General features: G+C 71.2%; 52 protein-coding genes and 1 pseudogene. 25 read left to right on the forward strand and 28 right to left on the reverse strand.

The window, feature by feature from the left end; all coding sequences use genetic code 11:
- Window positions 1–438: 438 nt before the first annotated feature.
- The 6 genes from rdgB to IDM40_RS22580 form a co-directional block, all read right to left on the reverse strand.
- A complete protein-coding gene (gene rdgB, locus IDM40_RS22555; RefSeq protein ID WP_193124130.1) occupies window positions 439–1,044 on the reverse strand; it encodes an RdgB/HAM1 family non-canonical purine NTP pyrophosphatase in 606 nt (201 codons plus the stop codon).
- Between the two features lie 56 nt (window positions 1,045–1,100).
- Window positions 1,101–1,820, reverse strand: coding sequence for a ribonuclease PH (rph, locus tag IDM40_RS22560; RefSeq protein WP_193124051.1), 720 nt, complete (start codon window positions 1,818–1,820; stop codon window positions 1,101–1,103).
- A gap of 105 nt (window positions 1,821–1,925) precedes the next feature.
- On the reverse strand, window positions 1,926–2,675 hold the full coding sequence (locus IDM40_RS22565) for an MBL fold metallo-hydrolase (RefSeq protein WP_193124052.1): 750 nt from the start codon (window positions 2,673–2,675) through the stop codon (window positions 1,926–1,928).
- Between the two features lie 303 nt (window positions 2,676–2,978).
- Complete coding sequence (locus IDM40_RS22570; RefSeq protein ID WP_193124053.1) at window positions 2,979–3,926, reverse strand: PLP-dependent cysteine synthase family protein; 948 nt, start codon at window positions 3,924–3,926, stop codon at window positions 2,979–2,981.
- 7 nt (window positions 3,927–3,933) lie between these two features.
- Complete coding sequence (locus IDM40_RS22575; protein WP_193124054.1) at window positions 3,934–4,212, reverse strand: MoaD/ThiS family protein; 279 nt, start codon at window positions 4,210–4,212, stop codon at window positions 3,934–3,936.
- Window positions 4,213–4,305: 93 nt separating this feature from the next.
- The gene (locus IDM40_RS22580) at window positions 4,306–4,725 is read right to left on the reverse strand and encodes a Mov34/MPN/PAD-1 family protein (RefSeq protein WP_193124055.1); all 420 of its coding nucleotides are present in this window, start codon (window positions 4,723–4,725) and stop codon (window positions 4,306–4,308) included.
- A 156-nt stretch (window positions 4,726–4,881) separates the two neighbouring features.
- Here IDM40_RS22580 and IDM40_RS22585 point away from each other — a divergent pair, with 156 nt between their 5' ends.
- The gene (locus IDM40_RS22585) at window positions 4,882–6,183 is read left to right on the forward strand and encodes a nicotinate phosphoribosyltransferase (RefSeq protein ID WP_193124056.1); all 1,302 of its coding nucleotides are present in this window, start codon (window positions 4,882–4,884) and stop codon (window positions 6,181–6,183) included.
- 63 nt (window positions 6,184–6,246) lie between these two features.
- A complete protein-coding gene (locus IDM40_RS22590; RefSeq protein ID WP_193124057.1) occupies window positions 6,247–6,825 on the forward strand; it encodes an isochorismatase family protein in 579 nt (192 codons plus the stop codon).
- A gap of 91 nt (window positions 6,826–6,916) precedes the next feature.
- Here IDM40_RS22590 and IDM40_RS22595 read toward each other — a convergent pair whose 3' ends face one another.
- Window positions 6,917–7,936, reverse strand: a complete 1,020-nt coding sequence (locus tag IDM40_RS22595; protein WP_193124058.1) for a tryptophan--tRNA ligase — start codon at window positions 7,934–7,936, stop codon at window positions 6,917–6,919.
- An 18-nt stretch (window positions 7,937–7,954) separates the two neighbouring features.
- Here IDM40_RS22595 and IDM40_RS28895 point away from each other — a divergent pair, with 18 nt between their 5' ends.
- Window positions 7,955–9,226, forward strand: coding sequence for a sensor histidine kinase (locus IDM40_RS28895; protein WP_193124059.1), 1,272 nt, complete (start codon window positions 7,955–7,957; stop codon window positions 9,224–9,226).
- A gap of 461 nt (window positions 9,227–9,687) precedes the next feature.
- On the opposite strand, the gene IDM40_RS22605 is transcribed toward IDM40_RS28895, so the two are convergent.
- From IDM40_RS22605 to IDM40_RS22615, 3 genes are read right to left on the reverse strand one after another with little or no spacing between them, the layout of a single operon-like run.
- Window positions 9,688–9,942, reverse strand: coding sequence for a hypothetical protein (locus tag IDM40_RS22605; protein ID WP_193124060.1), 255 nt, complete (start codon window positions 9,940–9,942; stop codon window positions 9,688–9,690).
- Window positions 9,943–9,958: 16 nt separating this feature from the next.
- Window positions 9,959–10,717: a hypothetical protein gene (locus tag IDM40_RS22610; protein ID WP_193124061.1), complete on the reverse strand. Its 759-nt coding sequence runs from the start codon at window positions 10,715–10,717 to the stop codon at window positions 9,959–9,961.
- The gene (locus IDM40_RS22615) at window positions 10,714–11,664 is read right to left on the reverse strand and encodes an ABC transporter ATP-binding protein (protein WP_235997853.1); all 951 of its coding nucleotides are present in this window, start codon (window positions 11,662–11,664) and stop codon (window positions 10,714–10,716) included. Before IDM40_RS22615 ends, IDM40_RS22610 begins: the two co-directional genes overlap by 4 nt.
- A gap of 131 nt (window positions 11,665–11,795) precedes the next feature.
- On the opposite strand from IDM40_RS22615, the gene IDM40_RS22620 reads away from it, so the two are divergent.
- The 3 genes from IDM40_RS22620 (at window position 11,796) to IDM40_RS22630 (ending at window position 13,069) form a co-directional block, all read left to right on the forward strand.
- Window positions 11,796–12,407: a response regulator gene (locus IDM40_RS22620; RefSeq protein WP_456320161.1), complete on the forward strand. Its 612-nt coding sequence runs from the start codon at window positions 11,796–11,798 to the stop codon at window positions 12,405–12,407.
- A gap of 69 nt (window positions 12,408–12,476) precedes the next feature.
- Window positions 12,477–12,740, forward strand: coding sequence for a hypothetical protein (locus IDM40_RS22625; RefSeq protein ID WP_235997855.1), 264 nt, complete (start codon window positions 12,477–12,479; stop codon window positions 12,738–12,740).
- A complete protein-coding gene (locus IDM40_RS22630; protein WP_193124062.1) occupies window positions 12,737–13,069 on the forward strand; it encodes a type II toxin-antitoxin system PemK/MazF family toxin in 333 nt (110 codons plus the stop codon). Before IDM40_RS22625 ends, IDM40_RS22630 begins: the two co-directional genes overlap by 4 nt.
- Before the next feature lie 52 nt (window positions 13,070–13,121).
- On the opposite strand, the gene IDM40_RS22635 is transcribed toward IDM40_RS22630, so the two are convergent.
- From IDM40_RS22635 to IDM40_RS22685, 11 genes are all read right to left on the reverse strand, one after another.
- A complete protein-coding gene (locus IDM40_RS22635) occupies window positions 13,122–14,066 on the reverse strand; it encodes a zinc metalloprotease (RefSeq protein WP_193124134.1) in 945 nt (314 codons plus the stop codon).
- A 129-nt stretch (window positions 14,067–14,195) separates the two neighbouring features.
- Window positions 14,196–15,938 (reverse strand): DEAD/DEAH box helicase, encoded by a 1,743-nt coding sequence (locus IDM40_RS22640; RefSeq protein WP_193124063.1) that lies wholly within the window; start codon window positions 15,936–15,938, stop codon window positions 14,196–14,198.
- Between the two features lie 139 nt (window positions 15,939–16,077).
- On the reverse strand, window positions 16,078–16,293 hold the full coding sequence (locus IDM40_RS22645) for a hypothetical protein (RefSeq protein ID WP_193124064.1): 216 nt from the start codon (window positions 16,291–16,293) through the stop codon (window positions 16,078–16,080).
- A 1-nt stretch (window position 16,294) separates the two neighbouring features.
- A complete protein-coding gene (locus IDM40_RS22650) occupies window positions 16,295–17,074 on the reverse strand; it encodes a class E sortase (RefSeq protein ID WP_193124065.1) in 780 nt (259 codons plus the stop codon).
- Window positions 17,075–17,718: 644 nt separating this feature from the next.
- Window positions 17,719–17,967 carry a DUF3039 domain-containing protein gene (locus tag IDM40_RS22655; RefSeq protein WP_193124066.1) on the reverse strand — a complete coding sequence of 83 codons (249 nt, stop codon included), beginning with the start codon at window positions 17,965–17,967 and terminating at the stop codon, window positions 17,719–17,721.
- 66 nt (window positions 17,968–18,033) lie between these two features.
- The gene (locus tag IDM40_RS22660) at window positions 18,034–18,615 is read right to left on the reverse strand and encodes a YqgE/AlgH family protein (protein ID WP_193124067.1); all 582 of its coding nucleotides are present in this window, start codon (window positions 18,613–18,615) and stop codon (window positions 18,034–18,036) included.
- A gap of 87 nt (window positions 18,616–18,702) precedes the next feature.
- The gene (locus IDM40_RS22665) at window positions 18,703–20,103 is read right to left on the reverse strand and encodes an NAD-dependent malic enzyme (RefSeq protein WP_193124068.1); all 1,401 of its coding nucleotides are present in this window, start codon (window positions 20,101–20,103) and stop codon (window positions 18,703–18,705) included.
- A 252-nt stretch (window positions 20,104–20,355) separates the two neighbouring features.
- Window positions 20,356–21,075: a cytidylate kinase-like family protein gene (locus IDM40_RS22670; protein WP_193124069.1), complete on the reverse strand. Its 720-nt coding sequence runs from the start codon at window positions 21,073–21,075 to the stop codon at window positions 20,356–20,358.
- A gap of 253 nt (window positions 21,076–21,328) precedes the next feature.
- Window positions 21,329–22,282: a tetratricopeptide repeat protein gene (locus tag IDM40_RS22675; protein WP_193124070.1), complete on the reverse strand. Its 954-nt coding sequence runs from the start codon at window positions 22,280–22,282 to the stop codon at window positions 21,329–21,331.
- A 104-nt stretch (window positions 22,283–22,386) separates the two neighbouring features.
- Window positions 22,387–24,117, reverse strand: a complete 1,731-nt coding sequence (locus IDM40_RS22680; RefSeq protein WP_193124071.1) for an acyl-CoA mutase large subunit family protein — start codon at window positions 24,115–24,117, stop codon at window positions 22,387–22,389.
- A gap of 74 nt (window positions 24,118–24,191) precedes the next feature.
- Window positions 24,192–24,713 carry a MarR family winged helix-turn-helix transcriptional regulator gene (locus IDM40_RS22685; protein ID WP_193124135.1) on the reverse strand — a complete coding sequence of 174 codons (522 nt, stop codon included), beginning with the start codon at window positions 24,711–24,713 and terminating at the stop codon, window positions 24,192–24,194.
- 351 nt (window positions 24,714–25,064) lie between these two features.
- Between IDM40_RS22685 and IDM40_RS22690 the strand changes: the two are divergent.
- A pseudogene (locus IDM40_RS22690) lies at window positions 25,065–26,751 on the forward strand (glycosyl hydrolase family 18 protein).
- Between the two features lie 191 nt (window positions 26,752–26,942).
- On the opposite strand, the gene meaB reads toward IDM40_RS22690, so the two are convergent.
- Both meaB and IDM40_RS22700 read right to left on the reverse strand, forming a co-directional pair.
- Window positions 26,943–27,893: a methylmalonyl Co-A mutase-associated GTPase MeaB gene (gene meaB, locus IDM40_RS22695; RefSeq protein WP_193124072.1), complete on the reverse strand. Its 951-nt coding sequence runs from the start codon at window positions 27,891–27,893 to the stop codon at window positions 26,943–26,945.
- A gap of 147 nt (window positions 27,894–28,040) precedes the next feature.
- Complete coding sequence (locus tag IDM40_RS22700; RefSeq protein ID WP_193124073.1) at window positions 28,041–29,228, reverse strand: acetyl-CoA C-acetyltransferase; 1,188 nt, start codon at window positions 29,226–29,228, stop codon at window positions 28,041–28,043.
- Window positions 29,229–29,312: 84 nt separating this feature from the next.
- On the opposite strand from IDM40_RS22700, the gene mce reads away from it, so the two are divergent.
- Both mce and IDM40_RS22710 read left to right on the forward strand, forming a co-directional pair.
- Window positions 29,313–29,771 carry a methylmalonyl-CoA epimerase gene (gene mce / locus IDM40_RS22705; RefSeq protein ID WP_193124074.1) on the forward strand — a complete coding sequence of 153 codons (459 nt, stop codon included), beginning with the start codon at window positions 29,313–29,315 and terminating at the stop codon, window positions 29,769–29,771.
- Window positions 29,772–30,196: 425 nt separating this feature from the next.
- Entirely contained in the window at window positions 30,197–31,540 is a 1,344-nt protein-coding gene (locus tag IDM40_RS22710) for a DivIVA domain-containing protein (protein ID WP_193124075.1), read from the forward strand.
- 1,083 nt (window positions 31,541–32,623) lie between these two features.
- On the opposite strand, the gene IDM40_RS22715 is transcribed toward IDM40_RS22710, so the two are convergent.
- The 3 genes from IDM40_RS22715 to IDM40_RS22725 all read right to left on the reverse strand — a co-directional run bounded on the left by IDM40_RS22715 (window position 32,624) and on the right by IDM40_RS22725 (window position 35,101).
- A complete protein-coding gene (locus tag IDM40_RS22715; protein WP_193124076.1) occupies window positions 32,624–33,367 on the reverse strand; it encodes an alpha/beta hydrolase in 744 nt (247 codons plus the stop codon).
- Window positions 33,368–33,399: 32 nt separating this feature from the next.
- A complete protein-coding gene (locus tag IDM40_RS22720; protein WP_193124077.1) occupies window positions 33,400–33,723 on the reverse strand; it encodes an ATP/GTP-binding protein in 324 nt (107 codons plus the stop codon).
- Window positions 33,724–33,883: 160 nt separating this feature from the next.
- Complete coding sequence (locus IDM40_RS22725; RefSeq protein WP_193124078.1) at window positions 33,884–35,101, reverse strand: 3-hydroxyacyl-CoA dehydrogenase; 1,218 nt, start codon at window positions 35,099–35,101, stop codon at window positions 33,884–33,886.
- 192 nt (window positions 35,102–35,293) lie between these two features.
- On the opposite strand from IDM40_RS22725, the gene nucS reads away from it, so the two are divergent.
- The 11 genes from nucS to IDM40_RS22780 all read left to right on the forward strand — a co-directional run bounded on the left by nucS (window position 35,294) and on the right by IDM40_RS22780 (window position 46,358).
- A complete protein-coding gene (nucS, locus tag IDM40_RS22730; RefSeq protein WP_193124079.1) occupies window positions 35,294–35,971 on the forward strand; it encodes an endonuclease NucS in 678 nt (225 codons plus the stop codon).
- A 129-nt stretch (window positions 35,972–36,100) separates the two neighbouring features.
- Complete coding sequence (locus tag IDM40_RS22735; RefSeq protein ID WP_193124080.1) at window positions 36,101–36,961, forward strand: ABC transporter ATP-binding protein; 861 nt, start codon at window positions 36,101–36,103, stop codon at window positions 36,959–36,961.
- Entirely contained in the window at window positions 36,958–37,815 is an 858-nt protein-coding gene (locus tag IDM40_RS22740; protein WP_193124081.1) for an ABC transporter permease, read from the forward strand. Before IDM40_RS22735 ends, IDM40_RS22740 begins: the two co-directional genes overlap by 4 nt.
- Before the next feature lie 7 nt (window positions 37,816–37,822).
- The gene (locus IDM40_RS22745) at window positions 37,823–39,175 is read left to right on the forward strand and encodes a sensor histidine kinase (protein ID WP_193124082.1); all 1,353 of its coding nucleotides are present in this window, start codon (window positions 37,823–37,825) and stop codon (window positions 39,173–39,175) included.
- Window positions 39,172–39,807: a response regulator transcription factor gene (locus tag IDM40_RS22750; protein WP_193124083.1), complete on the forward strand. Its 636-nt coding sequence runs from the start codon at window positions 39,172–39,174 to the stop codon at window positions 39,805–39,807. Before IDM40_RS22745 ends, IDM40_RS22750 begins: the two co-directional genes overlap by 4 nt.
- 132 nt (window positions 39,808–39,939) lie before the next feature.
- Complete coding sequence (locus IDM40_RS22755) at window positions 39,940–40,602, forward strand: DUF1707 SHOCT-like domain-containing protein (RefSeq protein WP_193124084.1); 663 nt, start codon at window positions 39,940–39,942, stop codon at window positions 40,600–40,602.
- Between the two features lie 263 nt (window positions 40,603–40,865).
- Window positions 40,866–42,491 carry a M20/M25/M40 family metallo-hydrolase gene (locus tag IDM40_RS22760; RefSeq protein ID WP_216631178.1) on the forward strand — a complete coding sequence of 542 codons (1,626 nt, stop codon included), beginning with the start codon at window positions 40,866–40,868 and terminating at the stop codon, window positions 42,489–42,491.
- A 356-nt stretch (window positions 42,492–42,847) separates the two neighbouring features.
- Window positions 42,848–43,447 (forward strand): cob(I)yrinic acid a,c-diamide adenosyltransferase, encoded by a 600-nt coding sequence (locus IDM40_RS22765; RefSeq protein ID WP_193124086.1) that lies wholly within the window; start codon window positions 42,848–42,850, stop codon window positions 43,445–43,447.
- 207 nt (window positions 43,448–43,654) lie between these two features.
- Window positions 43,655–44,545 carry a LysR substrate-binding domain-containing protein gene (locus IDM40_RS22770; protein ID WP_328807102.1) on the forward strand — a complete coding sequence of 297 codons (891 nt, stop codon included), beginning with the start codon at window positions 43,655–43,657 and terminating at the stop codon, window positions 44,543–44,545.
- Between the two features lie 110 nt (window positions 44,546–44,655).
- On the forward strand, window positions 44,656–45,741 hold the full coding sequence (locus IDM40_RS22775; protein WP_193124087.1) for an S-(hydroxymethyl)mycothiol dehydrogenase: 1,086 nt from the start codon (window positions 44,656–44,658) through the stop codon (window positions 45,739–45,741).
- Window positions 45,738–46,358: an MBL fold metallo-hydrolase gene (locus IDM40_RS22780; protein WP_193124088.1), complete on the forward strand. Its 621-nt coding sequence runs from the start codon at window positions 45,738–45,740 to the stop codon at window positions 46,356–46,358. Before IDM40_RS22775 ends, IDM40_RS22780 begins: the two co-directional genes overlap by 4 nt.
- 77 nt (window positions 46,359–46,435) lie before the next feature.
- On the opposite strand, the gene IDM40_RS28900 is transcribed toward IDM40_RS22780, so the two are convergent.
- The gene (locus tag IDM40_RS28900) at window positions 46,436–47,224 is read right to left on the reverse strand and encodes a helix-turn-helix domain-containing protein (RefSeq protein ID WP_216631179.1); all 789 of its coding nucleotides are present in this window, start codon (window positions 47,222–47,224) and stop codon (window positions 46,436–46,438) included.
- A gap of 64 nt (window positions 47,225–47,288) precedes the next feature.
- Here IDM40_RS28900 and IDM40_RS22790 point away from each other — a divergent pair, with 64 nt between their 5' ends.
- From IDM40_RS22790 to fabI, 3 genes are all read left to right on the forward strand, one after another.
- The gene (locus IDM40_RS22790; RefSeq protein ID WP_193124089.1) at window positions 47,289–47,786 is read left to right on the forward strand and encodes a VOC family protein; all 498 of its coding nucleotides are present in this window, start codon (window positions 47,289–47,291) and stop codon (window positions 47,784–47,786) included.
- 262 nt (window positions 47,787–48,048) lie between these two features.
- The gene (locus tag IDM40_RS22795) at window positions 48,049–53,532 is read left to right on the forward strand and encodes an ATP-binding protein (RefSeq protein WP_193124090.1); all 5,484 of its coding nucleotides are present in this window, start codon (window positions 48,049–48,051) and stop codon (window positions 53,530–53,532) included.
- A gap of 171 nt (window positions 53,533–53,703) precedes the next feature.
- On the forward strand, window positions 53,704–54,477 hold the full coding sequence (fabI, locus tag IDM40_RS22800; protein ID WP_193124091.1) for an enoyl-ACP reductase FabI: 774 nt from the start codon (window positions 53,704–53,706) through the stop codon (window positions 54,475–54,477).
- A gap of 614 nt (window positions 54,478–55,091) precedes the next feature.
- Here the strand turns inward: fabI and IDM40_RS22805 are convergent.
- A complete protein-coding gene (locus tag IDM40_RS22805; RefSeq protein ID WP_193124092.1) occupies window positions 55,092–55,667 on the reverse strand; it encodes an ATP-binding protein in 576 nt (191 codons plus the stop codon).
- 244 nt (window positions 55,668–55,911) lie between these two features.
- Here IDM40_RS22805 and IDM40_RS22810 point away from each other — a divergent pair, with 244 nt between their 5' ends.
- Together IDM40_RS22810 and IDM40_RS22815 are read left to right on the forward strand one after the other, a co-directional pair.
- Complete coding sequence (locus IDM40_RS22810) at window positions 55,912–56,763, forward strand: helix-turn-helix domain-containing protein (RefSeq protein WP_193124093.1); 852 nt, start codon at window positions 55,912–55,914, stop codon at window positions 56,761–56,763.
- Window positions 56,764–56,955, forward strand: coding sequence for a DUF397 domain-containing protein (locus tag IDM40_RS22815; RefSeq protein ID WP_193124094.1), 192 nt, complete (start codon window positions 56,764–56,766; stop codon window positions 56,953–56,955).
- Window positions 56,956–57,099 lie beyond the last annotated feature (144 nt).

Raw genomic sequence — 57,099 nt, forward strand, 5'->3', positions numbered from 1 at the left:
AACCCTACACGGCCCGAAGCAGTGCTCGAACCGGTGAAGCGAGGAGATGGTCGATGGTGTGGTCCGGTGCCGGGCCGACCCGAAGGCGGCTCGCCGTCCCACAGCGACTCGATCGAGTGTAGGTACCGTCAGCAGCGACGTCAAACTGCCCGAGCCGATGGGCCGGAACCCCTGCTGCTCGGGCCTCGCGGACTCGGTGACGAACCGTCCGCCGGACGCCGTGCTCTCACGCGGCCCCACACGGGACCTCGTGGCTCGTCTGGTTCTGCTTGTCAGACAACAGTGGTCATCCCCTGCGGGCTCCTGGGGCAAACACGACTCTCCGGTTTTAGGCAGATTTTCCTTGTACCCGGCCCGGTCCTGTCCCGCACACACCGGTGGCGGCCGCCCCTGCACGGGATGACCGCCACCAGTACGTGTCCGCGGCTGCCGCAGCGATCAGGCGAGTTCGGCCAGCTCGCTCGCCAGTGTCCGGAACGCTATGCCCCGGTGGCTGATCGCGTTCTTCTCCTCCGGGGCCATCTCCGCGGTCGTGACCGTGTGGCCGTCCGGCACGAACACGGGGTCGTAGCCGAAACCGTTCTCCCCACGCCGCTCACGCAGAAGACGCCCGCGGACCACCCCCTCGGCGACCATTTCGGTCCCGTCGGGCATGACGAGCACGGCCGCGCAGACGAACTGGCCGCCCCTGCGCTCGGGCGGGGTGTCGGCGAGCTGGTCCAGCACCAGGTCGAGGTTGGCCCGGTCCTGGTCGCCCTCGCCGAACCGGCCGGCCCAGCGCGCGGAGAGCACCCCGGGCATGCCCTGGAGCTCGTCCACGCTCAGGCCGGAGTCGTCGGCGATCGCGGGAAGCTGGGTGTGCTCGGCGATCGCCCGCGCCTTGAGCAGGGCGTTGCCGATGAAGTTCGGTTCCGTCTCGGGAACCTCGGGGGCGTCGGGGAACGCGTCGAGCGCGAGCACCTCGGCGGAGACCCCCGCTTCCTCGAGGATCGAGCGGACCTCCGGCACCTTCTTGGGGTTGCGCGTGGCCAGGACGATCTTCACCGGTCCCCCTCCCCCGGGCACCCCTCCGATCCGGGTGCCCGTGACGGTCGACGTACTCACTCCGACAGCGCCTTCTTCTGGATCGTGGTGAGCTCCGAGCAGCCGTCGGTGGCCAGGTCGAGCAGCTTGTCGAGGAGCTCGCGGTCGAAGACCGCGCCCTCGGCGGTGCCCTGGATCTCGATGAAGGAACCGTCCCCGTTCATCACGACGTTCATGTCGGTGTCGGCGACGGAGTCCTCGAGGTAGTTGAGGTCCAGGCGCGGCTGGCCCTGCACCACACCCACGCTCACGGCCGACAGGGAGCCGGCGAGCGGGTTGTTCTTGAGGTTGCGGCGCTTGCGCAGCCACTTCGTCGCGTCGGCCAGCGCAACGTACGCGCCGGTGATCGCGGCGGTGCGGGTACCGCCGTCGGCCTGCAGGACGTCGCAGTCCAGGGTGATGGTGTGCTCACCCATCGCCTTGAAGTCGATGACGGCGCGCAGCGAACGGCCGATGAGGCGGGAGATCTCGTGGGTGCGCCCGCCGATCTTGCCGCGCACCGACTCACGGGCACCACGGGTGTCGGTGGAGCGCGGCAGCATCGCGTACTCCGCGGTCACCCACCCCTCGCCGGTGCCTCGGCGCCAGCGCGGGACACCGTCCTCGACGGTCGCGGCGCAGAGCACGCGGGTGTCGCCGAACTCGATGAGGGCGGAGCCCTCCGCTTGGCGCAGCCAGTTGCGGGTGATGTTCACGGGGCGGAGTTGGGTCGGAACGCGTCCGTCAGGTCGAGCCATGGTCCCGAGCGTATATCCGGACTCCCACGCGGGGCGCGTGAGTTGGCAACTCTCACGCCCGGTGGGAGACACGCCACTCCGTGTCGGGGTTCGCGGGCCCCTGGGTCAGCCGACCTCGTAGACCTGCCCGCTGCGGGCCAGGTCGATGGGCCCGCCGTAGGTGGAACGGGCCTCCCCGAGCGTCACCTCGTCGTCGTTCCACGGCACGAGGTGGGTGAGGAGCAGGCGGCGTGCGCGCGCACGGGTGGCGTGGTCGCCGGCCTCGCTCCCCGTCAGGTGCATGTCCTTGGGGTGTTCGAGGTGGTCGTGGAAGGCCGACTCGCACAGGAACAGGTCGGTGTCCTCGGCGAGGCCGACCAGGGCGTCGCACACCCCGGTGTCACCGGAGTAGGTGAGGGTTCGGCCGCCGTGGTCCAGGCGGATCCCGTAGGCCTCGACCGGGTGGTTGACCAGGGCGACCCGCGCGGAGAACGGGCCGATGTCGAGGCTGCCCTCGGTGAGTTCACGGAAGTCGAAGACCTCGGTCATGCCGGGGTCGGTCTCGAGCCCGTACGCCTCGGCCACGCGGTCGGCGACCCCGGTGGGGCCGTAGACGGGGATCCTGCGCTTGGTGCCGCCGGGGTGGAACATGCGCGCCACCCAGTACGAGCACAGGTCGAAGCAGTGATCGGCGTGCAGGTGGCTGAGGTAGACGGCGTCGACCGAGTAGATGTCGGCGTGGCGCTGGAGTGCCCCGAGCGACCCGTTGCCCATGTCGAGCAGGAGTCTGTACCCCTCCGCCTCGACGAGGTAGCAGGAGGCCGGGCTGTCGGGGCCGGGGAAGCTCCCGGAGGACCCGATGATGGTGAGTCGCACGTCGTCGTCGCCTTTTCGATGGGGCCGCGGGGTCCGGCGCCCCCTCTCCCCCGGTTCGGGTCCCGTGGAGAGGGTGCGGATGGCGGCAGGTTCTGCGGATGTCCCGTTGTTACGGGTGTACCCCAATGCCCCGCCGGGTGGTACAAAATGTGTCCCGCATCTCAGGAGTGGAGCATCACGCCCCAAATTCTCACACGATTCGTCCACATCCGACCGGTTCGCCGAAGGGTGTTCAGGACACGAACGAGGCCGGCACCCCGCAAGGTACCGGCCTCGTGTGTGTACGGCTTCGTCCGGGTCGGTTCAGGCCCAGAGCTGACCGTCGAGGCGTTCCTCGGCCTCTTCCAGCGAACCCTCGTAGGCGCCGGTGGACAGGTATTTCCACCCGGCGTCGGCGATGACGAACGCGATGTCGGCACGCTCGCCGGCGCGCTCCGCCTTGCGGGCCATGGCCATGGCCGCGTGCAGGGAGCCCCCGGTCGAGATACCGGCGAAGATGCCCTCGTGGTCCAGCAGTTGCCTCGTCCGCTTGAGCGCGGCGTCGGACGGGACGGAGAAGCGGGTGGTGAGCACCGACGCGTCGTAGAGCTCGGGGACGAACCCCTCGTCGAGGTTGCGCAGGCCGTAGACGAGCTCGCCGTAGCGGGGCTCGGCCGCCACGATCTGCACGTTCGGACGCTGTTCCCGCAGGTAGCGGCCCACACCCATGAGGGTGCCGGTGGTACCGAGCCCGGCGACGAAGTGGGTGATCTCCGGCAGGTCCTGGAGCAGTTCGGGACCGGTGGTCTCGTAGTGCGCCTGGGCGTTGGCCGGGTTGCCGTACTGGTACAGCATCACCCACTCGGGGTTCTCGGCGGCCATCTCCTTGGCGACGCGGACGGCCTCGTTGGACCCCCCTGCCGCGTCGGAGAAGTGGACCTCGGCGCCCCACATGGCGAGGAGCTGCTTGCGCTCCTCCGAGGTGTTCTCCGGCATCACGCAGACCATGCGGTAGCCGCGCAGTTTGGCGACCATGGCCAGGGAGATACCGGTGTTCCCCGACGTCGGCTCCAGGATCGTGCACCCCGGGGACAGCCGACCGTCCTTCTCGGCCTGTTCGATCATGTAGAACGCGGCGCGGTCCTTGATCGAGCCGGTCGGGTTGCGGTCCTCCAGCTTCGCCCACAGCCGGACCTCCGGCGAGGGGGACAGGCTGGGCAGGCCGACCAGGGGTGTGCCGCCGAGGGAGTCGAGCAGGGAGTCGTAGCGCATGCCCGGCCTAGCGGCTGCCGCCGGCCACGGCCGGCAGGATCGTGACGCTGTCGCCGTCGGAGAGCTCGGACTGGAGCCCGCCGACGAACCGCACGTCCTCGTCGTTGAGGTAGACGTTGATGAAGCGGCGCAGCTTGCCGTCCTGCACCAGGCGCTCCTGGATCCCGGGGTGGCGGTTCTCCAGGTCGTCGAAGAGCTCGCCGAGGTTGGAGCCCTGCCCCTCGACGACCTTGGCGTCGCCGGTCAGGTTGCGCAGGATGGTGGGGATGCGGACCTCGATGGCCATGAAGGTGTCTCCGTAAACGGTCGTTGTCGTGCGTTCATACTCAACAGGGGACGCCCGCGTCCCATTCCGGGCGGGGCGCCGGTGTATGCAGGGTTACTCGGCCGCGGGGCCGGTGATCTCCACGGGCTCCTCGGTGACCTCGCCGTCGACGATCCGGTACGAGCGGAACTCGATGGTGTCGGCCTCACGCGTGGAGGCGAGCACGTAGTGCGCGTTCGGCTCCGAGGCGTAGGAGATGTCGGTGCGCGAGGGGTAGGCCTCGGTCGCGGTGTGGGAGTGGTAGATCACGACGGGTTCCTCGTCGCGGTCGTCCATCTCCCGCCACACCTTGAGCTGCTCCTTGGAGTCGAAGCGGTAGAAGGTGGGGGACCGCTCGGCGTTGATCATCTCGATGAACCGTTCGGGGCGGTCGGAGCCTTCGGGCCCGGCGACGACACCGCAGGCCTCGTCCGGGTGGTCGCGGCGGGCGTGGGCGACGATCTTGTCGTAGATCGAGCGGTCAATCCTCAGCATGGCTCCAAGGGTACCGAAAAGAAAATCCCTACCTACCTAGTGGGTATTGATGTGGATCACACGCCCTGGCCAGCGCACACGGCGCCCCGGCACCGCCGTTGCCCGCACCGGACCGTGTGGCGCACCGCGGGGGCCCGTACGTTTAGGCTCGGATCCATGAGCGAGGACAGCAGCAGCGCGCTGCTCACCGACCACTACGAACTGACCATGCTCCAGGGGGCCCTGCACAGCGGGGCCGCCGAGCGCCGGTCGGTCTTCGAGATGTTCGCGCGGCGCCTCCCCGAGGGCCGCAGGTACGGCGTCGTGGCCGGGACCGGGCGGTTCCTGGACCTCCTGGAGCGGTTCCGCTTCGGCAGCGCCGAGCTCGACTTCCTGTCCGACCACGGGGTGGTGGACGAGCACACTCTCGACTGGCTGGCCCGCTTCCGCTTCAGCGGCGACATCTGGGGCTACGGCGAGGGCGAGGCCTACTTCCCCGGGTCCCCCATCCTCGTGGTGGAGGCCACGTTCGCCGAGGCCGTGATCCTGGAGACACTCGCGCTGTCGGTGTTCAACCACGACAGCGCCATCGCCTCGGCCGCCTCCCGGATGGCCGTGGCCGCCGGGGACCGGCCCCTCATCGAGATGGGATCCCGCCGCACCCAGGAACGCGCCGCCGTCGCCGCCGCCCGCGCCGCCTACGTGGCCGGGTTCTCGACCTCCTCCAACCTCGAGGCGGGCCGCACCCACGGTGTCCCCACCGGCGGGACCGCCGCGCACGCCTTCACCCTCCTCCACGACAGCGAGCAGCACGCGTTCAAGGCGCAGCTGGAGTCGATGGGCACCGGCACGACTCTGCTCGTGGACACCTTCGACGTCGAACGCGCCGTGCGCCACGCCGTCGAGATCGCCGGCACCGACCTGGGCGCGGTCCGCATCGACTCCGGCGACCTCGCCGCGCACGCCGGCCGGGTACGCACCCAGCTCGACGAGCTCGGTGCCACCAACACCCGCGTGGTCGTCACCGGCGACCTGGACGAGCACTCCATCCAGGCCCTGGCCGTGGCACCCGTGGACGGCTACGGGGTGGGTACGTCCCTGGTGACGGGGTCGGGCGCCCCGACGGTGTCGCTGGTCTACAAGCTCGTCGCGCGCGCCCGGGGCCTGGACCCGCACACCCCGCTGGAGCCGGTCGCCAAGCGTTCGGTGGGCAAGCCCAGCCGCGGCGGCCGCAAGTGGGCGCTGCGCCGGTTGGACGACCGGGGCACCGCCGTCGCCGAGGAGGTGTACGACCACGAGCCGACCCCCGAGGTGGGCACCCGCCCGATGCTGCAGCCGCTCGTGCGCGGCGGCGAGATCGTCGGCCAGGAGAACGTGCACGCTGCACGCGACCGGCACCGGGCCGCGGTCGACGAGCTCCCCGAGCAGGCGCTGCGGATGTCACGCGGCGACGTGGCCCTTCCGACGCTCTTCCACTGACCCCGACCGCGCCGGGTGGCCCGGTGCGGACACCCCTCGATCAGGAAGAACACGAGGTGCCGTATGAGCAGGGCACTGATCATCGTCGACGTCCAGAACGACTTCTGTGAGGGCGGCAGCATGGGTGTGCACGGCGGCGCGGCCACCGCCGGGGCCGTCACCGAGTACACCCGCGCGCACGCGGGCGAGTACGCACACGTGGTCGCCACCCGGGACCACCACGTGGATCCGGGCGCACACTTCTCCGACGAGCCGGACTTCGTGGACAGCTGGCCGCCGCACTGCGTGGTGGGCACCCCCGGCGCGGAGTTCCACCCGCGGTTCGACGCGGGGCTGGCCGAGGAGGTCTTCTCCAAGGGCCGCTACACCGCCGCCTACAGCGGGTTCGAAGGGGCGGCCACCGACGGGGAGACCGCTCTGGCGGCGTGGTTGCGCGACCGCGGCGTTGACGAGGTCGACGTCGTGGGCATCGCCACCGACCACTGCGTGCGGGCCACGGCCCTGGACGCGGCCGGCGAGGGGCTGCGCACACGTGTGCTGCTCGGGCTGACCGCTGGTGTGGCGGGCCCGTCCGTGGAGGCGGCCCTGGAGCAGCTGCGCGCCGCGGGCGTGGCTCTGGAGGGCGAGCCCTTGGTCTCCTGACCCGCCGCGGGTCTCGGACGACGAACGGCCCCGCGCTCCCGGATCGCTTCCGGGGGCGCGGGGCCGTCTCTGTGTGCGGGTGCGGCCGGGGTCAGCCCACGCCGATGGCCGAACGCACGCGCGCGAGGGTGGCACGGGCGCGCTCGCGGGCGGGCTCGACACCGGCGGCGAGGATCCGGTCGATCTGCGCGGGGTCGGCCATGAGCTCCTCGTAGCGGTCACGCTGGGGCGACAGGACGGCGTTGACCGCCTCGAAGAGCTCCTTCTTGAGGTCGCCCCAGCCCATGCCGCCGGCCTCCAGGCGCTTGCGCACCTCGGCGGTCTTGGCCTCGGACGCGAAGTGCGTGAGGAGCTGGAAGGGCACCGAGGCGTCGGGGTCCTTGGGGTCCTCGACCGGGGTGGAGTCGGTGGGGATCTTGTTGATCGCCTTGCGGAGCTTCTTCTCCGGCAGGAACAGCGGGATGTGGTTGTCGTAGGATTTCGACATCTTGCGGCCGTCGGTGCCGGGCAGGATGCTCGCGTCGCTGTCGTCGATGACGCCCTTGGGGATCGGGAAGGTGTAACCGTCCGAGCCGTCCCCGTAGCGGTGGTTGAAGTACCCGGCGATGTCGGCGGTGTACTCGATGTGCTGCGACTGGTCGCGGCCGACCGGGACGTGCGTGGCCTCCATCGCGAGGATGTCGGCGGCCATGAGGATCGGGTAGTTGAAGAGCCCCATGTTGACGCCCGCGTCGAGGTCGGTGATGCCGGCCTCGTTGTTGCGGTCCCGCGCGGCCTTGTAGGCGTGGGCGCGGTTCATGAGGCCCTTGGGGGTCATGGAACCGAGGATCGTGGTGAGCTCGAAGATCTCGGGCACGTCGGACTGGCGGTAGAAGAGGGTCCGCTCGGGGTCGAGTCCGCACGCGAGCCAGGTGGCAGCGCCTGACCGGATGCTGTGTCGGAGTTCGTCGGCGTCCTTCACGGTGTTGAGGGCGTGGTAATCGGCGATGAAGTACGCCGTCGGGGTGCTCTGGACCGCTTCGAGCGCGGGCCGGAGGGCTCCGATGTAATTGCCCAGGTGGAAGTCGCCGGTGGGCTTGATACCGGTCAGATACAAGTGGGTCGCTGCCATGGGCCCTAGCCTAACGGCGTGTCAGCCCAGCATGCCCCCACGGGAGGTCCTGTGCGCTTCGAGTCCGGCCCGAGCGGCCCCGCCGCTGCGTCCCGCACGTCCGGTCCGGCGTCGGCCGACGGTGTGGTGTCGAGGTACGTCCGGCGCAACCGTGCGACGACGGCGGTGATGCTGGCGGTGCTCCCGGCGTGGGCGCTGTCGCAGGGGGCGCCGGAACCGTGGGCGTTGGGGCTGCTGGTGCCTGCGTGGGTGGTGTGTGCGGTGGCGCAGGCGTTCCTGGTGGGGTGGCTGCCGCTGGCCGACCGGTGGCGGAGGCCGACGGTGTGGCTGCAAGCGGCGGGCGCGGTCGTCGCGGGCACGGTCGGGGTCACCGCGGGTCCGTTGGCGTTCGTGTGGCTGCTGGTGCCCGCAGTGACCGCGGCGGACCTGGCGATGGAGCACGACGTGGAGCACCGGGCGCGCTGGGCGTGGGGGTCGGGTGCCGTGGCGGGCGCGCTCGCGGCAGGAGCGGTGGCCGTCGCAGGTGAGGGGCCCGAGCGGGCGATGACGGTGTTCCTGGGGGCCTTCGCGATGGTGGGGCTCGTGGGCTACTGGCAGTCGGCGGACACGCTGTTGGCCCGGCGTACCGCGGCGGCGGAGGAGGCGTCGGTGGAGCTGGCCGCGGCGCGTGAGCGGTTGCGGTTGTCGGAGGGTCTGCACGACGTGTTGGGGCGCGCGTTGGAGGTGGTCGCGTTCCGGGCGGAGCTGGCGTCGCGGCTGGTGGAGGCTGACCCGGAGCGTGCCCGCGGTGAGCTGGACCTGGTGCAGTCGCAGGCGCGCGAGGCCGTGACCGAGGTGCGGACGCTGGTGCGTGCGGCGCGGCCCGTGGACCTGCGGGACGAGGTGGGGGCGGCACGTTCGCTGCTGGAGTCGGCGGGTGTGGCCGTGGAGGTGCGCGGGGACCCCGGGGCGGTGCCGGAGGGGCTGCGCGATCCGTTGGGGCGGGTGATGCGCGAGGCCGCCACGAACCTGCTGCGGCATGCGCGGGCGCACACGTGCGGGGTCGTGGTGGTGACCGGGCCCCGGCGGGTGGTGTTGGAGGTACGGAACGACGGGGTACGGGCGGCGTCGTCGTCGGGCGGGGGCAGCGGTGGGGTGGAGCCCCGAGCGGGCGCGGATGCCGGCGCGGTTCCGGGCGGGACCGGGTTGGCGGCGGTACGCCGAGCCGTGGAACAGGTCGGCGGGTCCGTGACCGCAGCGCAGGAGGGCGAGGACTTCGTCGTGCGGGCCGAGGTGCCGCTCCCCCGGTGAGGTCCCCACCTGGGGCGGCCCTGGCTCCAGGCGCTTCGGCCGCAGAAGCCCGCCCCGGTCGAGGGAACCAGGCCGGGGGCCACCAGGCCCGAGTGATGCGGTCGGGCACTGCCGTCTCGGCCGAGGCGGTAGGACCGGCCCCGCCCCCTGGTGGTGCGGGTGTACCGAAGCCTGTTCGCCGGACACCTTCCGTTACTTCGACGAGTACTGCGCCGTGAGGCTTCCGTTGAGAGCGGTGGCGGGTGGGCTGGGTGTTCGCCGAACAGGCCCTGGGCCGGTCCGTCCCCGTACGACCCGTCGAGAGGCTCGGTCCGACAGACAGGGCCGCCCCGTGGGGGAAGAACGGGCCGGCCCCCAGGCCCCGGGTGAACCACGTCCACCGGGGCGGGCGCGGGACGAGGCAGGACCGGCTGCACACGACGCAGGGCAAGAGCCGGGTGCGCCGGCCCCGTGAGTCTCGGTCACCGGTTCCGGTCGGGCACCGGGTCCGATGACGGGTCGGGCCGCTCTCCCCCGGAACCCCGGACCGCCACCGCAGCGACGCGCACCGCGGCGTACAGCGCCAGGACAGCGGGCAACCCGTAGGCGATCAACGGGTCGTCGGCCAGGACGAGGGCGAGCACCACGACGCACACGAGCGTGAGGGCTTGGGCGAAGACCTCGCGTCCGAGTGTGGGCGCCAGACGCAGTGAGAACAGGTCGGTGAGCAGGTGCACGGTCGATTCCTCCGGTTCAGGGACGGGGCTCCCACCGCCACAGGCGGACGGCCAGAACGAGGGCGGCGGCGCACCAGAGCAGGTTCAGGGCCAGTGCCGAGGGGACCAGCGGCAGGTCGAGGGGCAGGGTGATGCCGTCCCCGCCCCACCCGGCGCCGACCAGCGCGGCCGAGGGCACCAGGGGCATCGTCAGCATCGACCACACCAGGGCGTCGGAGAACGGACCGCCCACGACCTGCCCGCCCAAGGCGGCGCTGACGAAGACCGGCAGCACCGCGAACTGCGCACGTTCGGCCGACGCGGTCAGGGCGGTGGTGGCCGCGGCCAGGGCGAGGCAGGTCGGCACGGCGGACACGACGGCGAGCAGGAGCAACCCCGGCCGTTCGGGCAGGGGCGCCCCGGTGAGCACCGCGCCCGGGTACAGCACCGCGAGTTGGACGAGCACGATCCCGGCCAGCGGCAGGAACACCGACAGGATCAGCCCCGTCCCGCTGACCTCGCTCGTGCGCAGCCGCTTGAGCACGAGCAGGTCCCGGCGGGAGGCCAGGATCGTCGTGGCGTTCATGTAGCAGGCCACGAGCACGGTGATCACGGTGTAGTTGCCGAGGGTGGCTCCCCATTCGGCGGCCGTCCCGGGCCGGGTTCCGACGTAGGTCATCGCCAGGAGCACGACCGGCAGCAGGGCCGAGACCACGGTGGCCCCGGGGCGGCGCAGGAGCGCGCGCAGTTCGACGGCGGCCAGGGCCAGGCCGGGTGTTCGGGGTGCGGTGATCACGGTGCGGGCTCCTGTCCGGTGCGTACGAGGTGGAAGAGGTGGTCGAGGGTCGCGGCGTGGGCGCGCAGGCCGGTGAGTTCCACGCCGGCGCGGGCGGCCCACGTGAGCAGGGTGGTCAGGTCCTCCTGGAGCGCGTACGTGGAGACCTCCAGCCGGACGCGGCCCTCGTGCGGCCTGGTCACGGCGTTGCCGTGGAACGGGGGCAGGCCGCGGGCGTCCGGGGCGGGCAGGTCGGCGGCGACGGTGGAGGGGTGCTCGTGCAGGAGCCCGGGCAGCGGTCCGGCCAGGGCCACCCGGCCCCGGTGCATGATCGCGACCCGGTCGGCGAGCTGCTCGGCCTCCTCCAGGTAGTGGGTGGTGAGCAGGACGGTGGTCCCGCCGGAACGCAGGTCGCGCACGAGGTCCCAGAGCGTGGAACGCGAGCGGGGGTCCAGGCCGGTGGTGGGTTCGTCGAGGACCACGAGGTCGGGGCGGCCCCAGATGGCCAGGGCCACGTCGAGCCGGCGCTTCTCCCCTCCGGAGAGGCGGTCGGCGGGCACGTCGGCGCGGTGGGCGAGGTCGACGCGTTCCAGGAGGGCCCGGGGGTCGTCGGTCCGGCTGCTGATGCGCTGCCACAGGCGCAGGGACTCCAGGGCGGTGAGCCCGGGGAGGAGCCCGGCCTCCTGGAGCATGAACCCGGTGCGGCGGCGCAGGGCACGGCGCTCACGCGAGGGGTCGTGCCCCAGGACCCGCACGTGCCCGGCGGCCGGGGTGCGATACCCCTGCAGCAGTTCGAGCGTGGTGGTCTTGCCCGCGCCGTTCGTGCCCAGGAGCGCGAAGACCTCGCCGGGCCGCGCGTGCAGGTCGACGCGGTCGACGGCGCGGTGGCTGCCGTAGTCGAAACTGAGGCCCTCGGCGCGGACCCCGAGCCCGGGCGGTGCGGTCGGTGCCATCGGTGGTGCGGTCATGGGTCCACCGTCGCCCGCGCGGGGGTCCCGGGGTCAGTGGCGGGCCGTCACCGGTCGTACGTGACAGTGTCATGTGCGCGGGCCCGGAAGAGGCGCGCGCGGTACGTTCGCGGCACGGAAGGAGGCCGACTGTGGGAACCGTGGTGCGGGTGGTGCTCGCTGACGACGAGACGGTGACGCGTGAGGCGGTCGCGGCGCTCTTGGACCTGGAGGAGGACCTCGCGGTGATCGGCGAGGCGCCCGACGCCGACGGGGCGGTCGCGCTCGCCGAACAGCACGCCCCGGACGTGGCGCTGCTCGACCTGGAGATGCCGGGCGGGGGCCTGGCTGCGTTGGCTCGTATCCGGGCGGCCGTACCGGGCACCGCCGTGTGCGTGCTGACCCGGCACGCGCGCTCCGGGCTGCTGCGCCAGGCACTGCGCGCCGGCGCTGCGGGGTTCGTCCCCAAGTCGACGTCGGCGCGGGAGTTGGCGGCGGTGGTGCGCGAGCTCGCCGACGGCGGACGGCACGTGGATCCGGAGCTGGCCGCCGATGCGCTCGTGGAGCCTGAGTGCCCCCTCACCGAGCGCGAGCTCCAGGTGCTGTCGCAGGTGCAGGGCGGGGTGACCACGGCGCGGATCGCGGCGTCGCTGCACCTGGCGCCGGGCACCGTGCGCAACTACCTGTCGTCGGCGATCGAGAAGCTCGGCGTACGCACCCGCTACGAGGCGGCCGACGCCGCCCGCGAGTCCGGCTGGCTCTGACACCTGCCGAGCAGCACATCGAACCCCGATGCTCTACCTGAAGAACCCCATGCGGGGCATACTTGAAGTATGAGCTCCACGGATACCTCCATCAAGGTCCCGAAGAGGGTCAGAGATCGCCTGCAGAAGCGCGCGCGCAGAGACCACACCACTCTGGCCGCAGCGCTCGAGCGTGCGCTCGACGAGGCCGAGGAGCTCGAGTTCTGGAACCGTGTGCGCGAGCGCAACGCAGCGTTGAGCGAGGACGAGCGGGACGCCTACGTGCACGACCGCACGCTGGGCGATCACCTGTCCGGCCGCGACGACACCGGTACGGCGGAGGAGGACTGGTGAGGCGCGGCGAGATCTTCATGGCCGATCTCGGAGAACCGGTCGGCCACGAGCAGGCGCTCAGGCGCCCCGTTCTCCTGGTCAATGCGCAACCCTGGTTGGATTCCCGCCCGCCCGTGGTCACGGCCCTGCCGCTCACACGCACCCGCCGGCCCGACCCCACCCACGTCGAGATCGAACCCGGCGCTTCCGGGCTCAAAGAGATCAGTTACGTCAAGTGCGAGGACCTGCGGGCGATCTCCCCGGTACGCCTCGAGCGGCGGTTCGGGCACGTCGACGAGGCCGTGATGTTGCGGGTGGAGACCATTCTGCGCCGGCTCCTGGCGCTCTGACACACGAGTGGGGGCACCGCCGTCGGCGGTGCCCCCACAGGGTGCGGCGGGGTCAGACCCGGGGTTCGCGGAACGCGCTCCAGTGCTCCGCCATCCGCTCGGCCTGGCCGGGCGTGAAGTGGGTCATGCACGCGTCGTCGCTGTAGTTCATGAAGTTGTTGACCGGGTCCTCGCCGGGCAGGTCCGGGCAGGTGTCCCGGCTCGCGGGGCAGCCGGAGGCCGCCTCGCGTTCGTACGGGGTGTCGTCCACGTAGTCGCCGGGGCTCTGGCACCCGTTCTGGAACGTGTGGAACAGCCCCAGCCAGTGGCCCACCTCGTGGGTCGTGGTGTGGCCGATGTCGAAGCGGTCCCGTCCGCCGCCCGGCAGGGTGTCGTACGCGACGACGACGCCGTCCTGCTCGGGCTCGGCCTCGATGTCCTGCGGGAACGTCGAGAAACCCAGCACCCCGGATCCGAGGTCGGCGGTGTAGATGTTGAGCGTCTCCGGCCCGCCCTGGTGCAGTTCGGCCCGGATGGAGTCGCGGTTGGAGCTGAAGTCCTGGAACCATTCGTCGTCGGTGTGGCGCGTGGTGTCGGAGAGCTCGAACCGGAACCCGGTGTCGGTCGCTTCCTCGCCCGACGCGAAGGATCCCTCGTAGGCGTCGTTGAGGACCTGGATCTGCTGCTCGACATCGTCCTGGCTCACGTCGCCCTCGCCGTCCTCGGCGGAAATGACGTGCACGACCACCGGGATCGGCGACGACGGTGCCATCTGGGGGCCGCGCACGGAACCGAGCTCTTCCTCCAGCTTCTTCTGGTGTTCGGCCGCCTGTTCCGGGGTGATCTCCCCCTCGTGGCGCTCCGAGGAGCGCGGGTCGCTGACCCGGGAGAGGCTGTCGGCCGAACACTCCTGCTCGCCGGGGGCTCCGGCGAGGTGCAGGGCGTCGGCCGCCTGGGCGGTGTCGGGCGCGTCCGGGGCTCCGGCCACGGCCAGGCCCGCGAGAGCGAGCGCGCTCATGGCCAGTCCGGGGCGTGAGGCGGCCGAGCGGCCGCGGTAGCTTCGTGCCATCACGCGACGGACTGTAACCATGCGGACACCTTCAGGGACGGTGCCGTGCGTGAGCTTGCGAAGTGTTTGCCCGGTGGTTCAGCGGGATCCGACCGCCCAGGCCCGCAGCTTCGCGATCCGCTCGCGCATCTGCGACGGGGTGGCCTGCGCGACCGGCGGCCCCCCGCACGCGCGCCGCAGCTCGTTGTGGATCACGCCGTGGGGTTTCCCGGTGCGGTGGTGCCAGGCGCCGACGAGACCGCTGAGCTCACGTCTGAGCTGGGCGAGCACCTCGTGGGTGGGCCCGGACTCCTCCTCGTCCTCGGCCTGGTCGGCCTTCTCCGACTTCTTGCGCGCCTTGATCTCGCCGGCCTTCAGCTCGTCCTTGCGCTTGCGCAGCAGCTGGGAGACCTGTTCGGGCTCCAACAGACCGGGCAGACCGAGGAAGTCCTCCTCCTCGGTGGAACCGGGCGAACTCCCGTACTCGGTGCCGTCGTAGAGGGCCCGGTCGAACTCGGCGGCCGACTCCATCGTCTCGAAGGGCAGCTCCTCCCCCGCGTCGGGGGTGTCCTTCTTCTTGTTGGCCTCCTTGAGGAGGTCCTCCTCCGGGTACTCGTCGTCGCCCGCGGGGGTCCGGTCGAGCACGTGGTCGCGTTCGCGCTCCATCTCCCCGGCGTACTCCAGAAGCGTGGGCACGGAGGGCAGGAACACCGACGCGACCTCGCCACGCTTGCGCACACGCACGAAGCGCCCGATGGCCTGGGCGAAGAACAGCGCCGTGCTCGTGGAGGTGGCGTAGACCCCCACCATGAGGCGGGGAACGTCCACGCCCTCGGAGACCATGCGCACGGCGACCATCCACCGGTCGTCGCCCTGCGAGAAGCGGGAGATCTTCTTGGACGCGCTGGGGTCGTCGGAGAGCACCACGGTGGCGCTCTTGCCGGTGATCTGGCGCAGGATCCTCGAGTAGGCGCGCGCGTTCTCGTGGTCGCTGGCGATGACCAGGCCGCCCGCGTCCGGGTGGGTCTTGCGCACCTCGGTCAGGCGCCGGTCGGCGGCCTGCAGGACCTTCTTGATCCAGTCGCCCTTGGGGTCGAGCGCGGCCCGCCAGGCCTGGGAGAGGGCGTCCTGGGTGAGTGGTTCACCCAGGTGCGCGGCGAGCTCGTCTCCCGCGCGGGTACGCCAGCGCATCTCACCCGAGTAGGCCATGAAGATGACCGGACGGACGACGCCGTCCTCCAGGGCGGGCGCGTACCCGTAGCTGTAGTCCCAGGCGCAGCGGCGGACCCCGTTGCCGTCCTGCACGTAGTCGACGAACGGGATCGGGTTCACGTCGGTACGGAAGGGCGTACCGGTCAGGGACAGACGGCGTGCGGCCGGGTCGAAGGACTCGCGCACCGCGTCGCCCCAGGAGAGCGCGTCGCCGGCGTGGTGGACCTCGTCGAAGATGACGAGCGTGCGCCGCGTCTCGGTGCGGTTGCGGTGCAGCATGGGGTGCGCGGCGACCTGTGCGTAGGTCACCGCCGCACCGAGGTACTGCTTGCCGAGCGCGCCCTGGCCGTTCTTGAAGTCCGGGTCGATCGGGATCCCGAACCTCGCCGCCGACTCCGCCCACTGCTTCTTCAGGTGTTCGGTGGGGCAGACGATCGTGATGGCCCTCACCTTGTGCTGCCGAAGCAGTTCACTGGCGAGAGTGAGGGCGAAGGTCGTCTTGCCCGCGCCGGGTGTGGCCACCGCGAGGAAGTCGCGGGGCTCCCTGCGGAAGTACTCCTCGAAGGCCTCTCGCTGCCAGGCGCGGAGCCCGCTGAGGCGGTCCTCCGTCGTGGTCTGCGTCACCGTCATGCGTTCCGTCCCCCGTTGCTCACCCCGTAGAGGTTAGCGGGCACCACCGACCGACTCGTGGGCAGACCACGGCGGTCCACGGGTGGTGTGCTTCACCCGTGGACCGCCGTTCGGGTCCTGTCGGCCGCCGGACCGTCCGTCAATCGCCCTCGTCACCGGGCACGCCGCCCGGGACCGGGATCTCCTCGCCGCCGGGCGCCGTGCTCACGGCCCCGTCGTTGAAGGGCATGTGCGGGGAGATCTCCGGAAAGACCACGAACCACAGCAGCCCCGCGACCCCCACGATCAACCCGATCGTCATGATCAGCTTGGAGACCCAGGGTCCGGGCATGATGCGCCAGATCAGTCCGTACATGTCACTCCTCCGCGTCCGGCGCCATGTGGGCGATGGAGTCCGGCATGCCCTCGGACTTCGGCGTGGTCTCGGTGAGCTCCGCCCAGACGATGAGCCGGTGGGTGTTGTTGAGCTTGGGTGCGCACGTGGTCAGGGTGAGCAGGGACCGCTCGGGGTCCTCGTCGGAGGCGTCGTCGAAGGGATCGGGGTCGACGACCCAGGAGTCCTGTGGCAGCACCGTCTCCTCCTCGAACACCTCGTAGGTGTAGAAGTTCTCGCCGTCCTCCACGACCATGACGTCGCCGTCGTCGAGCTGGTCGAGGTCCCAGAACAGGCCCGGCGTGCGGTGAGCCGCGACCGCGTAGTTGCCCTCCTCGCCGGGCGCGCTGTCGAACCAGGTGTAACGCCCGGGGCTGTTGAGGATGTCGTCGGGTTCGGTGCCGTTGACCACGACCCAGTCGAGGTCGAGCTCGGGCACGTAGAGGCGGCTGTCGGCCGCGCCGGGCAGGGGTTCGGAGTCGGGACCGGTCTCCTCCACGGCACCCCAGCTGTCCTCGAGTCCCTGTGCGAGGTCCTGCTGCTCGCGGTCGGTCTCCCACTGGGACCCGTACACCTCGTAGGCGGCGTAGAAGAGCATGAGCAGACCGGCCGTCAGCAGGATCTCGCCGAAGAACCGGACGGTGCCGCGCACGACGTCGCCGGGGCGGACCCTGCTCCGCCGGCGCCCGCGCCCCCGCGGGCGGCCCTCGCTCCCCCCGTCCTCGTCACTGTGGTGCGACTGCGGTTCAGTTGTGGACACCAATCCGACCTACTCCTGTTCCCTGTCGAAGGGGCACGACGAGTGGGCCCCCGAACGCGGACGCGTCGGGGATGTCGTCTCGACACTCTCCCCCTGGGACCCGAGCCGGTGTCGGAACACGGCAGCGGGGACGCGCCCGCGGAGTCCGCTTCCGGACGGCGATCGGGCGTTTTCGGCACCGAGCCCCAAATCGTGCAGGACCACGATAACCGCCGCGACCCCGGACGAGGGCGGAGGAACGGCACAGAGCGACGGATCGGCCGGATCCGGCCGGAGGGACCGCACGCGGTGACCGTGTCACCCCTGGGGGCACCCCGGTCCGGCGCACCGCCGGAGGGGGACGGCATCACCCTGCCACGTCGTCCGGCGATACGTGGTAAAAACGCGGATCCACCCTGCAGGCCCCGGCCGCGGGGCGCCGAGGGGCGCGGACATGAGGAAGGCCCCTCCCCGGCGGGAAGGGGCCCAGGCAGGACGGACGCGGCGGCCGTGGAAGGCGGTACGGAACGGCCCCGGGCCGGGTTCCGCGGAACCCGTCGGAAGGCGCCTCGCCGCCCGGAACCGGATGGCGGGCAGCGGGTGCGCCCGAGGAACGAGGGGGCCGCCCCGGTGGAGCCCTCGAAGAGTCCGCCGGTCAGGTCCGAGGGTCAGCGGCCCTTGGTCATGTCCTCGTAGGCCTGCTTGCACTCGGGGCACACGGGGTACTTCTTCGGGTCGCGCCCGGGCACCCACACCTTGCCGCACAGGGCGATCACGGGGTTGCCGGTGACGGCGCTCTCCGTGATCTTCTCCTTCTGCACGTAGTGGGCGTAACGGTCACGGTCGCCGTCGTCGTGCGACTGATCCGGCTTGGTGTCGCTGTCGGGGAGGACCTTGTTGAGGATGTCCATGGCCATCGTTCCTCACACACCTTTCACGTCTTGCAGTCCACGGTATAGGCTCCCGCGCACTGTGGACGGACCTCAGTTCATGCTGGGGTCGTCGGGGTAGGTCGACAGGAGCGCGAGCTCGCCGCCCTGCCGCCGCAGCACCCGCGACCACAGCCGTTCGGGTTCGGTCGTGAACACGTCACCCGGCAGGGCCTCGAGCACGTACCAGGCGCCCTCGCCGATCTCCCCGGCGAGCTGGCCCGAGCCCCATCCCGCGTATCCGGCGAAGACGCGGAAGGACCCCAGGGCGCCGCCGAGCACCTCCGGCGGCCCGTCGAGGTCGACCACACCGAGCCCGCCGAGCCCCTGCGCGGGGTCGATGCCCTCGAGCGGGGCCCAGCCCGGCGGCTCCCCGTCGGAGCCGACCGTACCCAGGGCGATGCCCGACCCCTCACCGACGGGGCCTCCGGAGAACATCACCGCGGGTTCGCTGGCGTAGGGGCCCCAGGCTTCAACGACCTCGTCGACGGCCGTGGGAAGGGGACGGTTGAGGATCACCCCGAGGGTGCCGTCGGCCTCGTCGTCCACGACGAACACGACGGAGCGGCGGAAGGAGTCCTCCTGCAGAAGGGGGGCGGCCACCAGGAGGCGCCCGGTCAGTGTCGACTGGTCCATGCTCCACCTCTACCCGCCGGCGGCGCTCCCCGCGTGCTGTTTCCCCGGCCGCCCCGCGCCCCCGCACGGGGCGGCCGGGGGTGGCGGTCAGCTCTCGGAGGAGTTCCGCTGGGCGACCTCGCGCACGGCCGTGGCCACGTGCGTGGACAGGTCCGAGTGGAAGACGCTCGGGATGATGTAGTTCGGGCCGATCTCGTCCTCGGTGACCACGTCGGCCAGGGCCTCGGCGGCCGCGACCATCATGTCCGAGTCGACGTTGTGGCTCTGGGCGTCGAGCAGGCCGCGGAAGAACCCGGGGAAGACCAGAACGTTGTTGATCTGGTTCGGGTGGTCGCTGCGGCCGGTGGCCACGACGGCGGCGTGCAGGTGCGCGATGTCCGGGTCGACCTCGGGGTCGGGGTTGGCCAGCGCGAAGATGATGGAGTCCTCGGCCATCTCGGCGATGTCCTCGCCGCCGAGCACGTTCGGGGCGGAGACGCCGATGAAGACGTCGGCGCCGGAGACCGACCCCTTGAGGTCGCCCGCGTACCCGGTGGGGTTGGTGTGGTCGGCGATCCAGCGCAGGTTGTCGTCGAGGTCGTCGCGGCCCTGGTGGATGGCGCCGTGCACGTCGCTGACGATGATGTTCTCGGCGCCGGCGTGCTTGAGCAGCTTGAGGATGGCGGTGCCGGCCGCGCCCGCACCGGACATGGCGATGCGGACCTCGGACAGCTTCTTGTTGACCACGCGCAGGGCGTTGCGCAGGGCGGCCAGGACGACGATGGCGGTGCCGTGCTGGTCGTCGTGGAAGACGGGGATGTCCAGCAGCTCGCGCAGGCGGGCCTCGACCTCGAAACAGCGCGGCGCGGAGATGTCCTCGAGGTTGATGCCGCCGAAGCCCGGGGCGAGCAGCTGGACGGTGCGGACGATCTCGTCGACGTCCTGGGTGTCCAGGGCGATGGGCCAGGCGTCGATGTCGGAGAAGCGTTTGAACAGGGCGGCCTTGCCCTCCATGACGGGCATGGCGGCCTCGGGGCCGATGTTGCCCAGGCCGAGCACGGCCGAACCGTCGGTGACCACGGCGACGCTGTTGCGCTTGATGGTCAGGCGGCGGGCGTCGTCCTTGTTGGCGGCGATGGCCGAGGAGACGCGGGCGACGCCGGGCGTGTAGGCCATGGAGAGCTCGTCGCGGTTGCGCAGCGGCACCTTGGAGCTCATCTCGATCTTGCCGCCCAGGTGCATGAGGAAGGTGCGGTCGCTGACCTTGTGGACGGCGACGCCGTCGACGGCGCCGAGGGCGTCGACGATGGCCTGCGCGTGCTCGGTGTCCCGGGCGGCGCAGGTGACGTCGATGCGGATGCGCTCGTGTCCGGCCGCGGCCACGTCCAGCGCGGTGATCATCCCGCCCACCTGCTCGACAGCGTTGGTGAGGCTGCCGACGGCGCTGCTGCCGGCGTCCACCTCGAGCCGGACGGTGATGGAATAGGAAACGCTGGGAAGGGTGGCCACGTGTTGCTCCTTGGCTCTCACTTGGGTGTCGTGCGACCGCACGGCCCGCCTTCGGGGCAGGCGGGAATGCCGTGAAGGCCCTGGGGTCCGTTGCGCGGAAGCTCGGCCGGGGGGTGTTGCACACACCCGGGGGACCCTCGACGAGTCGCCTCACACTACCCGAGTCAAGCGACCTACGTCAGCACAAGAAGACAATTAACGTCAGGGTAAAAAATCGCATAACTTCCGCAGCCCTGATCGTGCCGAAACCCGCTATGGGGACCCGGTTCCACCCTCCGAGCGGTCGAGAGCGGCGCGCACGACGAGGTCCACACAGGCCTCCAACGACAGCACCGTGGTGTCGAGCACCACGTGGTAGAGGCCGGGATCGGAGGAGTCCACCCGGTAGAAGCGACGCACGTAGGCCGCGCGGGCCCGGTCGTTGTCGTCGAGGAGCTTGCCGGTCGGCCCCTGCTCGCCCCACCCGAGGTCGCCGGCCTCCTGCCGGTCCCCGTACTCCCACAGGCGCCGCACACGGTCGAGACGGGCGTCGCGGTCACCGTCCAGGCGCACGTGCAGCGCAGTCGGATGATCGGCCAGCACGAACGCACCCGCGCGCCCGAGCACCACGCCGCCCCTGCGTCCGACCTCCTGGATGACCTGTTCGGTGCGCTCGACGAACTCGTGGTCGTAGAGGAGCCGCCCGGTGTCGTCGGTGGTACCGATGAAGGCGGTGTCGACGCTGCCGAGCGTCACCGTGGGGAGCCGTGCGGCGCTGGCGAGCAGCCGTTCGAAGCCGCCGGGGGCACGGTCGTCACGTCGGCGCACCTCGTCGAGGGAGCACCCGATGCGTTCGGCGACGGCCGAGGGGACGGCACGGTCGAGGAAGTCGACGTCGAACCGTGCGGCGACCGCCGGCCCCACGACACTGCCTCCGGCGCCGTAGGTGGCGGAGACGGTGACGACCGGGCTGCGGGGAGGATCGCTGGCCATGGCACACCTGCCGGGGTCTCGCCTGAGGGCCGGGGGCCCTTCCGTGGCCCGTTCTTACCCGGAGCCCCGCCGTCCATACCGGGGCAGGGCCCGTGGTGCGCGTGCGGAAGAAGCCGATCTTTTTCCGTTGTGTGCCACGGTGAGCGAAAGATGACAGAAGATCCCCGGTGGGACTTTTCTCCCGGGACTTCACACGGGACCCCACACGAACGGGCCGGCCCGGGCCACACCCGAGCCGGCCCGCGCGGGGTCTTCAGAACAGGGCGGCGGTGAGCTTGCGCCGCGCGGTGTTGACCCGCGGGTCACCCGGGGGCAGCACGTCGAACAGGGCGAGCAGGCGTGCGCGGACCCTCTCGCGCTCGTCGCCGGAGGTGCGCTTGACCGTCGCGACCAGACGGTCGAAGGCGTCCTCGGCCTGGCCCCGGTAGATGTCCATGTCGGCGACGACGAGCTGGGCGTCGACGTCGGCGGGGCGCTCCTGGGCCGCGGTCAGCGCGGACTCGGGGTCCACGTCCTGCAGACGGCCCACCAGCCCCACCTGGGCGAGGCGGCTCTTGGACTCGGTGTCGGAGGGGTCGGCCTCCACGGCCTTGCTGTAGACCTCCTCGGCGGCGGCGAAGTCACCGCGGTCCAGCGCCTCCTGGGCCTGGACGTCGACGGGGCGGCCCCGCGGCTCGGGCTCGTCCTCCTCGGCACCGGCGGCGGGCTCACCCTCGACCTCGACGGTCCCGGGGTGGCCCTCTGGGAGCATCCCCTGCTGGGCCAGCGCGGCGAAGACCTGGCCCAGGCCCTCGCGGAGCTGCTCCTCACTGGCCGGGCCCTGCGCCAGCGGCATGACCTGGCCCTGGATCGCGACCAGGATCGAGGGCGGGGACTGCACCTGCAGCGCCTGGGTGACACGGGGGCTGGCCTCGCTGTCGACCTTGGCCAGGTACCAGTTGCCGCCCGAGCGCGCCGAGAGGTTGTCCAGGGCGGTCTCGACCTGCGCGGACTGTTCGGACCAGCCCGCCAGTACGGCCAGGACGACCGGCAGGTTCACCGACCGCTCCAGCACCTCGGTCTGGAAGTTGGACTCGTCGATGTTGACGGCGTACGGGTTGGTTCGACCCGTTGACTCCGCCGCACGCTGTTTGGCCTCACGCTCCATGGCCGCCTTGCGCGCACCGAGGTCAACGGCACTGTTCGGGGAAAAGTCCGAAGGCTGCATGGTTCCATCCTGCCGCATACACACAGCGGCGGTGGACGCCGGGACACGTGGCGCCCACCGCGTTCCGGGCGCGGCCGGCAGCGTGGTCGGCCGCACCCGGGCGCTCAGAAGCGGGGGTCCTCGGTGTGGGTCCCGAAGACCTCGCCCATGGCCGCGCAGATCTCCCCGAGGGTGGCCTCGGCTCGGGCGGCCTCCATGATGAGCGGGATGAGGTTGCCCTCCGGCTTCCGGGCCCCCTCGAGCAGGTCGGCCAGCGCGCGGTCGACGGCGGCCGCGTCCCGGTTCTCGCGGCGTTCGGTGAGGTCCTGCTTCTGCTCGCGCTCGACCTCGTGGCTGATGCGCAGGATGTCGAGCTCGCCGGAGACGGTGCTGGTGTGGCAGTTGACGCCGACGATGCGCTTGTCGCCCTTCTCGAGGGCCTGCTGGTACTGGAAGGCCGACTCGGCGATCTCGGAGGTGAAGTACCCGTTGTCGATGCCGGCGAGGATGCCCGAGGTCATGGGACCGATGGCGTGCTCGGTGCCGCGTCCGCCGCCCATGTGCAGGATCTGGGCGAAGATGCGCTCGGCCTCGGCCTCGAGTTCGTCGGTGAGCGACTCCAGGTACCAGGATCCGCCGAGCGGGTCGGCGACGTTGGCGACGCCGGTCTCCTCCATGAGCACCTGCTGGGTGCGCAGGGCGATCTCCGCGGACTGCTCGGTGGGCAGCGCGAGGGTCTCGTCGAGCGCGTTGGTGTGCAGGGAGTTGGTACCGCCCAGGATCGCCGCGAGCGCCTCGACCGCGGTGCGCACCACGTTGTTGTAGGGCTGCTGGGCGGTCAGGGAGACCCCGGCGGTCTGGGTGTGGAAACGCAGCCACAGGGACTTCTCGCTGGTGGCGCCGTACTCCTCGCTCATCCACCGCGCCCAGATGCGGCGGGCGGCGCGGAACTTGGCGATCTCCTCGAAGAAGTCGATGTGGGAGTCGAAGAAGAACGACAGCCCCGGCGCGAACCGGTCGATGTCCAGCCCGCGCGAGAGGCCGAGCTCGACGTAGCCGAACCCGTCGGCGAGTGTGTAGGCGAGCTCCTGCGCGGCCGTGGCTCCGGCCTCGCGGATGTGGTAGCCGGACACCGAGAGCGGCTTGTAGGCCGGGATGTGCTCGGCGCAGTACTCCATGAGGTCGCCGATGAGGCGCAGCTGCGGTTCCGGCGGGTACAGCCACTCCTTCTGGGCGATGTACTCCTTGAAGATGTCGGTCTGCAGCGTGCCGTTGAGCGTGGTGATGTGGACACCCTGGCGCTCGGCGGCCACGAGGTACATGCAGAAGGCCGGGACCGCGGGGCCGCTGATCGTCATCGACGTGGTGGTCTCGCCGAGCGGGATCTGATCGAAGAGCAGGTCCATGTCGGAGACCGAGTCGACGGCGACGCCGCAGTGTCCCACCTCGCCCAGCGCGTGGGCGGAGTCGGAGTCGTAGCCCATGAGGGTGGGCATGTCGAAAGCGACCGAGAGTCCCCCGCCGCCGTTGGCGAGGATCATCTTGTAGCGCTCGTTGGTCTGCCGGGCGTTGCCGAACCCGGCGAACTGGCGGATGGTCCAGGTGCGCCCGCGGTATCCGGTGGGGTACAGGCCGCGGGTGTAGGGGTACTCGCCCGGCCATCCGATGCGTTCGAAACCGGGGACCTCGGCGCCGGGTCGCGGGCCGTAGGCCGGTTCCAGGGGGCGTCCGGACAGCGAGGTGAAGTCGGCGTCGCGCTTGCGTGCGGCGTCGTAACGGCGCTGCCAGCGTTCGCGCCCGGCCTCGATGTCGTCCGCCCCGCCGCCCTGGGTGGGGCCGTTCGTGGTGTTCGCCATACCGAAATAGTAGGACGTCCAAATAATTCTGTACAGGGACGGACGGATCGGCGCCCGCACCCTGCCGCCGGAGGTCAGCCGTGTTCGGAGGCCTCCACGGCGGGTTCGGGGAAGTCACCGAAGTCGACCCGCAGGCGGGTGAGCACGCGGTGCATCTCCCACAGCTGGTCGTCGGAGTAACAGCCCAGGCCGAAGTCCATACCCAACAGGGCCTGCGTGGCCTCCTCGGTGACCTCGCGCCCGGCTTCGGTGATCTCGGCGAGCACGCCGCGGCCGTCGCTGGGGTTGGGGAGGCGGACCACCAGACCCTGGTTCTCGAGCCGGTCGATGGTGTTGGTGACGCTGGTCGGGTGCACCATGAGGCGCTCGCCGACCTTGCCCAGGGGTAGGGACCCGGTGTTGCTGAAGGTCAGCAGCACCAGGGCCTCGTACCGGGCGAAGGTCAGGCCGAAGGGTTTGAGCGCCCCGTCCAGCTCTCCGATGAGGATCTGCTGCGCGCGCATCACCGAGGTGACCGCGGCCATCGCCGGAGAGGCACCCCACCTGCGTGTCCAGTTCTCGTGTGCCCGCTCGATCGGGTCGAACGGGAGATTCAACGGGTTTCCCACGCGATCACTGTATTCAGCGCGGGGAGACGCTCCCGCCACGGAGGGCGACTACCACCAGGGCACTGTCGGGGCAAGGGGTGTGGCGTGGCCACAAGGGGACAGCCACCACGGGCCGTGACCCGTTGACGACCACAGGAATTATTAGTTAAGTTTCCTAAAAATTTATCCCCCCACGTCAGAGGCCCGCGACCATGACCCTCTGTTCCGGACCGCTCCGAGCGCCACCAGCACGGCGTCCGCCCGCGGCCCACCCGTCCCGCCCCACGTGCCCCGGAACGCCCCTCCGTCCCCGGCGCCCCAGGATCCACTCCCCCTCCCTCGACCAGGAGATCCCCCGACGTGAGCGCACGACGTCCTCCGGCCACCCTCGCCACCGCGGCCGCCGCCCTGTTGGTGGCACCGCTCGCCCTGACCGCGACCGCTGCCTCGCCGGCCTCTGCACAGGAGACCGCCACCGACCACGGGCTCACGGTCACCCACACCGAGTCCGACCGCTGGGACACCGGCTACAGCGCCGAGATCACGGTGCACAACGACTCCGACTCCCCGGTCCACGAATGGGAGATCGAGTTCGCCCTCCCCGACGGCAGCAGTGTCCACGAGCTCTGGAACGCCGCCGTCACCGACCACGACGGTTCCTACACCGTCACCCCTCCGCACTGGGGAGCCGCCGTACCGGCCGGCGGCAGCTACACCTTCGGCCTCAACGGGCTCCACCAGGGCGGCTCCACCGACCCGGTCGACTGCACCGTCAACGGCGCCCCCTGCGACGGTTCCGAGGAACCCGGGACCGGGCCCGACCACGACCGGCTCGCCGTCGCCTACTTCGCCGGCTGGGGACCCGAGGACCGCGACCACCACCTGCGCGACGTCGTGGAGTCCGGCAACGCCGACCGCCTCACCCACGTCAACTACGCGTTCGGCAACGTCTCCGAGGACGGCCGCTGCTTCATGACCGACGACCCCGACGGAGGGCGACGCGGCCGCCGACTACACGCGGGCCGTTGCTGCCGAGGACAGCGTCGACGGGGTGGCCGACGACCCCGGACAGGAACTGCGCGGCAACTTCAACCAGCTCCTCAAGCTCAAGGAGGCCCACCCCCACCTGCAGGTCTCGATCTCCCTCGGCGGATGGAACTGGTCGAAGAACTTCTCCGACGCGGTGCTGACCCCGGAGTCGCGCGAGGAGCTCGTGAGTTCCTGCATCGACCTCTACCTGCGCGGGGACCTGCCCGAGCTCGACGGCGCCGGCGGTGAGGGCGCGGCCGCGGGGGTCTTCGACGGCATCGACCTCGACTGGGAGTGGCCCGGTTCGCCCGGCCACCCCGACAACGTCATCCGCGAGGAGGACAAGGAGAACTTCACCGCACTCGTGCAGGAGTTCCGGTCCCAGCTCGACGAGCTCGGCGCGGAGACCGGCGAGCACCACACGCTGAGCGCCTACCTCCCCGCGACCGGCGAGAAGCTCGACCTGGGCTTCGAGCTCGACGAGATCATGCCCGCGTTCGACTTCGCCACGGTGCAGGGTTACGACTACCACGGCACCTGGGAGGAGACCACGAACTTCCACTCCAACCTGGTCGTGCACCCCGACGACCCCGGCCCGCACCTGTCCTCCGAGGACGTGCTCGCCGCCTACACCGAACGCGGTGTCGACCCGGAGCAGTTGGTCATGGGCGTGCCGTTCTACAGCCAGGGATGGACCGGCGTGGAACCCGGGCCGAACGGCGACGGCCTCTTCCAGGAGGCGGACGGACCCGCCGAGGGCCTGCACGAGGACGGCACGGAGAACTGGCGCGACCTCGCCGGGCGCGAGGGCTTCGACCTGCACCGGGACGACGAACTCGGTGTGGCCTGGCTCTACGACGGCGACACGTTCTGGACCTACGACGACGGGACCGCCCTGGAGCAGAAGGCCTCCTGGGCCGTCGGTAACGGGATGGCCGGAGTGACGGCCTGGTCCCTGGACGGTGACGACGACGAGGGCACCCTGCTCGGTGCCGTCGACGGCGCACTGCACGAGTGACCGGACGAACAGGAGCGGTGCGGCGGGGCGCGGCCGCACCGTTCCTCCCAGGACACCGGCCGCGAGGCCGGGACCGACCGGCGCCGGTGCTCTGATCCGGGGAGCACCGTCGTCGCAACCGGTGCGGGCCCTGCCGGGGGTCCGCACCGGTCCAACTCATGGCCGGCGGGCGCAGGCGGCAGGGCCCCGGCTCAGGCCTCGGTGAGCTCGGCGGCGAGGGTGTCCGCGGCGGTGTAGGGGTCGGTGCGGCCCTCGGCGACCTCGGCGGCCAGATGGTCCAGGCCCTTCCCGGACCCCGGATCCGTCATCCGCGAGCGCAGCAGTTCCAGCGCGATCGCCTGCACCTCCTCGCGGGCGCGGGCGCGGCGGCGCTCGGCCAGCTCACCGGAGGCCTCCAGGTGGGCGTAGTGCTCGCGCACGCGTTCCCACAGGTCCCCGATGCCCTCGTCCCGGTCGGCGACGGTCATCTCGATCGGGGGTTTCCACTCGTGGTCGTCGCGGTCCTTCATCGCCACCATCTGCCGCAGCTCGCGCAGGGTCACACGGGCGCCGTCCCGGTCGGCCTTGTTGACCGCGAGCACGTCGGCGATCTCCAGCACGCCCGCCTTCGACGCCTGGATCGCGTCGCCCATGCCCGGGGCGCTGAGCACCACGGTGGTGTCGGCCTGCCCGGCGATGGCGACCTCGGCCTGACCCACCCCGACGGTCTCCACGAGGATCACGTCGAAGCCGGCCGCGTCGAGCACCCGCAGGGCGTGCGGGGCGGCCCACGACAGCCCGCCCAGGTGCCCGCGGTTGGCCATGGAACGGATGTAGACACCCGCGTCGGTGGCGTGGTCCTGCATCCGCACCCGGTCGCCGAGCAGGGCGCCGCCGGTGAACGGGGAGGAGGGGTCCACGGCCAGCACCGCGACCGTCAGCCCTTTGCCACGCACCGCGCGCACCACCGCGTTCGTGGTGGTCGACTTGCCCACCCCCGGGGACCCGGTGAACCCGACGACCTGGGCGTGCCCGGTGTGCGGGGCCAGGCCCGCCATGATCTCGCGCAGTTGCGGCGCACCGTTCTCCACCAGGGTGATCGCGCGGGCCAGCGCCCTGCGGTCACCGGCGCGGACCCGGTCGACCAACTGGGGGGTGTTCATGGGGACTCCTCGACGTCGGCGGGGCGGGCACGGGACGGGGTCTCCGCCCGGCCGCGGATGGGTGCGTGGGCCCGGTGGTGCCACGCGGCGCGCGGGCGCCGCCGGGTGGGGCAGCGCCCGCGCAGGGAGCGTCGGACGTCCGGGGGTCTACTCGCCCGGGACCGTGAACAGCAGGGCGTCACCCTGGCCGCCACCGCCGCACAGGGCGGCAGCGCCCGTGCCGCCGCCGCGCCGGCGCAGCTCGTGCACCAGGTGCAGCGCGATCCGGGCGCCGGACGCACCGATGGGGTGGCCGATCGCGATGGCGCCGCCGTTGACGTTGACGATCTCGTCGGAGATACCGAGCTCCTCGGTCGACCTGAGCCCGACCGCGGCGAAGGCCTCGTTGATCTCGACCAGGTCGAGGTCGGCCACGCCCTTGCCCGCCTTGCCCAGCGCGTGCTTGATCGCGTTCGAGGGCTGGGAGTGCAGGGAGTTGTCCGGGCCGGCGACGTTGCCGTGCGCACCGATCTCGGCCAGCACGGGCGCACCCAGCTCCTCGGCCTTGGCGCGGCTCATCACGACCACGGCGGCGGCGCCGTCGGAGATCTGCGAGGAGGAACCGGCGGTGATGGTGCCCTCGCGGTCGAAGGCCGGGCGCAGCTTGGCCAGGCCCTCGGCGGTGGTGTCGGCGCGCACGCCCTCGTCGCGGTCGAAGACCACCGGGTCGCCCTTGCGCTGGGGGATCTCCACCGGCACGATCTCGTCGTCGAAGAAGCCCTTGTCCTGGGCGGCGGCGGCCCGCTGGTGGGACCGGGCGGCGAAGGCGTCCTGCTCGGGACGGCCGATGCCGAGCTTGCCGTTGTGGCGCTCGGTGGAGGCGCCCATCGAGTCGCCCTCGAAGGCGTCGGTGAGCCCGTCGTGCTCGGTCGCGTCCAGGACCTCGATCGCACCGTACTTGTAACCCTTGCGGGACTTGGGAAGCAGGTGGGGGGCGTTGGTCATCGACTCCATGCCGCCCGCGACGACCACGTCGAACTCGCCCGCGCTGATGAGCTGGTCGGCGAGCGCGATCGCGTCCAGGCCGGACAGGCACACCTTGTTGACCGTCACCGAGGGGACGTCCATGGGGATGCCGGCCTTCACGGCGGCCTGGCGGGAGGGGATCTGGCCGGCGCCCGCCTGGAGCACCTGTCCCATGACCACGTACCCGACCTGTTCACCGCTGATCCCGGCGCGCTCCAGGGCGGCCTCGATCGCGAAGCCGCCCAGGTCGGCGGCGGAGAACCCGGCGAGGGAGCCGAGGAGTCGGCCGGTGGGGGTCCGGGCCCCACCGACGATGACGGAACCGGGCATGGTTACTGGCCTCCAAGTGATGGGTGTCGCACCTGGTCTGCAACCATACCCAGACCCCCTACCGCGACCATCGGGAGGTTCATCTTGAGCACCGCACCCACGCCCGGCGTCCCCTTCAGCGGCCTGACCCGCCTGGACCACGTCGGTATCGCCTGCCGCGACCTCGACGCGTCCATCGACCTGTACCGCCGCACGTACGGGTTCGAGGTCGAGCACGAGGAGGTGAACGAGGAACAGGGCGTCCGGGAGGCCATGCTCCGGATCAACGGCACGGACGACGGTGGTGCAACATATCTGCAACTTCTCGAGCCGACCCGTGAGGACTCCCCCGTCGCCAAGTTCCTCGACCGCAACGGTGAAGGGGTGCACCACATCGCGTTCGGGACCGCGGACGTGGCCGGGTCCGCGCAGGAGGTCGGAGGGACCGGGGTGCGCGTCCTGGACGCCGAACCGCGGCGCGGGACCGCCGGTTCCAGCATCGTGTTCCTGCACCCCAAGGACTGCGGGGGCGTGCTGACCGAACTGGTACAGAACGCCCACTGACCGGCTTGCGCGACACGCCCGCATCACGGGGGCGTTCCGGACTCATCACAGGTTCGATGGCGAAGGTGTGGCTGACCTCAGACACCACCGGAAGTTGGCCGAAAGCCTCTTCTCACGGGCCCCGCCCTTGATAAAGTCGCCGAAGGTGTGTTCGGCGGTCGCCGTCCGTCGCGAGCGGCGCAGCAGGCCGACTGTCCGCCGAGCACATTTCAGAAGCTGGATTCGACCACCGGTGTCGGTCCGCGCCCCCGAGGGCCGGATCGGACAGGTCGAACCGGGTCAGCCGCAGCACGTGCCCGGCGTATTCACGTTGGCCGGCCCCGCGGGGTCGGTCCGTCCAGCGGGGAGAGCAGCCCAGCAGCCCTCCGACCCCGTCCCCGGCCGTTCACAAGTAGCCGTCTCGCACCCGTTCAGGATTCCGCCACATGCCCTCAAACAACATCGACGCCCAGCTCAACAACATTTTCGACGAGGACAACGCCCCGCCAGAATTCGACGTGGTGTTGCGTGGCTTCGACCGCAACCAGGTGACGGACTACCTGGAGAGCCTGCGTGCCGAGGTGAAGCAGGCCAACGAGAAGGCCGACAAGTACAAGGGCGACCTCACCGCGAAGAACCGGCAGCTCGCCGAGCGGGAGCGTCCGTCCTACTCCGGTCTGGGCTCGCGCATCGAGGAGCTCCTGCGCCTGGCCGAGGAGCAGGCCAACGAGCTCGTGCAGAGCGCCCAGATCGACGCCAACGACATCCGTTCGGCCGCCAAGATCGAGGCCGCCGAGATGCGCGCGGCCGCCGAATCCGAGGCGACCGAGACGCGCGCCGTCGCACAGCGCGAGTCCGACGAGATGCGGCAGACGGCCGAGTCCGAGGCCGAGGAGATCAGCACCACCGCCCGTCGCGAGGCGGACGAGCTGACCTCCACGACCGAGCGCGAGGTCCAGAAGAAGCGTTCTGCCGTCGACCACGAGATCGCCGAGAAGCGCGCCACTTTCGAGGGTGAGATCGCCAAGCTGCGCACGACCACCGAGCGCGAGTGCGCTCAGGCCCGTGCCGCCGCCAAGCGTGAGCGCGACGAGACGATCCAGTCCGCCAAGAGCCAGGCCGAGGAGCTGCGCAAGAACGCCGAGCGGGCCTTCGCCGAGTCGGAGGCGCGCCGGACCGAGGCCGAGGACCAGTTCGAGCTCCAGCTCACCGACCGCCGTGCGGAGGCCGAGCGCCAGGACGCCGAGCGTCTGGCCGCGGCGCAGGCCGCGACCCAGAAGATGGTCAACGAGGCCGAGGAGCGTGCCGCCAGCGCCGAGCAGCGGGCCACCAAGGCCAGCTCGCAGGCCGAGCAGACCCGCCGCGAGGCCGAGAACAACGCCAAGCAGCTCGTCGGGAACGCGAAGAAGAACGCGTCCCAGATCGAGGCGGAGGCCAAGTCCAAGGCCGAGCACGCGGTGAGCGACGCCAAGGCCGAGGCCAACCGGATCCACACGGCCGCCAAGAAGGAGGTCGACGAGCTCAACCGCCAGCGCGACAGCATCCAGTCGCACCTGCAGCAGCTGCGCCAGCTGCTGGGTGGCGGTGGCGGCGCCCCGGCCGGCGGTGCACCCGCCGTGGGGGCCGCTCCGGAGCAGGCCGCGATCCCCGAGTCCGCCGAGCAGCAGCCGGCGCAGGCCGAGCCCGCGCCCGCCGCTCCGGCTCCCGCCGCCCAGGAGGAGCCGCGCCAGCCGGCCGCCGCCGGCAAGGGCAGCGAGGCCGACGAGGACGAGGACTGGTGGCAGGAGTAGGAGGCAGGGTGCCGGACCCCGGCATCGGCCTCAGCGCCTGAAACCCGGTGGCCCCGGGGGACGCATCACGCGGACCCCGGGGCCGCTTCATGTGCGGGGTGCCCGGCGCAGTGGTGGAAGCAGTGGTGGAACTCGGCCCGGACCGGTCCCACGGGGGCGCATGGCGTCTCTCGGGCGGCGTCCTGAGCACGAGGGACGGCCACTGGCTCGGCCTGGGCAGACGGGACACGCTCACGCCCCGGAGCGGGGATGCGACGAGGCGGAACGGGGGCCGGACCGGGCGAGCGGTCCGGCGTTCCCAGGCGCATGACGGGGGTACGGCGGTGACGGGCGACGGGCGTCGGGACCGGCCCGAACACACCTGCACGCCACCTGCGGACCCCACGCCGACGCCGCGCGTTCCGTGTGGTGCCCGTCCGCGAAAGCTCTACGGCCTGCCCTCGCGTGTTCTGGACCTCACGTGTGCAGGGGAACCACCACCGCGTGGGTTCTACGGCCCTCGCACGTTCACGCTGCGCGGCATGCCTCGCGCATCTCAGGTGTCCTGGGATGCCCAACGTGCAAGGGTTTCCTTGCGCGTTGGGCGTCTCCCACCGGCCCTTCGGCCCTCACGTGTTCGAGAGGCACCCAGCCGCGTAGGTTCTCACGGCCCTCGGGTACACGTCCCGCGGCGTTCTGCGCGCCTCGTAAGAGCGGCAAACACACCTCACACGTCCCGGGACGTCCCACTCACAAGGGTTCGCGTGCGTCCTCTGTGCGTGGGTCGCCGAGGGCCCTACGACCCTCACGTGTCCTGAGACGTCCCGACCGCAAAAGCTCTACGGCCTCGCGCATGCCAGGGGGCGCCCCCACCCGCAAAAGCTCTACGACATCCCGCGTATGCCAAGGGCACCTCTCACGCGTGCAGGAGGAACCCACCACCCGCGTGGGCTCTACGGCCCTCGCGTACATGTCCCGCGGCATTCCGCCTGCCGCACACGCCTCACACGTCCAGGGGTGTCCCAGCCGCGAAAGCTCTTCGACCCCACGCATTCCGGGGGCGCCCGTGGAGGCCCTACGACCCTCAGGTGTTCGGGGGAACGATCAGCGCGGGGGCTGCACGTCCCGCTCGTACGGGCCGTCCCACTCGGTGGGCAGCGGGTGGGCGTCGGGGTTGACGCGCTTGACGATCTCGTCGAGCACGCGGCGCACGTACGGCTCCCCGACCCACAGGTGCTTGGCGCCGTCGACGCCGATGATCTCGGCCTGCGTCAGCGGCTCGAACCGCCGCGCGGCCTCCTCGGGCTGCAGGAAGTCGTCGTGCTCGGGCACGAGCGCGACGACGGGCTTGCCGGAGTCCGCCCACACCTTCATGTCGGCCTCGTCCGCGCGGTGCAGCGGCGGCGACAGCAGCATCGCGCCCTCGATCTGCGGGTCGCATCCCCACTTGAGGGCGAGCTCGGTACCGAACGACCACCCGACGAGCCACGGCGCGGGCAGGCCCTCGAACTCGGTGAACTCGATCGCGGCCATCACGTCGTGCTTCTCGGTCTCACCCTCGCCGAACTCGCCCTGGCTGGTGCCGTGGCGCGAGCTCGTCCCGCGGGTGTTGAACCGCAGCACCGCGACGTCGGCCAGCGCCGGAAGCCGGAAGGAGGCCTTGCGCAGCACGTGGCTGTCCATCATGCCCTCGGCCGTGGGCAGCGGGTGCAGCGTCAGCAGGGTCGCGACCGGCGCCCGGCCGTCCGGCGGCAGCGCGAGCTCACCGATGAGCTCCAGACCGTCGGCGGTGTGCAGGGTGATCTCACGGCGCTCGGCGGGCAGCACCGTGGTGGCTCTGATCTCCATGGTTCCTCGGGTGTCGTCGGGACGGCTCGGGTTCAGTAACGGGGAGAACGGCGCGAACGCCGGTCCCAACAGGAGGAGTGCCAGTGGCGGCGGTCGCCCCCGTCGCCGTACGGGCGCCAGGCCACGATGTGGGCCATGCCCACCGGGACCATCTGGGCGCACCCGGGACAGCGGTAGGGCTTGGTGGCCGAGGCACCGGGGATCCGGCGCGTCACCCACTCCCCGTCGGGTCCGTTCTCACGTCGTTGGCCACCGGTGACACGCAGCATGAGGGCGTCCTCGTCGGGGACGCCGGAGGCGTTGTTGTTCTTGCCCCGGGAGGACTTGCGTCGGGGGGAGTTTCGGCGCGGACTCACCGTTCAAGGGTAGAAGAGATCGACCGGTGGCTGCCAACACGGCCCTTCCGCCTGTGGACGACGGCGGTGGGGACCGCCGTTCACGGGCCCCGCGCACGACGGTGGCCGCCGCCCCGCGGGACGACGGCCACCGGATCGTTCGGTCAGCTCCGAGGAGGCCTCAGCCGTGGCAGGCGCAGCCGCCGCCGTGGCCCTGGACCTCGTCCTCGGCGTCGGGCATGCGGTCCACCAGCAGCGGCGCGGGCGCGGCGACGGTGGTGAGGCTGTACTCGCCCATCGCCATCAGGGTCGCGACGACGGGGGTCGCACCGCGGTCGGCCAAAAGCTCCGTGGGGCCCTTGGGGTAACCGCAGCCGAAACGCATGGCGGTGTCGATGTCCTCGGCGGTGGCGTAGGCGTCGCCGATCATGCGCATCGCGTCGTCGATCTGCGGGGCCACGAGCATCTCGCCCAGGTCGAGCATGTCCTCCTCGCGCACCATCTGCGCGAACCGGCCCTCGGGCTGCGGCTCGGCGGCCTCGTCCTTGCCGGCGTAGAAGCCCTGGCCGGACTTGCGCCCGTAGTGCCCGGCGGCGACCATCCGGCGCAGCAGCGGGGAGGCGACGTAACGCGGGTCGCGGTACTCGTCCCAGAGCACGTCCATGACGGCCAGGCACACGTCCAGGCCCACCATGTCGGCGAGGGTGAGCGGGCCCATGGGCAGCCCGGCGGCCTTCTGGACGGCGGAGTCGATCTCCTCGCGCGAGGCGATCCTGCGCTCGTACAGCTTGATGGCGTCGTTGATGTAGGGCACCAGGAGCGCGTTGGCGACGAAGCCCGCGCGGTCGCCCACGGCGATCGGGGTCTTGCCGATGCGCTTGGCGACCTCGGTGACCACGTCGACGGTCTCCTCACTGGTGGAGACCGTCGTGATGACCTCCGCCAGCTTCATGACGGGGGCGGGGTTGAAGAAGTGGAGCCCCACGACCTTGTCCGCACGCCCGGTGAGCGCGGCGATCTCGGTGACCGACAGCGAGGAGGTGTTGGTGGCCAGGATCGTGCCGGGAGGGCAGATCCGGTCCAGGTCACCGAAGACGTCCCGCTTGATCGCGATGCTCTCGGGGACGGCCTCCACGACGAAGTCCGCGTCCGAGAGGTCCTCACGCGAGGAGGTGAACGTCAGACGCCCGTCGATCTCAGCGCGCTCCTCCTCGCTGATCTTGCCCTTGCTCACCGCCTTCGAGAGGGACTTGTCGAGGTGGCCCTTGCCGCGGTCGAGGGCGGCCTGGTCGATCTCCACACCGACGACGTTGAATCCCGCGCGGGCGAACACCTCGGCGATGCCCGCGCCCATCGTGCCGAGTCCGACGACTCCGACCTTGTCAAATTCCTGCACCATGGGCCCCACCCTAGAGGGCACCCAGTGCCAGCGTGTGCACGGGAGTGCCCGAACTGCTCGGAGCCCGGCCCTGTTCACGCCTCCGACGCCGCACCACCCCCGTCGCACCCCGCGCCGGCGTGGGAAGGGCGACCCCGGCGGGCCCCCGGAACCGCCCTCGAGCGCCCCGCGGAGGCGGTAACGTTGCCTCCCGTGCGTCTCGTGATCGCGCGGTGCAGTGTCGACTACGTCGGCCGTCTCACCGCCCACCTGCCGATGGCTCCCCGGCTGATCCTCATCAAGGCCGACGGGAGCGTGTCCGTCCATGCCGATGACCGGGCCTTCAAGCCTCTGAACTGGATGAACCCGCCGTGCAAGGTCCTCGAGGAGACCGTCGACGACGGCCCCGACGTCTGGACCGTCACGCACAGCAAGTCGGGTGAGAAGCTCGTGCTCACGATGGAGGAGATCATGCACGACTCCTCCCACGAGCTGGGCAAGGACCCCGGGTTGCAGAAGGACGGGGTGGAGTCCCACCTCCAGGAGCTGCTGGCCGAGCACATCACCACGCTCGGCGACGGGTACACACTCATCCGCCGCGAGTACCCGACGGCGATCGGGCCGGTCGACATCCTGTGCCGCGACGCCGACAACGCCACGGTCGCGGTCGAGCTCAAGCGCCGCGGCGACATCGACGGCGTGGAGCAGCTGACCCGGTACCTGGAGCTGCTCAACCGCGACTCGACCCTCGCCCCGGTCACCGGTGTCTTCGCCGCCCAGGAGATCAAGCCGCAGGCCCGCGTGCTCGCCGAGGACCGCGGGATCCGCTGTGTGGTGCTCGACTACGAGGAACTGCGCGGCATCGAACCCGACGTCCTGCGCCTCTTCTAGCGCCGGTCCCCGGCCCCTCCTTCCCGCCCTCTCCGTCCGCCCGGCCGCCCCGGGGGTCCACCGACCGGAGGACCCCCGGCGCCCGCACGGCCGATACCCCCGCCGCTCGCCGCGCGGGAGGGTCGGAGCATGGACGAAACGGCGATCGAGGTCACCGACCTCCGCAAGAGTTACGGCAGCACACACGCCGTCGCAGGGGTGGACCTGAGGGTCCCCCGCGGCGAGATCTTCTCCTTCCTCGGCCCCAACGGCGCGGGCAAGTCCACGACCGTCGAGATCCTCGAGGGGTTCCGCCACCGCGACTCCGGCACCGTGCGCGTGCTGGGCGAGGACCCCGGCCGGGCGGGTCGCCGCTGGCGGGCCCGGATCGGGGTGGTCTGGCAGAAGGAGACCATGACCCCGAGGGTCCCCGTCCGGGACCTGGTCCGCCACTTCGCGGGTTATTACCCCTCCCCCGCCGACCCCGACGAGGTCGTCGAGCGCGTGGGCCTCGCCGAGAAGGCCGGCGCCCTGCCCGATGTGCTCTCCGGCGGACAGCGGCGCCGCCTGGACGTGGCCCTGGGCATGATCGGCCGCCCCGAACTGCTCTTCCTCGACGAACCGACCACCGGTTTCGATCCCGAGGCGCGACGGGACTTCTGGGAACTGATCCGTGACCTCGCCGGCGGCGGCACCACGATCGTGCTCACCACGCACTACCTGGAGGAGGCCGAGGCCCTCGCCGACCGGGTGTGCGTGGTCGCCGGCGGCCGGGTCCGGGCCCTGGACACCCCCGCCGACCTGGGCGGACGCGCCGCCGCGCGGGCGACCGTGCGCTGGTTCGAGGACGGCCGCCGCCAAGAAATCGCCACCGACACACCCACGCGGACGGTCGGCGAGGTGGCGTCCCGGTTCGACGGCGAGGTCCCGGAACTGACCGTGCACCGCCCGACCCTCGAGGAGATCTACCTCGGCCTGATCGAGGACGACCGGACGGAGGTCCCGGCATGAACGCGCCCACGACCAACCCCACGAACCCCGCCCGTCCCGCCCCCGAACGTTCCACCCGCCTCCCCGGCACGTTCCGCCTGGGCCTGAGCCGGGGCATCGTGGAGATCCGGTCGTTCGTGCGCGAGTGGGAGAGCATGATCTTCACGTTCTCCATGCCCGCGCTGATCCTGCTCTTCTTCGCCGTGATCTTCGACGACATGTTCGACATCAACATGAGCGCCGTGGACTACTACCTGCCCGGGCTCATCGCGATGGGGCTCATGTCGGTGAGCTTCCAGACCCTGGGCGTGGCGGTGGCCACCGAACGCGACCAGGGCGGGCTGCGCCGCCTGCGGGGCACGCCCCTGCCGCCGGCCTCGTACTTCATCGGCAAGACGGTGCTGGTGCTGTTCCTGGCGGTGGGCCAGGTGGCTCTCCTGTTGGGCGTGGCCGTGCTCTTCTTCGACGCGGCCCTGCCGTCCGGCGCGGAGTCCTGGGTGACCGTGGGATGGGTCTTCGTGCTCGGGACGGTCGCCTGCGCGCTCCTGGGCCTGGCCGCCAGCTCCCTTGCGCGTACGGCCCAGGCGGCGTCGGCGGTGATCATCGTGCCGTTCCTGCTGCTGCAGTTCACCTCGGGCATCTTCGTTCCCGTGCCCGCACTGCCGGAGTGGGTCTTCAACGGCGCAGCGCTGTTCCCGCTGTTGTGGATGGCCCAAGGGCTGCGCGCGGGTTTCTTCCCCGACGAGATGGCCTCGATGGAGGTATCGGGGTCGTGGGACCTGCCTCTGGTCGCCCTGGCCCTGGGCACGTGGTGTGTGGTGGGCTTGGTCGTCACACTGGCCACGTTCCGGTGGAAGACACGGAAGGACGGCTGAGACGGCGATGCGGGAGAGCGGCGAGGTCCACGCCTGGGAGATCGGCCGCGGGTGGGACCTCTACTACACGGGCGTGATCACGGCCCTGCTCGTCTTCAACGCGCTGACGACCGAGCCCGGCCCGCGGTTGTGGATCGCCACGGCGCTGGGGGCGACGCTCCTTCCCCTGTACTGGTTCGCGGCCCACCGCCTCAACCGCAACGACGAGCACGGGACCCCGCCGACCCGGGTGTTCGTGCTGGTGGTCGCGGCGATCTGCTCGACCATCATCGTGCTCAGCGACAACATGGGGTTCGCGGTACTGGCGCTGTCCCCGCTGTGTTTCATGACCGGAGGCGCGGTCTACGGCGCCCTCGCGCTGGCGATCATGCTCGTCGCCCCCAGTGTGGTGCAGGGGGTCGCCGAAGGGGCCCCACCCGCCCAGCTCATGCCCGGGGTCGCGGCCAACCTGATGATCGCGGGCTTCGGGTTCTGGCTCGCGCGGTGGTACGAGAAGGTTGTCGAGCAGAGCTGGGAACGCGCCGAGCTCATCGAGCAGCTGAGGGAGAGCCGGGCGGAGGCGACCCGGCTCTCGGAACAGGCCGGGGCGATGGCCGAACGCGAGCACCTGGCGCGCGAGATGCACGACACGCTCGCCCAAGGGTTCACCAGCATCATCACCCTCACCCAGGCGGTGGAGTCGGAGATGGGTTCCGACCCCGCCGCGGCCCGGCGCCATCTGGCCCTCATGCGCGAGACGGCGACCGACAACCTCGCCGAGACGCGGGCGATGGTGGCCGCGCGCGGACCGGTCCCGTTGGAGGAGGACGACCTGGAGGCGGCCCTGGCCCGCCTGGCCGAGCGTTCGGGTTCCGAGCTCGGCATCACCATCTGCACGGAGGTCGTGGGCAGCGGCCTGCCGTTGCCCGGGGACGCGCAGGTGTGCCTGTTGCGCACCGCTCAGGAGGCGCTGGCCAACGTGCGCAAGCACTCCGGGGCCGGGTCGGCGCGGGTGCGGTTGGCCCACACCGACGTAGGGGTCTCGCTGACGGTGCGCGACGACGGCCGCGGGTTCGACCCCGGCAACGGGAACGGACACGGGAACGGGCTGGCCAACATGCGCCGGCGCGCGCTCGACCTGAACGGGGTGCTCGACGTGGAGTCCGATCCCGGGCAGGGCACGACCGTGAGGCTGTCCCTGGCGACCGAGGACCCCGAGGACGCGGAACCGGCCTCCGATTCCGGCACCGCCGGGGCTGCAGGCCGACACAACGACGAAGGCACGCAGACGGAGACCGCCGCGGGCGCGCCCCGGCACGGAACGGAAGAGACGATGGACGGCACACGACCCCTCACCCCACGCCCCGGGGAGACCCCATGATCAAGGTCCTGCTGGTGGACGACCACCCCGTGGTGCGCGAGGGCATCCGGGGCATGCTGGAGGCCGAACCCGACCTCGCCATCGTCGGTGAGGCCGCCTCCGGCCCCGAGGCGGTGGCGCGGGTGGCCGAGCTCGGGCCGGACGTGGTGCTCATGGACCTGCGCATGCCCGGCGGGGACGGCGCCGAGGCGACGGCGCGCCTGCGGGAAGAGGCCCCCGAGGTGCACGTGTTGGTGCTGACCACCTACGACACCGACCGCGACATCCTGCGCGCGGTCGAGGCGGGGGCCACGGGTTACCTGCTCAAGGACACCCCGCGCGCAGAACTGGCCGAGTCGGTGCGCAGCGCGGCCCGCGGCGAGACGGTGCTCAGCGGGCGCCTGGCCGGCAAGGTGCTCACGGGTATGCGCCGCGGCCAGGAACCCGAGTCCCCGGTCCTGTCCCCGCGTGAGACCGAGGTCCTGCGCCTGGCCGCCGAGGGGCGCACCAACGCGGCGGTCGGCAGGGCCCTGCACATCAGCGCGACCACGGTCAAGACCCACTTGATGCGTGTGTACGAGAAGCTCGGGGTCAGTGACCGGACCGCGGCGGTCTCGCAGGCGATCCGGCGTGGGTTACTGCCGGAGGGCTGAGCGCCGCGGTTCCGAGCACGCGGGCTCCGGGGTGGAAGGGCCCCGGCACGGAACCGGAAACCGCCCGTTCTCAGGGTGAGGTCAGGGGTCGGCCCCGATGCGTGGGCTGCCGGGGGCGGACAGAATCGGCATATGGTGGAAGACGTGAGCCAGACAGATCCCCCAGGACCCGACCGGATGCGGGCCTCGGACGCCGACCGCGACGCCGTGGCGAACCGACTGCGCGACGCGCTCGCCGAGGGCCGGCTGGACCTCGACGAGCACAACGAGCGCCTGGAGTCGACGTACCGCGCCAAGACGGTCGGCGAGCTGGTTCCGCTCACCGAGGACCTCCCGGACTCGCCCTCGGAGTCCGCGCTGACCCAGCCCTCCCCCGGGGCACTGCGTCCCTCACGCGGTTCCCGACGGGTGGTGGACGGCGAGCCCACGAGCTCCGCCGCCATCGCGATCATGGGCGGGGCCAACCGTTCGGGTGACTGGACCCTGCCCGGGCACTACGTGGCCACGGCGGTCATGGGCGGCGTCGAGCTGGACCTGCGCAACGCCAAGTTCACCCAGCGCGAGACGACGATCTGGTGCAACGTCCTCATGGGCGGCATCGGCATCATCGTTCCCTACGACGTCGAGGTACGGGTGCACGGGATCCCGATCATGGGCGGGTTCGGGGTGGACAGCGACTCCCCGGTGCGCAACGACCCGGACGTGCCGATCGTGCACATCCGCGGGATCGCGATCATGGGCGGGGTCGGCGCGGAGTACCGGTCGTGGAAGGACGACGAGGACGAGGACGAGTGACACCGGCCCGTCGGTGTCCGTCCGGCGAGCCCGCTCGGCGTCGGGAACCCCTGCCGTGCACCGGCTCCGGGCCGCGGCGGACCGTCCATCCAACCACAGGGCCATCGCGAAGGTAAGGGTCCTGGCTGGTTGTGGCAATGCGGGCACGGTCCCCTTGCCGAACACGTGTACGCGGTGACAGGCTTCCTCCTCCGACAGCGCCCATGGTGTCCGTCCCCCAACACCGTCACAGCCGTGCGGGGCGGGCGCCCCATCCCAGGAGGATGAGAGTGCAAGTACCCGCACCGGAGCCCGCGACCACGACCGGCCCCAGGGGCCTGTCCCTCGCCGCCGCAGCGGCGGCCGGCGCGCTGGTCCTGACCGCGAGCACGCCGGCCCTGGGGGCACCCGCCCACACGGCGGATCCCCATGAGCAGGCCACCCCCACCGACGCGGCCGCCGTGACCCCGCCGGAGGTCTTCACCGCACCGCACCCGGGCCTTCCGGCCGAGATCCCGGCGGAGGCCGCGCTCTCCGACCTGGTCACCGCCGAGGCGATCGGGTGGCACATGGAGAACCTGTCCACGATCGCCGAGTACAACGGCGGCAACCGGGCCACGAACACACCCGGCTACGACGTGTCCGCGCTGTACGTGGAGGACCAGCTCCAGCGCGCGGGGTACGAGACCTGGCGCGACGAGTACGACTACGAACTCTGGCGTGAGCAGTCCGATCCCGTCCTGGGTGTGACCGCCCCCGACGAGGTGGAGCTGGTCGAGGACGAGGACTTCAACACGATGTCGTACTCCGGGTCGGGCGAGGTCTCGGCCCCGGCGGTGGCGGTCGCGGACGGCGACCCGGCGGGCGGCTGCGCGGCCGAGGACTTCGCCGACTTCCCCGAGGGCGCCGTGGCGATCACGGTGCGCGGGGAGTGCGCGTTCGGCGACAAGGTACGCAACGCCGCCGACGCGGGCGCCTCCGCGGCCCTGGTGGTCAACGACGAGGACGAGTCGTTCCTCGGCACCGTCGAGGAGCCCGTGGACATCCCGGCGCTGGGTGTGTCCGGGTTGGCCGGGGCCGACCTGCTGGCGGCCGGCGACGGGCTGGAGCTCGAGGTCGCCGTCGACGCCGAGATCTCGGAGGAGAGCTCCTACAGCGTGCTCGCCGAGACCGCGGGCGGCGCCGACGACAACGTGGTGATGGTCGGCGGGCACCTGGACAGCGTCGAGGACGGCCCGGGCATCAACGACAACGCGAGCGGGACCGGCTTCGTGCTGGAGACCGCGATCCAGATGGCGCAGCAGGAGCAGCCCGAGAACAAGGTGCGCTTCGCCTTCTGGGGCACCGAGGAGGAGGGCCTGACCGGGTCCAACGAGTACGTGGCCGGCCTGAGCGAGGAGGAGCTCGACGCGGTCGCGCTGTACCTCAACTTCGACATGATCGGCTCGCACAACTACGCGCGGTTCGTGCTCGACGGGCGTATGGAGCTGGAGGACTCGCAGGACGCGCCTCCCGGGTCCGGTGCGATCGCCGAGATCCTGGAGGAGGGCTTCGACGCGCAGGACCAGGTGCACGAGCCCGGCGTGCTGAGCGGGCGCAGCGACTACTTCGCGTTCATGGAGGAGGGAGTGCCCTCCGGCGGCCTGTTCAGCGGCGGCGACGGCACCAAGACCGAGGAACAGGCCGAGTGGTACGGCGGGACCGCGGGTGAGCCGTTCGACCCCTACTACCACACGGCCGACGACACCCTGGAGAACGTCAACTGGGACTCGGTCGCGGATCTGTCCGGCGCGGCCGCGCACGGTGTGGAGACACTGGCCGAGAGCACGCTCCCGGTCAACGGGGTGACCCCGATGGCCGACCGCGAGCCGGTGGAGCTGCCGCGCAAGGGCGACGCCTGGTTGCGGTGATGCCGGGGGCCGGCCCCTGATCAGGGTTCCGGGGCCGGGTCCCGAGCGGGGCCCGGCCCCGCCGCATGTCCCGGACACAGAAGTGGCGGGCGGCGTGAACCCCCCGGTTTCACGCCGCCCGCCGTGCGGTGTCTCCCCCTCGCGCTGTGCGGCCCGTGTGGCCCCCCTCTTTCTCAACCACACGGGACTTGCGCGATCACCGCCGAAAGCTACTCTGTGTAGCTTCCATGTGCCCCAATGTATCAGTGACCTGCGTCACCTTCACCCTCTGATATCGAACAGTTATCCTCTGTCTCCGGAACCTTCCGATACGGCCGGAAATCGGGCGCTCTTCTCTGGAGATCTAGAGTTGGGGCATGACGAAGAAGGACACGGACCAGCCCGTCGTGCTGTCGAAGATCTACACGCGCACCGGCGACGACGGCACCACGGCCCTCGGCGACATGAGCCGCACCGACAAGAACGACACCCGCCTGGTGGGGTACGCCGACGCCGAGGAGGCCAACGCCGCGATCGGCCTGGCCCTGGCGCTCGGCGAGGTCTCCGACGACGTTCGGGCCCTGCTCACGCGTGTGCAGAACGAGCTGTTCGACCTGGGCGCGGACCTGTCCACGCCGGTGGTCGACAACCCGGAGTTCCCGCCGCTGCGGGTCCTGCCGGAGTACGTCACCGGCCTGGAGGAGGCCTGCGACCTCTACAACGCCGACCTCCCCAAGCTCCGCAGCTTCATCCTGCCCGGCGGTTCCCCCACGGTCGCGCTCTTCCACTCGGCCCGCACCGTCGTGCGCCGCGCGGAGCGGTCGGTGTGGGCGGCGATCGCCGAGCACGGCGACAGCGTCAACCCCCTGACCGCGACGTACCTGAACCGGCTCTCCGACCTGCTGTTCATCCTCGGGCGCCACGTCGCCGGCGAGGGGGACGAGGTCCTGTGGAAGCCCGGCGGCGAGCGCGGCTGACGCCGACCCCCGTGACCACGTCCGGCGGCGGCCCGGACCGCCCCCGCGCCGCCGCCGAGCGCTTCCGCCTCAGCGCACGCGCCTGCCTGAGGGGCCCGGGCACTTCACGAACGCAAGTGTCGGCACCTCACGCATCGCCGGCGGGTCCGGCGGTCGCGCGAGGCGACTACGTCCGAGCACGCACCGCGTACGGCTATCGTTCGCGGCGTGGAGCTACGACAACTGAGGCATTTTGTTGCGGTCTGCGAGGAAGAGCACTTCACCCGGGCCGCCGCGGGACTCGACATCACCCAGTCCGGACTGTCCGCTTCCGTGCGGGCCCTGGAGAACGACCTGGGGACCCAACTCCTGCTGCGCACCACCCGGCGCGTCACCCCCACCCCCACCGGACGGCTGCTCCTGGCCGAGGCCCAGCGCATCCTGGCCGCCGCCGACGGGCTGCGCGAGCTGGTCGCCGACGACCAGCAGGTGCGTGGCCCCCTGTCGCTCGGCACCGAACAGTGCATGGGCGTAGTGGAGGCCGCACCGCTCCTGCACAAGTACCGGGACCGGCACCCCGGCGTCACCGTCAACCTCCAGCAGGCGGCCACCGGACACCTGCTGGAGCAAGTACGAACGGGGCACCTCGACGCGGCGCTGGTGGCGGGCACCCTGCACGGCGCCGAGGGGGTACGGCTCCTGCCGATCGCCGAAGAACCCCTGATGCTGCTGACCGCGTCCGACCACGTGGTGGGCGAGGACGAGCTCCCCGGGGCCCTGGAGCACGAGGAGTACGTCGACCTGCACCCCGGTTGGGGCGCGCGCGACTGCGCGGACCGGGCGTTCGCCGACTTCCGCATCTCCCGGACGGTGGCCCTCCAGGTCAACGACGTGTACACCTTGCTGGACCTGGTGCACCGGCGCATGGGCGTGGCCGTGGTCCCCCGGCCGGTGACACAGAAACCGCAGGCCGAGGGGTTGCGCGGGGTCACGTTGCCCGGGCGGACCCGTTGGAGGGTGGCGCTGGCGCTGCCCGAGGCGGCCGTGCTCTCCACCGCGACCCGTGCGTTCGTCGAGCAGCTCGGCGAGGAGCATCCGATTGATGACTCCGGGTTGTGAATCCCAGTCGTTCCACATGTTGGACACACATGAGCCTGGTGGGGCAGGGTGAGCCGGAGCGCGGTGCCCTCCGACACCGCCACCGGCCCCGAAGCTCAGGGAGTGTGCAGATGTCCCAACAGGTCCGAGGTGTGATCTCACGCGCGAAGGGCGCACCGGTCGAACTGACCACCATCGTCATCCCCGACCCGGGCCCGGGAGAGGCGGTGGTCGACATCCAGGCGTGCGGGGTCTGCCACACCGACCTGCACTACCGGGAGGGCGGGATCAACGACGAGTACCCCTTCCTGCTGGGGCACGAGGCCGCGGGTGTGGTCGAGTCGGTCGGCGAGGGCGTCACACACGTCCGTCCCGGTGACTACGTGGTGCTCAACTGGCGCGCGGTGTGCGGTGAGTGTCGTGCGTGCAAGCGCGGGCGCCTGCAGTACTGCTTCGACACGCACAACGCCGAGCAGAAGATGACGCTGGAGGACGGTACCGAGCTCGAGCCCGCGCTCGGCATCGGGGCGTTCGCCGACAAGACCCTCGTGGCCGCGGGCCAGTGCACGAAGGTCGACCCGTCGGCCTCCCCCGCGGCGGCGGGGCTGTTGGGCTGCGGGATCATGGCCGGGATCGGCGCCGCCATCAACACCGGAGAGGTCGGCCGCGGCGATTCCGTGGCCGTCATCGGGTGCGGCGGCGTGGGCAGCGCGGCCGTGGCGGGTTCCCGGCTCGCTGGGGCCGACCGGATCATCGCCGTGGACCTCGAGGACCGCAAGCTCGACTGGGCCCGCGGGTTCGGCGCCACCCACACCGTCAACGCCCGCGAGAACGACCCGGTCGAGGCGATCCGCGAGCTCACGGGCGGTTTCGGCGCCGACGTGGTCATCGACGCCGTGGGCGTGCCGCAGACCTACGAGCAGGCGTTCTACGCCCGCGACCTCGCGGGTACGGTCGTGCTGGTCGGGGTGCCCACCCCGGACATGCGCATCGAGCTGCCGCTGCTCGACGTGTTCGGCCGCGGAGGGGCACTGAAGTCGTCGTGGTACGGCGACTGCCTGCCCTCGCGCGACTTCCCGATGCTCGTCGACCTGTACACGCAGGGCAGGCTCGACCTGGACGGATTCGTCACCGAGGAGATCGGCCTCGGTGACGTCGAGGACGCCTTCGCCCGCATGGAGCGCGGCGATGTACTGCGATCGGTGGTGCGGCTGTGAGCGACGCCCGAGTGGAACACCTGACGACCTCCGGGGTCTTCGCCCTGGACGGCGGTTCATGGGACGTGGACAACAACGTCTGGATCGTCGGGGACGACGACGAGGTCGTGGTCATCGACGCCCCGCACGACTCCGCCGCGATCATCGAGGCGGTCGGCGACCGCGAGATCCTCGCGGTGCTGTGCACGCACGGGCACAACGACCACGTCAACGCGGCGGTGGAACTGGGCGACGCCATGGCCGCCCCGGTCCTGCTGCACCCTGACGACCGTGTGCTGTGGGACATGACCCACCCCGACCGCGAGCCCGACGGCGAGCTGTCCGACGGGGAGACCTTCGAGGTCGCGGGCACGGAACTGACCGTGATCCACACGCCCGGCCACGCACCCGGCGCGGTGTGCCTGTACGCCCCGCAGCTGGGTGTGCTGTTCAGCGGCGACACCCTGTTCGAGGGCGGCCCGGGCGCAACCGGCAAGTCGTACTCGGACTTCCCGACGATCGTGGAGTCGATCCGCAAGCGGCTGATGTCCCTGCCGCCGGAGACCGTGGTCAACACCGGGCACGGCCCGTCGACCACGATCGGTGCGGAGGACGCGAACGTGCCCGAGAAGGGCTGACCCCGTACCGACCCCGGCCCCGGGCCCGCTGTGATCCACGGCGGGCCCGGACCTGTGTGCGGGGGCCGCCTCGCCCGTCACCCGTGGTCGGCCACGCGGCCCGCACGCCGGGTCTGCGCGGGCGTCTCACCCAGCACCGCCCGGTAACGGCGGGTGAAGTGGGCCTGGTCGGCGTAGCCCAGCTCGTCGGCGAGGGTGGCGAGGTCGGGGTCGGGCCGGGTGAAGAGGGTGGTCGCCGCCTGCTGCAGCCGGCGGCACTCGATGAGCCACTTCGGGGTGACCCCGGTGTAAGCCTTCACCAGGCGTTCCAGCCTGCGTTCCGACAGCCCGAGCACGTCGGCGAGCTCCGCCGTCCGGAGCAGGTCGGCACGTTCCTCGGCGATCCGGCAGGCCTCGTTGACCAGGCACCCGCGCTCGTCGACGCGTTCGGCCACGGGCCCGAGCCAGTTCTGGAGGACCTCGACGAGCCCGGCCCGGTCCGTACCGTCCGCACGCTCCATCACCTCGAGCACCGCCCCGAGGGGTGCGCCCACCAGCGGCTCGTGCGAGGCGACCAGCCGTTCCGGCGGTGTGTCCGTGAGGAACGGCGCCGCGGCAGGACGCAGGAGGATCCCCACCGCCCAGGACGTGCCGGCCAGGGTACGGACGGAGACCCTGCGGTCCGGGCCGTACAGCCCGGCCTCTCCCGGCATGATCACCGCGTTGAAGGCCGGATACGTGAGCACACGTTGCGGTCGGGTCCGGCCGTCCGGCACCGACCACCGCACCACCCACACGTGCCGCACGAGGCCGTCCGCCCCGATCCCGAAACGGTCGAAGCGGACCTCGGGGTCCCCGGGGTTGAGGTGGCCTCGGGATCGCACCACCGGCCGCCTCCTGGTGTCGGGTTCGTTCAAGACGCACGCTCGCCGCCGGGCCTACGTTAACGCCATGGAACACGAGATCACCCCTGTGACAGGGGCACACACCACCAAGGGCAGGCCCAACGGCGTCACGTCGCTCACCCCGCACCTCGCGGTCCCGTCCGCGAAGGAGGCCGTCGCCTTCTACCGGGACGTGTTCGGCGCGACCGTGGGCGAAGTGACCGAGATGGGCGGGGTCGTCGTCCACGCCGAGATCGGGTTCGACTCCGGCGGCCTCACCTTGGGTGAAGCGGTCGAGGGCCACGGACTGGTCGCCCCGGATCCCGAGCGCGGGGCCGACTACTCGCTGGCCCTGTACGTTCCCGACGTGGACAAGGTCGTCGCCGCGGCCGAGACAGCGGGCGCAACGGTCCGGGAACCCGCGGCGACCTTCGTCTCGGGCGACCGGTACGCCTCCGTCGTCGACCCGTTCGGGGTCCGTTGGACCCTCATGACACGCGTCGAGGACCTCTCCCCCGAGGAGAGCGCCCGCCGGGTCGCCGAATGGGCCCGCGCCCAGGGGTGAGCCTCTCGCGCCGGGCGGAGGGCCGACGGTCCGCCGTCCTCTGTCCCGGACCCCCATTTGTGGCGAACCTCGCGTCCACTCACCCCCGAACGGCCCACCCGGCCCAGGACTTTGTGGGGTTCCCACAACGCACGCGAGCTGACATGGGCACTTCGGACGATTGGTACGAGGCCTCGCGGTACGACAGAGTGGGATACAGGTGAAGGCGGTGGTCCGGTCCTCGGACGCCGCCTTCTGTCTGTGTTCTTGGGAGGCTCAACCGGTGTTCAGTCGTGTCGCCATCGTCAACCGTGGTGAGGCCGCCATGCGGCTCATCCACGCCGTCCGGGACCTGGCCGCGGAGACGGGGAGGCAGATCACCACGATCGCCCTCCACACCGACGCCGACCGTGACGCGACCTACGTGCGTGAGGCCGACCTCGCCCACGAGATCGGCCCCGCCTCGGCCCGCCCCTACCTCGACCACGCCGTGCTCGAACGCGCCCTCGTCGACACCGGGGCCGACGCCGCCTGGGTGGGTTGGGGTTTCGTCGCCGAGGACCCGGCCTTCGCCGACCTGTGCGACAAGCTCGGCGTGGCCTTCGTCGGGCCCAGCGCGGAGGCCATGCGCCGGCTCGGCGACAAGATCGGCGCGAAACAGCTCGCCGAGGAGGTCGGTGTCCCGGTCGCCCCGTGGAGCGGCGGCGAGGTCGCCACGCTCGAGGACGCCCTCGAGGTCGGCGAGCGCATCGGTTACCCCCTCATGCTGAAGGCCACCGCGGGCGGCGGCGGGCGCGGGATCCGCAAGGTCTCCTCCGCCGACGAGCTCACCGAGGCCTACGAGCGCACCACGCAGGAGGCCCTGCGCTCCTTCGGTTCCGGCACGGTGTTCCTGGAGCGCCTGGTCACCGGCGCGCGCCACGTCGAGGTGCAGGTCATCGCGGACGGCCAGGGCACCGCGTGGGCGCTGGGCGTGCGCGACTGCTCGGTGCAGCGCCGCAACCAGAAGATCATCGAGGAGTCCTCCTCCCCCGTCCTGTCCCCCGAGCAGACCGCCGAGCTCAAGGCCTCCGCCGAGCGCCTGGCCCTGGCCGTGGACTACCGGGGCGCGGGAACCGTCGAGTTCCTGTACCACCCCGGTGAGGAACTGTTCGCGTTCCTCGAGGTCAACACCCGCCTCCAGGTCGAGCATCCCATCACCGAGGCGACCACCGGCACCGACCTGGTGCGCCTGCAGCTGCACGTGGCCTCCGGCGGCAAGCTCGAGGGCGAGCAGCCCGCGGAGCTCGGCCACGCCGTCGAGGCCCGCCTCAACGCGGAGGACCCCGACCGCGACTTCGCCCCCGCCCCCGGCCGCATCGCACGCCTGTCCCTGCCCGCCGGTCCCGGTGTGCGGGTCGACACCGGTGTGCGCGAGGGCGACACCATCCCCGCGGACTTCGACTCCATGATCGCCAAGATCATCGCCTACGGCCGCGACCGCGACCAGGCGCTGGCCCGCCTGCGCCGCGCGATGTCCGAGACCACGGTGATCATCGAGGGCGGCGCCACCAACAAGAGCTTCGTGCTGGACCTCCTCGATCGCCCCGAGGTCATCGACGCCAGCGCCGACACCGGGTGGATCGACCGGGTGCGCGCCGAGGGCGGCCTGGTCGCCCACCAGCACTCCGCGACCGCCCTGGCCGTGGCCGGGATCGAGGCCTACCAGGACGACGAGGAGGTCAGCCGCGGCCAGCTGCTGTCCACAGCGCACGGCGGCCGTCCGCAGGTGCGCCACGAGCCGGGCCGCCCGCTCGACCTCAAACTGCGCGGCGCCACCTACAAGGTGAGCGTGGCCCGCCTGGGGCACGACCGGTTCCGGGTCGGCATCTCCGGCGGCGGCGCGGTACAGACCGCCGAGGTCGCGCTCGAACGCTTCGACACGCACAGCGGCCGGATCGTCGTCAACGGCAGCCCGTTCCGCCTGGTCTCGGCCACGCACGGCCCCGTCCACCTGGTCGAGGTCGAGGGCGTCACCCACCGGGTGAGCCGCGACGAGGGCGGTGTGGTGCGCTCCCCCGCCCCGGCCCTGGTGGTGTCGGTGCCGCTGTCGGTCGGCGACGAGATCGAGGCCGACGCCCCGGTCCTCGTGCTGGAGAGCATGAAGATGGAGTCGGTGCTGCGCGCACCGTTCCGCGCCCGGGTCAAGGAGTGCCCGGTCACCGTGGGCAGCCAGGTCGAGACCGGCGCCCCGCTCATGCGCCTGGAACCGCTCGAGGACGAGGGTTCGGAGAGCGCCGCGGAGGAGACCGAGGAGGTCGGCCTCGACCTGCCCGAGCCCGCCGTCGCGTCCACGCCCGCCGAGCGCGCCGGGCTCCACCTGCGCGACCTGCGCGGTGCGGTGCTCGGTTTCGACGGCGACCCCGAGGAGCCCACGAAGGCGCTCCCGGACTACCTGGCCGCCCGCGAGGAGCTGGAGCCCCGTCCGCCGGAGGGTGAGCTCGACCTGCTCACCGCCTTCGCCGACCTGGCCGAGCTCACCCGCAACGAGCCCGCCGACGAGGCGGGCGCCGGGGCCGACCAGGCGGTGCACAGCTCCCGCGAGTACTTCCACGCCTACCTGCAGAGCCTGGACGTGGAGCGGGCCGGGGTGTCCGAGGCCTTCCGCGGCAAGCTCGCCACGGCCCTGGCCCACTACGGCGTCACCGACCTGGACCGCACGCCGCAGCTGGAGCGGGCCGTCTTCCGCATCTTCCTGGCCCAGCGCCGGATGGCCACCCACGTCTCGGTCGTCACCGAACTCCTGCGCCGCTGGGCCGGTGACGTCCCGCCCGCGGAGGACCTCGGCGAGCGCGCCGGCCTGGTGCTGGAGCGCCTGGTCGAGGCCACGCAGGTGCGGTTCCCGACCGTCTCCGACCTGGCCCGGGGTGTGGTCTTCCGCTGGTACGCCCAGCCGATGCTGCGCCGCAACCGCGCCCAGGTGTACGCGACCGTGCGCGAGGAACTGCGCCACCTCGACCGGAACCCGGACGCCCCCGACCGAGCCGAGCGCATCCAGTCGATGGTGGCCTGCTCCGAGCCGCTGGTGCGGGTCCTGGGCCAGCGCATCGGACGCCCGGGCCGCGACCACAGCCCGCTGCTGGAGGTCCTGACCCGCCGCTACTACGGCAACCGCGGACTGTCCGAGGTCTCCGTCGAGGACTCCGAGGGCTGCCGGTTCGTCACCGCGCGCCACGGCGACACCGACGGCGACACCAAGGTGGTCACCACCGCGGTCGACATCTCCGCGTTCCCCGAAGCGATCGCGGCCGTGGGCTCCTACGCCGGCGCCTGCGGTGAGGGCGAGCTGGTCGCCGACCTGTACCTGCGGTGGGAGGACCAGCCCGGACCCGAAGCCATGGCCGAGGAGCTCGGGCGGTACCTGTCCGGCATCGGGCGTCCCGCGGGTGTGCACCGGGTGACCGTCACCGTCGCCGGCACCGGGAACGCGGTCATGCACCACCACGTGACCTTCCGGCCCGAGGGCGAGGGCTTCGCCGAGGACCGGCTGATCCGCGGGCTCCACCCGCAGATCGCCCAGCGCCTGCAGCTGCAGCGGCTGCGCGAGTTCGACCTCACGCGCATGCCGTCGGCCGACGAGGAGATCTACCTCTTCGAGGCCACCGCGCACGCCAACCCCGCCGACCAGCGCCTCGTGGCCATGGGCCAGGTGCGCGACCTGACGCCTCTGCGCGAGTCCGACGGGCGCCTGGTCGCACTGCCGGCCGTGGAGGACACCCTCGCCGGCTGCCTCGACGGGATCCGCAACATCCAGGCGCGGTTGCCGAAGAACAAGCGGTACGCCACCAACCGGATCATGGTCTACGTCTGGCCCTCCACAGAGCTCGACCGCGAGGACCTGGACACCCTGGTACAGCGCATCCTGCCCACGACCGAGGGCGCCGGGCTGGAGGAGGTCCAGTTCGTGGCCCGCCAGCGCGACGCCGCCGGCGAGCTGTCCGAGGTCGCGGTGCGCATCACCCTCGACCCGGCCCGCGGCCCGCAGCTGCACGTGGAGAAGCCGTCCCAGGAGCCGGTGCTGCCGCTGGACGACTACGGGCAGAAGGTGCGGCGCGCGGCCGCCCGCGGCACCACCTACCCGTACGAGCTGACCGGCCTGCTCACCGGGGCGGAGGGCACCTTCACCGAGTACGACCTCGACGCGGACGGGGCGCTGGCCCCGGTCGAGCGTCCGGCCGGGCAGAACTCCGCGGCGCTGGTGGCCGGTGTGGTCACCACCCCGACCCCGCGCCACCCGCAGGGTGTGACGCGTGTGGTGCTGCTGGGCGACCCGACCAAGGCGCTGGGGGCGCTGTCGGAGCCGGAGTGCTCGCGTGTCATCGCCGCCATCGACCTCGCCGACCGCATGCAGGTCCCGGTGGAGTGGTTCGCGCTGTCGGCCGGCGCCCGCATCTCCATGGACTCCGGCACGGAGAACATGGACTGGGTCGCGGCCGCCCTGAAGCGGATCGTCACCTTCACCCAGGACGGCGGCGAGATCAACATCGTCGTCGCGGGCATCAACGTGGGCGCCCAGCCGTACTGGAACGCCGAGGCGACCATGCTCATGCACACCAAGGGCGTACTCGTCATGACCCCGGACTCGGCGATGGTGCTGACCGGTAAGCAGTCGCTGGACTTCTCCGGCGGTGTCTCGGCCGAGGACAACCACGGCATCGGCGGCCACGACCGTGTCATGGGCCCGAACGGGCAGGCGCAGTACTGGGCCCCGAACCTGGCGGCCGCGAGCGACGTGCTCATGGGCCACTACGACCACACGTACGTGGCGCCCGGTGAGAGCGCCCCGCGTCGGGCCGAGACCGGTGACCCGGTGCAGCGCGACGTGTCCGAGTTCCCGCACAAGGTGGAGGGCAGCGACTTCTCCACGGTCGGGGAGATCTTCTCGGCCGAGCACAACCCGGACCGCAAGAAGCCGTTCGACATCCGTACCGTCATGCGGGCGCTGTCCGACCAGGACCACCCGGTGCTGGAGCGCTGGGCCAACATGGCCGACGCGGAGACCTCCGTGGTGCAGGACGCCCACGTCGGCGGGTGGCCCGTGTGCCTGGTGGGCATCGAGTCCAAGTCGGTGCAGCGGACCGGGTTCCCGCCCACGGACGGGCCGGACGCCTACACCGCGGGCACGCTGTTCCCGCGTTCGTCGAAGAAGACCGCGCGGGCGATCAACGCCGCCTCCGGCAACCGGCCGCTGGTGGTGCTCGCGAACTTGTCGGGCTTCGACGGGTCGCCGGAGTCCATGCGCAAGCTCCAGCTGGAGTACGGCGCGGAGATCGGCCGGGCGATCGTCAACTTCGAGGGCCCGATCGTCTTCTGCGTCGTGGGGCGGTACCACGGCGGTGCGTTCGTGGTCTTCTCCAAGGCGCTGAACGAGAACATGACGGTGCTGGCGGTGGACGGTTCCTTCGCCTCGGTGCTCGGGGGTGCGCCCGCTGCGGCCGTCGTCTTCGCGGGCGAGGTGAAGAAGCGGACCGCGGCCGACCAGCGCGTCAGTGACCTGCAGGCGCGGGTGTCGGAGGCCGGCACCGCCGAACGCGCCGAGCTCAACGCCGAGCTCGCGGAGGTGCGGGCGTCGGTCCGGGCGGAGAAGCTCGGCGAGGTCGCCGCGGAGTTCGACCGGGTGCACAGCATCCGGCGCGCGGTCGAGGTCGGGTCGGTGGACGCGGTCATCAGCGCGGCAGAGATGCGCCCGCGGATCGCCGAGGCCATCGAACGCGGCCTGCAGACCTGACCGTCCTCACCGCACCGGGGCCCTGAAATAGGGTCCCGGTGCGCCCCGGGACGATCGCGGAGCACCGCGGAGGCGTCCCGGCCCCCGACAGCCCGGCCGACGGCGCGGGCCGACACCGTCGGTCCACGCCGAGCCCCCGAGCCGAAACCGCCACACAGCAAGGAGTCCCACGTGAACCTCTTGATCACCGGCATCACCACGCAGTCGTCCATCGCCTACTCCGTCGCCGAGCACGCGATGGAGCAGGGCCACGACGTGATCCTCACCAACCCGCCCGGGCGGCAGTTCTCGATCCTGGAGCGGGTCGCCAAGCGTCTGCCGAAGGAGCCGGTCGCCGTCCTGCCGATGGACGTGACCGACCCGGAGCAGATCACCGAGACGGCCGAAAAGGTCGCCTCGCACTGGGACCACGTGGACGGGCTGCTGCACTCGATCGCCTACGCACCCGGTGACGCGCTGGGCGGGAACTTCCTGAACACCGCGTGGGAGGACGTCGCTCAGGCGATCCACGTCTCCGGGTTCTCGCTCAAGGCGCTGGGTGTCGGGTTCCGGGAGCTCATGGCCGCCGCCCCGAACGGTGCCGGTGTGGTCGCGCTGACCTTCGACGCGTCGGTGGCCTGGCCGGTCTACGACTGGATGGGGTCGGCCAAGGCGGTGCTGGAGAACTCGGCCAAGTACCTGGCGCGCGACCTGGGTCCGGAGGGGATCCGCGTCAACACGATCAGCGCCGGCCCGATCAAGTCGCTGGCCGGGGGTTCGATCCCGGGCTTCGACCAGATCGCGGACCGTTGGAGCGAGTCGGCGCCGGTCGGCTGGGACACCAAGGACTCGTCGGTGGTGGCCGACCCCGCGCTGTTCCTCATGTCGCCGGGTGCCCGCGGGATCACCGGGACCACGCTGCACGTGGACGGCGGTTACGACGCGATGGGTTCGCCGATCGCCTGACCGGCCCGAGCCCGTGCTGTCACGAGGCGCCCCACCTTCGCCGGTGGGGCGCCTTTTTCTGCCCGGAACCCGGCAGGCCGCAGGACCCACGGGTTCTGCGGGACCAAAGGGGATGTCGAGGGCCGCGGAAGCCGGGAGACATGGAGACGGGGTCTCCTTCCCCTTCGAGGTGTGTGCGGGGCCCGCATGGGGCATCGGACCCCGCACACACCATGTGCGGCCCCGCGCGCGATCTGCTCAGCCCTCACGCGGGGCCGCAACGGCCGGAGCCGCGGCGGCGGCCGGACCGGAGCCCCGACCCGGCCGCAACACACCCATCATCCGCCCCACACACCCCACCCCGCACTCGCCCGGCACCCCGTGGCCACATCCGGACACCCCGTGTAAGCGGTGTAAGCGCAAACCTCACCTCTCGGACGCCAGCGCCTCCCGCAACCCACCAGATGTGAGCGCCGTGACCAGATCGGCAGGGCACGGACAACGGCGTCGCACAAGCACCGCGACGAAGTGCAAACGGCCACGATGGTCGTGCAACTCGCAGATCAGGTGGTGCGGGAACTCCGCACGCAACGCAACCAATTCACGGCTGGGAAAGATGCGGTAGCCGTCCACGCTCACCACCCGGCAGCCCGCGACGCTGGACGCGTCCAGGTGGAGGAACTCGGATGCACCGCACGAGGGACTCGGACGTCGTGCGCCGCCCGGGCCCTGTCGGCCTGCGGCCAGGAGAGGGTGAAGTACACCTCCGTGCCCTGCCGGGCCGCCACGCTCCCCCAGGTTCGGGCGAGCGCATTCACCAGGAAGAGCCCTCGCCCGTACGCCACTGACCCCCGACCCTGGCGCGTGTGCCTGAGGACCGAGTCGGGCCGACGGACGGAATCGGCAACCGGACCGCGGACGGAGATGCGCAGACAGTCGGTGTAGAAGAACGCCGAGACGACGAACGCCCCGCGCCCGCCCGAGTCGGGCGTGTGCAGCAGGGCGTTCGTGGCGAGCTCGCTCGTCATGAGTATCGCGTCCTCGGCGATCTGCGCGGGTATGAGCGCTCCGGTTGGCCGGAGTGCCATACGGCGCCGCAACCAGTCACGCACCTCCCTGACGGAGGAGGTGTGCATGGCGAACCGGCCGAGGTGCCGGTGGGGTTCGGCCCAGTGCGTGGATGGGGGCTTCTTGGTATTACGCTGCTGCATACGTCCGCTCCTGGTCTTGTCAGGTAGTGGGCCAGGCCCTGGTCGGTGGTGTTGGCACCGGCCAGGGCCTTTCTTGTGTGCGCTCAGCTAGCTCGACGGGAAGTCGGGCAACGCACAGTCACTATGATGAGCGGCACAGCGCATACTCGCAAGCGATCTTAAATAGTCCGTCGCATTTTTAACCCAACTCGTGGATGACATGGAAGAATGTCCCCACACAGCGGGAGAGAGGGAGGGAGCGGACGTGAGGACGCGTCTCAGCCTGTCCGTACGAGGCAAACGGCTGCTGCGTGAGCTCAAGCGCCTCCGGACCGAACGAGGCATGAGCCCAGAAGACGTCGCCGGCCAGTTGGGCTGGCACAGGACGAAGCTGTACCGGATCGAGCGCGGCCAGAGCCGACTCATCCTCGATGATCTCGATGAGCTCCTGGAGCTGTACGGGGTGCGGTCACCAGAACGCGAATCCCTGTTCAAGCTCGGCAAGGAAGCATGGAAACGTGGCTGGTGGTTGGCCTACCGGGACCTCTACCAGGGCGAAAGCTTCTTCGTCATGGAGAACGACGCCGCCAGAATCAGTTTCCACGCGCCCACCCTGCTCCCCGGACTGCTCCAGACCGAACACTACGCACGGCGGATCATCCGCACTATGGACCCCATCTGCGATGACGACGAGGTGGAACGTCAGGTCTCGGCCCGCGTGGAACGCCAAGGCGTACTCTCCCGAGCAGACCCCCCGATCGTCACCGCCGTTATCGATGAGGGCGTCCTTCGTCGAAGCTCGGGCTCAAGAGTTACCGACCGGGAACAACTACAGCATCTGCTCCACCTGAGCCAGTTCCCTCACATCGACCTTCGTGTGGTTCCGTTCAGCTCCGGTGTCTACATGGGCCAAGCCGGTCAGTTCACGGTCTTCGAGTTCCCTGACGACGGCGACAGTCCTGTGGCCTACCAGGAAGGCCTCTTCGGCGACGTCTACGTGGAAGATTCCGACGATTTGGCGCGGTATACGCTGGCCCGGACCGAATCTCTCGGCGCTGCGCTCAACCCCCAGGAAACCCAAGCGCTGCTGTCGGACCTGCTGAAGGAGAACGAGTAGATGAGTGACGCGAGAGCGCCGCTGTGGCGGACCAGCAGCTACAGCGGAGCCGGCAAGGAGTGCGTCGAGGTGGCGGACAACGCCGGCGGCGCACTGGTCCGCGACTCCAAGCAGCCCGAACAGGGCCACATCACCATCCCCAGCCACGGATGGAACACATTCCTCACAGCCCTCAAGGCCCCCAGAAGCTGAACGGCCCCGGAAAGAAGATGGGGCCTGCGGTCCGCATGTGTTCGGACCGCAGGCCCCAGGGAAGAGACGAGCGTTCGATTCGGAGTGTGTGCGGAGCCCTCTGAGGGCGAACCCCGCACACACCATGCGCCGCCCCGCGCGCGA

It is taken from the genome of Nocardiopsis coralli (assembly GCF_014892575.1).
Classification (GTDB): domain Bacteria; phylum Actinomycetota; class Actinomycetes; order Streptosporangiales; family Streptosporangiaceae; genus Nocardiopsis; species Nocardiopsis coralli.

Bases quoted from the DNA above. Each gene is read 5' to 3' on its own strand.
- IDM40_RS22640 (WP_193124063.1), bottom strand. From the start codon at position 15,938: ATGACGGTGACGCAGACCACGACGGAGGACCGCCTCAGCGGGCTCCGC.
- IDM40_RS22615 (WP_235997853.1), bottom strand. From the start codon at position 11,664: ATGACCGCACCACCGATGGCACCGACCGCACCGCCCGGGCTCGGGGTC.
- IDM40_RS22680 (WP_193124071.1), bottom strand. From the start codon at position 24,117: ATGGCGAACACCACGAACGGCCCCACCCAGGGCGGCGGGGCGGACGAC.
- IDM40_RS22590 (WP_193124057.1), top strand. From the start codon at position 6,247: ATGAGCAGGGCACTGATCATCGTCGACGTCCAGAACGACTTCTGTGAG.
- IDM40_RS22740 (WP_193124081.1), top strand. From the start codon at position 36,958: ATGAACGCGCCCACGACCAACCCCACGAACCCCGCCCGTCCCGCCCCC.
- IDM40_RS22645 (WP_193124064.1), bottom strand. From the start codon at position 16,293: ATGTACGGACTGATCTGGCGCATCATGCCCGGACCCTGGGTCTCCAAG.
- IDM40_RS22655 (WP_193124066.1), bottom strand. From the start codon at position 17,967: ATGGCCATGGACATCCTCAACAAGGTCCTCCCCGACAGCGACACCAAG.
- IDM40_RS22660 (WP_193124067.1), bottom strand. From the start codon at position 18,615: ATGGACCAGTCGACACTGACCGGGCGCCTCCTGGTGGCCGCCCCCCTT.
- IDM40_RS22755 (WP_193124084.1), top strand. From the start codon at position 39,940: ATGGTGGAAGACGTGAGCCAGACAGATCCCCCAGGACCCGACCGGATG.
- IDM40_RS22575 (WP_193124054.1), bottom strand. From the start codon at position 4,212: ATGGCCATCGAGGTCCGCATCCCCACCATCCTGCGCAACCTGACCGGC.
- IDM40_RS22765 (WP_193124086.1), top strand. From the start codon at position 42,848: ATGACGAAGAAGGACACGGACCAGCCCGTCGTGCTGTCGAAGATCTAC.
- IDM40_RS22670 (WP_193124069.1), bottom strand. From the start codon at position 21,075: ATGGCCAGCGATCCTCCCCGCAGCCCGGTCGTCACCGTCTCCGCCACC.
- IDM40_RS22700 (WP_193124073.1), bottom strand. From the start codon at position 29,228: ATGCCCGGTTCCGTCATCGTCGGTGGGGCCCGGACCCCCACCGGCCGA.
- IDM40_RS22725 (WP_193124078.1), bottom strand. From the start codon at position 35,101: ATGGTGCAGGAATTTGACAAGGTCGGAGTCGTCGGACTCGGCACGATG.
- IDM40_RS22775 (WP_193124087.1), top strand. From the start codon at position 44,656: ATGTCCCAACAGGTCCGAGGTGTGATCTCACGCGCGAAGGGCGCACCG.
- IDM40_RS22745 (WP_193124082.1), top strand. From the start codon at position 37,823: ATGCGGGAGAGCGGCGAGGTCCACGCCTGGGAGATCGGCCGCGGGTGG.
- IDM40_RS22580 (WP_193124055.1), bottom strand. From the start codon at position 4,725: ATGCTGAGGATTGACCGCTCGATCTACGACAAGATCGTCGCCCACGCC.
- IDM40_RS22585 (WP_193124056.1), top strand. From the start codon at position 4,882: ATGAGCGAGGACAGCAGCAGCGCGCTGCTCACCGACCACTACGAACTG.
- IDM40_RS22715 (WP_193124076.1), bottom strand. From the start codon at position 33,367: ATGGAGATCAGAGCCACCACGGTGCTGCCCGCCGAGCGCCGTGAGATC.
- IDM40_RS22625 (WP_235997855.1), top strand. From the start codon at position 12,477: ATGAGCTCCACGGATACCTCCATCAAGGTCCCGAAGAGGGTCAGAGAT.
- IDM40_RS22710 (WP_193124075.1), top strand. From the start codon at position 30,197: ATGCCCTCAAACAACATCGACGCCCAGCTCAACAACATTTTCGACGAG.
- rph (WP_193124051.1), bottom strand. From the start codon at position 1,820: ATGGCTCGACCTGACGGACGCGTTCCGACCCAACTCCGCCCCGTGAAC.
- IDM40_RS22570 (WP_193124053.1), bottom strand. From the start codon at position 3,926: ATGCGCTACGACTCCCTGCTCGACTCCCTCGGCGGCACACCCCTGGTC.
- IDM40_RS22595 (WP_193124058.1), bottom strand. From the start codon at position 7,936: ATGGCAGCGACCCACTTGTATCTGACCGGTATCAAGCCCACCGGCGAC.
- IDM40_RS22675 (WP_193124070.1), bottom strand. From the start codon at position 22,282: ATGCAGCCTTCGGACTTTTCCCCGAACAGTGCCGTTGACCTCGGTGCG.
- IDM40_RS22735 (WP_193124080.1), top strand. From the start codon at position 36,101: ATGGACGAAACGGCGATCGAGGTCACCGACCTCCGCAAGAGTTACGGC.
- IDM40_RS22805 (WP_193124092.1), bottom strand. From the start codon at position 55,667: ATGCAGCAGCGTAATACCAAGAAGCCCCCATCCACGCACTGGGCCGAA.
- IDM40_RS22760 (WP_216631178.1), top strand. From the start codon at position 40,866: ATGAGAGTGCAAGTACCCGCACCGGAGCCCGCGACCACGACCGGCCCC.
- IDM40_RS22750 (WP_193124083.1), top strand. From the start codon at position 39,172: ATGATCAAGGTCCTGCTGGTGGACGACCACCCCGTGGTGCGCGAGGGC.
- IDM40_RS22635 (WP_193124134.1), bottom strand. From the start codon at position 14,066: ATGAGCGCGCTCGCTCTCGCGGGCCTGGCCGTGGCCGGAGCCCCGGAC.
- IDM40_RS22815 (WP_193124094.1), top strand. From the start codon at position 56,764: ATGAGTGACGCGAGAGCGCCGCTGTGGCGGACCAGCAGCTACAGCGGA.
- IDM40_RS22790 (WP_193124089.1), top strand. From the start codon at position 47,289: ATGGAACACGAGATCACCCCTGTGACAGGGGCACACACCACCAAGGGC.
- meaB (WP_193124072.1), bottom strand. From the start codon at position 27,893: ATGAACACCCCCCAGTTGGTCGACCGGGTCCGCGCCGGTGACCGCAGG.